General features: G+C 37.2%; 56 protein-coding genes (2 of these 56 cut by a window edge). 9 read left to right on the forward strand and 47 right to left on the reverse strand.

Annotated elements, in window-relative coordinates:
- Together treC and treP are read right to left on the reverse strand one after the other, a co-directional pair.
- On the reverse strand, positions 1 to 375 hold the start of the coding sequence (treC, locus tag NXS10_RS02840; protein WP_259137452.1) for an alpha,alpha-phosphotrehalase. Its footprint begins 1248 nt before the window's first position; 375 of the gene's 1623 nt are visible here — the first part of the coding sequence; it begins with the start codon at positions 373 to 375; its stop codon lies off the left edge, out of view.
- Between the two features lie 22 nt (positions 376 to 397).
- Positions 398 to 2413, reverse strand: a complete 2016-nt coding sequence (treP, locus tag NXS10_RS02845; RefSeq protein ID WP_259137454.1) for a PTS system trehalose-specific EIIBC component — start codon at positions 2411 to 2413, stop codon at positions 398 to 400.
- 171 nt (positions 2414 to 2584) lie between these two features.
- On the opposite strand from treP, the gene treR reads away from it, so the two are divergent.
- Positions 2585 to 3304, forward strand: a complete 720-nt coding sequence (treR, locus tag NXS10_RS02850) for a trehalose operon repressor (protein WP_259137456.1) — start codon at positions 2585 to 2587, stop codon at positions 3302 to 3304.
- 32 nt (positions 3305 to 3336) lie between these two features.
- A complete protein-coding gene (gene yaaA / locus NXS10_RS02855; protein WP_259137458.1) occupies positions 3337 to 4065 on the forward strand; it encodes a peroxide stress protein YaaA in 729 nt (242 codons plus the stop codon).
- Positions 4066 to 4395: 330 nt separating this feature from the next.
- Here the strand turns inward: yaaA and nrdG are convergent, their stop codons facing one another.
- From nrdG to argR, 17 genes are all read right to left on the reverse strand, one after another.
- Entirely contained in the window at positions 4396 to 5007 is a 612-nt protein-coding gene (gene nrdG / locus NXS10_RS02860) for an anaerobic ribonucleoside-triphosphate reductase activating protein (RefSeq protein ID WP_259137460.1), read from the reverse strand.
- Between the two features lie 17 nt (positions 5008 to 5024).
- Positions 5025 to 5522 carry a GNAT family N-acetyltransferase gene (locus NXS10_RS02865; protein ID WP_259137462.1) on the reverse strand — a complete coding sequence of 166 codons (498 nt, stop codon included), beginning with the start codon at positions 5520 to 5522 and terminating at the stop codon, positions 5025 to 5027.
- 65 nt (positions 5523 to 5587) lie between these two features.
- The gene (locus NXS10_RS02870; RefSeq protein ID WP_259137464.1) at positions 5588 to 5722 is read right to left on the reverse strand and encodes a hypothetical protein; all 135 of its coding nucleotides are present in this window, start codon (positions 5720 to 5722) and stop codon (positions 5588 to 5590) included.
- A 17-nt stretch (positions 5723 to 5739) separates the two neighbouring features.
- Positions 5740 to 7938, reverse strand: coding sequence for an anaerobic ribonucleoside-triphosphate reductase (gene nrdD / locus NXS10_RS02875; RefSeq protein ID WP_259137466.1), 2199 nt, complete (start codon positions 7936 to 7938; stop codon positions 5740 to 5742).
- Between the two features lie 96 nt (positions 7939 to 8034).
- Positions 8035 to 9573: a DUF2079 domain-containing protein gene (locus NXS10_RS02880; protein ID WP_259137468.1), complete on the reverse strand. Its 1539-nt coding sequence runs from the start codon at positions 9571 to 9573 to the stop codon at positions 8035 to 8037.
- Between the two features lie 258 nt (positions 9574 to 9831).
- Positions 9832 to 10128: a DUF1292 domain-containing protein gene (locus NXS10_RS02885; RefSeq protein WP_259137470.1), complete on the reverse strand. Its 297-nt coding sequence runs from the start codon at positions 10126 to 10128 to the stop codon at positions 9832 to 9834.
- 40 nt (positions 10129 to 10168) lie between these two features.
- Entirely contained in the window at positions 10169 to 10588 is a 420-nt protein-coding gene (gene ruvX, locus NXS10_RS02890; protein WP_259137472.1) for a Holliday junction resolvase RuvX, read from the reverse strand.
- Positions 10585 to 10851 (reverse strand): IreB family regulatory phosphoprotein, encoded by a 267-nt coding sequence (locus NXS10_RS02895; RefSeq protein WP_259137474.1) that lies wholly within the window; start codon positions 10849 to 10851, stop codon positions 10585 to 10587. The genes ruvX and NXS10_RS02895 overlap by 4 nt, the downstream gene beginning before the upstream one ends.
- A gap of 128 nt (positions 10852 to 10979) precedes the next feature.
- Positions 10980 to 11378 carry a transcriptional regulator Spx gene (gene spx, locus NXS10_RS02900; protein WP_259137476.1) on the reverse strand — a complete coding sequence of 133 codons (399 nt, stop codon included), beginning with the start codon at positions 11376 to 11378 and terminating at the stop codon, positions 10980 to 10982.
- Positions 11379 to 11497: 119 nt separating this feature from the next.
- Complete coding sequence (gene recA / locus NXS10_RS02905; RefSeq protein WP_263008820.1) at positions 11498 to 12700, reverse strand: recombinase RecA; 1203 nt, start codon at positions 12698 to 12700, stop codon at positions 11498 to 11500.
- 67 nt (positions 12701 to 12767) lie between these two features.
- Positions 12768 to 14027 carry a competence/damage-inducible protein A gene (locus NXS10_RS02910; RefSeq protein ID WP_259137477.1) on the reverse strand — a complete coding sequence of 420 codons (1260 nt, stop codon included), beginning with the start codon at positions 14025 to 14027 and terminating at the stop codon, positions 12768 to 12770.
- Between the two features lie 77 nt (positions 14028 to 14104).
- Complete coding sequence (locus NXS10_RS02915; protein ID WP_259137480.1) at positions 14105 to 14653, reverse strand: DNA-3-methyladenine glycosylase I; 549 nt, start codon at positions 14651 to 14653, stop codon at positions 14105 to 14107.
- 33 nt (positions 14654 to 14686) lie between these two features.
- Positions 14687 to 15277, reverse strand: a complete 591-nt coding sequence (gene ruvA / locus NXS10_RS02920) for a Holliday junction branch migration protein RuvA (RefSeq protein ID WP_259137482.1) — start codon at positions 15275 to 15277, stop codon at positions 14687 to 14689.
- Positions 15278 to 15288: 11 nt separating this feature from the next.
- Positions 15289 to 17241 carry a DNA mismatch repair endonuclease MutL gene (gene mutL / locus NXS10_RS02925; RefSeq protein WP_259137484.1) on the reverse strand — a complete coding sequence of 651 codons (1953 nt, stop codon included), beginning with the start codon at positions 17239 to 17241 and terminating at the stop codon, positions 15289 to 15291.
- Positions 17242 to 17282: 41 nt separating this feature from the next.
- Complete coding sequence (gene mutS, locus NXS10_RS02930; protein ID WP_373317979.1) at positions 17283 to 19865, reverse strand: DNA mismatch repair protein MutS; 2583 nt, start codon at positions 19863 to 19865, stop codon at positions 17283 to 17285.
- Positions 19837 to 20190 carry a YlbF family regulator gene (locus tag NXS10_RS02935; RefSeq protein WP_259137488.1) on the reverse strand — a complete coding sequence of 118 codons (354 nt, stop codon included), beginning with the start codon at positions 20188 to 20190 and terminating at the stop codon, positions 19837 to 19839. The genes mutS and NXS10_RS02935 overlap by 29 nt, the downstream gene beginning before the upstream one ends.
- On the reverse strand, positions 20187 to 20624 hold the full coding sequence (gene argR, locus NXS10_RS02940) for an arginine repressor (RefSeq protein WP_259137490.1): 438 nt from the start codon (positions 20622 to 20624) through the stop codon (positions 20187 to 20189). The genes NXS10_RS02935 and argR overlap by 4 nt, the downstream gene beginning before the upstream one ends.
- A 171-nt stretch (positions 20625 to 20795) precedes the next feature.
- Here argR and argS point away from each other — a divergent pair, with 171 nt between their 5' ends.
- Complete coding sequence (gene argS, locus NXS10_RS02945; protein ID WP_259137492.1) at positions 20796 to 22487, forward strand: arginine--tRNA ligase; 1692 nt, start codon at positions 20796 to 20798, stop codon at positions 22485 to 22487.
- A gap of 54 nt (positions 22488 to 22541) precedes the next feature.
- Here the strand turns inward: argS and NXS10_RS02950 are convergent, their stop codons facing one another.
- The 6 genes from NXS10_RS02950 to hisS form a co-directional block, all read right to left on the reverse strand.
- Positions 22542 to 23411 (reverse strand): YitT family protein, encoded by an 870-nt coding sequence (locus tag NXS10_RS02950; protein WP_259137626.1) that lies wholly within the window; start codon positions 23409 to 23411, stop codon positions 22542 to 22544.
- 28 nt (positions 23412 to 23439) lie between these two features.
- Complete coding sequence (locus NXS10_RS02955; protein ID WP_259137494.1) at positions 23440 to 24384, reverse strand: YitT family protein; 945 nt, start codon at positions 24382 to 24384, stop codon at positions 23440 to 23442.
- A gap of 11 nt (positions 24385 to 24395) precedes the next feature.
- A complete protein-coding gene (aspS, locus tag NXS10_RS02960; protein ID WP_259137496.1) occupies positions 24396 to 26156 on the reverse strand; it encodes an aspartate--tRNA ligase in 1761 nt (586 codons plus the stop codon).
- A 114-nt stretch (positions 26157 to 26270) separates the two neighbouring features.
- On the reverse strand, positions 26271 to 26732 hold the full coding sequence (locus NXS10_RS02965; RefSeq protein WP_259137498.1) for a DUF3021 domain-containing protein: 462 nt from the start codon (positions 26730 to 26732) through the stop codon (positions 26271 to 26273).
- A gap of 1 nt (position 26733) precedes the next feature.
- Positions 26734 to 27165: a LytTR family DNA-binding domain-containing protein gene (locus NXS10_RS02970; RefSeq protein WP_259137500.1), complete on the reverse strand. Its 432-nt coding sequence runs from the start codon at positions 27163 to 27165 to the stop codon at positions 26734 to 26736.
- Positions 27166 to 27285: 120 nt separating this feature from the next.
- On the reverse strand, positions 27286 to 28566 hold the full coding sequence (gene hisS / locus NXS10_RS02975) for a histidine--tRNA ligase (protein WP_259137502.1): 1281 nt from the start codon (positions 28564 to 28566) through the stop codon (positions 27286 to 27288).
- 253 nt (positions 28567 to 28819) lie between these two features.
- On the opposite strand from hisS, the gene rpmF reads away from it, so the two are divergent.
- On the forward strand, positions 28820 to 29002 hold the full coding sequence (gene rpmF / locus NXS10_RS02980) for a 50S ribosomal protein L32 (protein ID WP_259137504.1): 183 nt from the start codon (positions 28820 to 28822) through the stop codon (positions 29000 to 29002).
- Positions 29003 to 29017: 15 nt separating this feature from the next.
- Positions 29018 to 29167: a 50S ribosomal protein L33 gene (gene rpmG / locus NXS10_RS02985; RefSeq protein WP_001265622.1), complete on the forward strand. Its 150-nt coding sequence runs from the start codon at positions 29018 to 29020 to the stop codon at positions 29165 to 29167.
- Between the two features lie 194 nt (positions 29168 to 29361).
- Here the strand turns inward: rpmG and yydJ are convergent, their stop codons facing one another.
- From yydJ to NXS10_RS03030, 9 genes are all read right to left on the reverse strand, one after another.
- Positions 29362 to 30084, reverse strand: coding sequence for a YydJ family epipeptide exporter permease subunit (gene yydJ / locus NXS10_RS02990; RefSeq protein WP_259137506.1), 723 nt, complete (start codon positions 30082 to 30084; stop codon positions 29362 to 29364).
- Between the two features lies 1 nt (position 30085).
- Complete coding sequence (yydI, locus tag NXS10_RS02995; RefSeq protein WP_259137508.1) at positions 30086 to 30706, reverse strand: YydI family epipeptide exporter ATP-binding subunit; 621 nt, start codon at positions 30704 to 30706, stop codon at positions 30086 to 30088.
- A gap of 70 nt (positions 30707 to 30776) precedes the next feature.
- Complete coding sequence (locus NXS10_RS03000; protein WP_259137509.1) at positions 30777 to 30938, reverse strand: epipeptide YydF family RiPP; 162 nt, start codon at positions 30936 to 30938, stop codon at positions 30777 to 30779.
- Positions 30939 to 30996: 58 nt separating this feature from the next.
- Complete coding sequence (locus NXS10_RS03005) at positions 30997 to 31746, reverse strand: YydH/LiaK family epipeptide maturation metalloprotease (protein ID WP_259137511.1); 750 nt, start codon at positions 31744 to 31746, stop codon at positions 30997 to 30999.
- Positions 31721 to 32653: a YydG family radical SAM peptide epimerase gene (locus NXS10_RS03010; protein ID WP_259137512.1), complete on the reverse strand. Its 933-nt coding sequence runs from the start codon at positions 32651 to 32653 to the stop codon at positions 31721 to 31723. Before NXS10_RS03010 ends, NXS10_RS03005 begins: the two co-directional genes overlap by 26 nt.
- Before the next feature lie 203 nt (positions 32654 to 32856).
- Positions 32857 to 35991, reverse strand: coding sequence for a type I restriction endonuclease subunit R (locus tag NXS10_RS03015; protein ID WP_259137514.1), 3135 nt, complete (start codon positions 35989 to 35991; stop codon positions 32857 to 32859).
- On the reverse strand, positions 35984 to 37099 hold the full coding sequence (locus tag NXS10_RS03020; RefSeq protein ID WP_259137517.1) for a restriction endonuclease subunit S domain-containing protein: 1116 nt from the start codon (positions 37097 to 37099) through the stop codon (positions 35984 to 35986). The genes NXS10_RS03015 and NXS10_RS03020 overlap by 8 nt, the downstream gene beginning before the upstream one ends.
- Positions 37086 to 38678, reverse strand: a complete 1593-nt coding sequence (locus tag NXS10_RS03025; protein WP_259137520.1) for a type I restriction-modification system subunit M — start codon at positions 38676 to 38678, stop codon at positions 37086 to 37088. The genes NXS10_RS03020 and NXS10_RS03025 overlap by 14 nt, the downstream gene beginning before the upstream one ends.
- 727 nt (positions 38679 to 39405) lie before the next feature.
- Positions 39406 to 41988: a YhgE/Pip domain-containing protein gene (locus NXS10_RS03030; protein WP_259137522.1), complete on the reverse strand. Its 2583-nt coding sequence runs from the start codon at positions 41986 to 41988 to the stop codon at positions 39406 to 39408.
- 133 nt (positions 41989 to 42121) lie between these two features.
- Here NXS10_RS03030 and NXS10_RS03035 point away from each other — a divergent pair, with 133 nt between their 5' ends.
- A complete protein-coding gene (locus NXS10_RS03035) occupies positions 42122 to 42658 on the forward strand; it encodes a TetR/AcrR family transcriptional regulator (RefSeq protein ID WP_259137524.1) in 537 nt (178 codons plus the stop codon).
- Positions 42659 to 42742: 84 nt separating this feature from the next.
- Here NXS10_RS03035 and rpsD read toward each other — a convergent pair whose 3' ends face one another.
- The 7 genes from rpsD to mnmA all read right to left on the reverse strand — a co-directional run bounded on the left by rpsD (position 42743) and on the right by mnmA (position 51062).
- A complete protein-coding gene (gene rpsD, locus NXS10_RS03040; RefSeq protein WP_259137527.1) occupies positions 42743 to 43354 on the reverse strand; it encodes a 30S ribosomal protein S4 in 612 nt (203 codons plus the stop codon).
- A 283-nt stretch (positions 43355 to 43637) separates the two neighbouring features.
- Positions 43638 to 43910, reverse strand: coding sequence for a Veg family protein (locus NXS10_RS03045; protein WP_259137529.1), 273 nt, complete (start codon positions 43908 to 43910; stop codon positions 43638 to 43640).
- Positions 43911 to 43923: 13 nt separating this feature from the next.
- Complete coding sequence (gene dnaB / locus NXS10_RS03050; protein WP_259137531.1) at positions 43924 to 45279, reverse strand: replicative DNA helicase; 1356 nt, start codon at positions 45277 to 45279, stop codon at positions 43924 to 43926.
- Positions 45280 to 45312: 33 nt separating this feature from the next.
- The gene (rplI, locus tag NXS10_RS03055) at positions 45313 to 45765 is read right to left on the reverse strand and encodes a 50S ribosomal protein L9 (protein WP_259137533.1); all 453 of its coding nucleotides are present in this window, start codon (positions 45763 to 45765) and stop codon (positions 45313 to 45315) included.
- Positions 45762 to 47744 carry a DHH family phosphoesterase gene (locus NXS10_RS03060; protein WP_259137536.1) on the reverse strand — a complete coding sequence of 661 codons (1983 nt, stop codon included), beginning with the start codon at positions 47742 to 47744 and terminating at the stop codon, positions 45762 to 45764. Before NXS10_RS03060 ends, rplI begins: the two co-directional genes overlap by 4 nt.
- 76 nt (positions 47745 to 47820) lie before the next feature.
- Complete coding sequence (gene mnmG / locus NXS10_RS03065) at positions 47821 to 49719, reverse strand: tRNA uridine-5-carboxymethylaminomethyl(34) synthesis enzyme MnmG (RefSeq protein ID WP_259137539.1); 1899 nt, start codon at positions 49717 to 49719, stop codon at positions 47821 to 47823.
- Between the two features lie 221 nt (positions 49720 to 49940).
- Positions 49941 to 51062 (reverse strand): tRNA 2-thiouridine(34) synthase MnmA, encoded by a 1122-nt coding sequence (gene mnmA, locus NXS10_RS03070; RefSeq protein ID WP_259137541.1) that lies wholly within the window; start codon positions 51060 to 51062, stop codon positions 49941 to 49943.
- A 214-nt stretch (positions 51063 to 51276) separates the two neighbouring features.
- On the opposite strand from mnmA, the gene sdaAB reads away from it, so the two are divergent.
- Genes sdaAB through NXS10_RS03085 form a run of 3 tightly spaced genes read left to right on the forward strand, consistent with a single transcriptional unit; the run spans position 51277 to position 53491 of the window.
- Positions 51277 to 51948, forward strand: a complete 672-nt coding sequence (gene sdaAB / locus NXS10_RS03075) for an L-serine ammonia-lyase, iron-sulfur-dependent subunit beta (protein WP_259137543.1) — start codon at positions 51277 to 51279, stop codon at positions 51946 to 51948.
- Between the two features lie 11 nt (positions 51949 to 51959).
- Entirely contained in the window at positions 51960 to 52829 is an 870-nt protein-coding gene (gene sdaAA, locus NXS10_RS03080) for an L-serine ammonia-lyase, iron-sulfur-dependent, subunit alpha (RefSeq protein WP_259137545.1), read from the forward strand.
- Between the two features lie 32 nt (positions 52830 to 52861).
- On the forward strand, positions 52862 to 53491 hold the full coding sequence (locus NXS10_RS03085) for an HAD hydrolase-like protein (protein WP_259137548.1): 630 nt from the start codon (positions 52862 to 52864) through the stop codon (positions 53489 to 53491).
- Between the two features lie 31 nt (positions 53492 to 53522).
- Here the strand turns inward: NXS10_RS03085 and NXS10_RS08580 are convergent, their stop codons facing one another.
- The 6 genes from NXS10_RS08580 to NXS10_RS03115 all read right to left on the reverse strand — a co-directional run.
- A complete protein-coding gene (locus tag NXS10_RS08580) occupies positions 53523 to 54212 on the reverse strand; it encodes a transglycosylase SLT domain-containing protein (protein WP_306345013.1) in 690 nt (229 codons plus the stop codon).
- Between the two features lie 134 nt (positions 54213 to 54346).
- Positions 54347 to 55144, reverse strand: coding sequence for an energy-coupling factor transporter transmembrane component T family protein (locus NXS10_RS03095; RefSeq protein ID WP_259137549.1), 798 nt, complete (start codon positions 55142 to 55144; stop codon positions 54347 to 54349).
- On the reverse strand, positions 55132 to 55980 hold the full coding sequence (locus NXS10_RS03100) for an energy-coupling factor ABC transporter ATP-binding protein (protein ID WP_259137628.1): 849 nt from the start codon (positions 55978 to 55980) through the stop codon (positions 55132 to 55134). Before NXS10_RS03100 ends, NXS10_RS03095 begins: the two co-directional genes overlap by 13 nt.
- On the reverse strand, positions 55956 to 56792 hold the full coding sequence (locus NXS10_RS03105; RefSeq protein ID WP_259137551.1) for an energy-coupling factor ABC transporter ATP-binding protein: 837 nt from the start codon (positions 56790 to 56792) through the stop codon (positions 55956 to 55958). Before NXS10_RS03105 ends, NXS10_RS03100 begins: the two co-directional genes overlap by 25 nt.
- The gene (gene pgsA, locus NXS10_RS03110; protein WP_259137553.1) at positions 56792 to 57331 is read right to left on the reverse strand and encodes a CDP-diacylglycerol--glycerol-3-phosphate 3-phosphatidyltransferase; all 540 of its coding nucleotides are present in this window, start codon (positions 57329 to 57331) and stop codon (positions 56792 to 56794) included. Before pgsA ends, NXS10_RS03105 begins: the two co-directional genes overlap by 1 nt.
- Positions 57332 to 57341: 10 nt before the next feature.
- Positions 57342 to 57671: the final stretch of a helix-turn-helix domain-containing protein gene (locus NXS10_RS03115; protein WP_259137556.1), read on the reverse strand. The gene runs 579 nt beyond the window's last position; only the last 330 of its 909 coding nucleotides appear in the window; its start codon lies beyond the right edge, outside the window; its stop codon occupies positions 57342 to 57344.

Below are 57671 nucleotides of genomic sequence, written 5' to 3' on the forward strand. Positions count from 1 at the left end.
TAGAATAAAGAAATCTTGATAATAAGAATTACCTGCAAGTGCTTTTTGAAACCATTCATGTTCTGTTGAACAGTGGTTTAACACCATATCTAGCATAAGCTCGATACCATATAATTTAGCTGTTGAGACGAGTTCTTCAAAGTCTGTCATCGTTCCAAAGAGAGGGTTGACAGCAGTGTAATTTGAAATATCATAACCATTATCCCGCTGAGGACTAGGATAGAAAGGATTGAGCCAAATAATATCAATACCAAGCTCAGCCAGATAAGGCAATTTTTCCTTAATTCCTTGTAAATCTCCAACCCCATTTCCTGTAGTGTCTTTATAAGACTTAGGGTAAATTTGATAGACGACACTTTTTTTATCAAACGACATAAGTAATCCTCACTTTATGCTTTTAAATGCGACTAGCGCTCAAAATATCTTCACCACGGACGATAGTTGATGGTAAATCGCTCAAGGTATCCACTTGATAATCATTTTGATTGGTGATAATCAGAGGTGTTTCAGTAATATAACCAGCTTCTACTATAGTTGTTATATCAAAACTAATCAGCGGATCACCTACTTTAACTTTGTCCCCTTGCTTAATGTGTGCCTCAAATCCTTTACCATCTAGGTTGACCGTATCCATACCAATATGCATGAGTAACTCAACACCTTTATCTGAAATGATACCAACAGCATGTTTACTTGGAAAAAGAACAGATACCACGCCGTCTACAGGCGATACTAGTTCGCCCTCAGAAGGTTGGATAAGAACACCTTGTCCCATGACACCTTGAGCAAAAACGGGGTCAACAGCTTCTGAGAGAGGCTTCACTTCACCTGCGAGTGGACTCTTGATAATATCAACAGTACCTTTATTGATATCAGCCTTACTCTCTGCTTTCTCAATAGCTTCAACTTGAGGAGCTTTGACGGTTTCATCTTCGACTTTTGTAAAGTATCCTGCTTTTCTAAAGAATACCGTCAAGATAAATGGTACGACAATAGCAACCACCATCACTCCTGCAAATGGTAACATATATTGTGCCTTTATAGACAGAATACCAGGGATTCCACCGATACCGATAGCATTCGCTGTGATGTTAAAAGTCGTAGACAAAAGACCTGAAACACCCGCTCCAATCATTCCTGCTACAAAAGGATAGACATATTTGACATTGACACCAAAGAGAGCTGGTTCGGTGACACCGAGATAAGCAGAGATGGTCGCTGGAAGTGCAATCTGCGCTTCACGTTCATCGTGACGATTCATCCAATAATATGCAAAAACAGCAGAACCTTGTGCAATGTTAGATAAAGCAATCATTGGCCAAAGAGCTGTTCCACCTGTATCAGCAACCAGTTGAGTATCAATGGCATTAGTCATATGATGGAGACCAGTGATAACAAACGGTGCATAAAGAGCTCCAAAAACCGCTCCAAAAAGCCACTTGAAAGAACCTGTCAACCCCATAAGTACAATCGTCGAAATCCATTGACCAATTGTCCAACCTATCGGTCCAAGAACAGTATGTGCTAAAATAAGCGCCGGAATAAGAGAAAGAAATGGCACAAAAATCATAGACACCACTTCTGGGATAACTTTACGCCAGAAACGCTCCAAATAGGCTAAAGAAAGACCAGATAATAATGCAGGAATAACCTGTGCCTGATAACCAATACGCTTAATCGTAAAGAAACCAAAATTCCATACCCAGTTTTTAGCCATTTCAGATGCTGAAGTACTTGCCACATCATAGGCATTGAGTAACTGTGGCGAGACTAAGCAAATACCAAGCACAATACCTAAAATTTGTGATGTTCCCATCTTACGTGTCACAGACCAAACGATCCCTACTGGTAAAAAATGGAAAATGGCCTGAGCTGGTAACCATAAAAAGCTATTGACACCAGACCAAAATTGAGAGACATCAACAATCGTATTATAAATTGGTGTACCGTCTTTGGTAGTTTGCGCAACACCATCGACAATCTTGCGCCCTAGCCACTCCATTTGAACGCCTTCAAGGATATTTCTAAACCCTAAAATAAGCCCACCAACGATGATAGCTGGAATAATTGGTGTAAAAATCTCAGCTAGCAAGGTCATTATTTGCTGAATGATATTTTGATTACTCTTTGCAGCAGATTTAGCAGCTTCTTTTGATACCCCTTCTATACCAGATACCGCCGTAAAATCATTGTAGAAAAGCGGTACATCATTTCCTATGATGACTTGGAATTGACCAGCATTTGTAAAAGTTCCTTTAACGGATGAAATGTTTTCAATCGTTTTTGTATCAGCCTTTTTATCATCAACAAGAACAAAGCGCATACGAGTAGCACAATGCGTTACTGCACTAACATTCTCCTTCCCTCCAATCGCATCGAGCAGGGTTTTAGCATCCTGTTCAAATTTTCCCATAATATGTTTCCTCCTTCAAGTGCATGGGCTTGATTTTTATCATGTTTTTATTGTAACCGCTTTAAAAGTTGTATGCAAGTTATTCTATGATTTTTTGCTAAATTTTTGTTAAAATAATAAAGTTGTATGATTTTTAAAAGACAACTAAACGAAAAAACGGAGATTATAGACATGAAAAAATACCAAGCTATCGCTAGTGATCTAGAGAAAGCTATCCAAAATGGCAACTACCAACCTAACACTTTTTTACCAACCGAAGACAGCTTAGTCAAACACTATCAGGTCAGTCGTGACACGATTCGACGAGCTTTACGACAACTTAGTGAGCAAGGTCTCATCAAAAAAAGGCATGGAGCAGGCTCACAAGTCATCAAACAAAAACAAATTAACTTCCCAGTATCAGAATTAACAAGTTATCAAGAATTATCCCACCATCTCGATGTCTCGTCAAAAACAAATGTGATATCTATCGACAAGCTCATCGTTGATGAAGACTTAGCACAGCTCACAGGTTTTAAAGTAAATAGCCTCATTTGGCGTATTGTGAGACAAAGAGTTGTTGACGAGTTAGCTTCTGTCATTGATATTGACTATCTAAGAAAAGATTTGATCCCCGAGATGACCCGCCAAATAGCAGAACAGTCCATCTACCACTATTTAGAGGAAGAGCTAGGTCTTGACATCGCCTTTGCACAAAAAGAAATCACCATTGACCAACTGACAGATATGGATAAACTCTTATTAGACCTAGGGCAAGAACATCATGTCGTCTCCGTCAAGTCAAAAGTTTTCCTATCTAGTCAAGAACAGTTTCAATTTACCGAAAGTCGCCATAAACTCGAAAAATTCAAATTTGTTGACTTTGCTAGACGCAAAAAACATAAAAATTGACTTTTTAACTCCAATCATCCATAATGGGAGGTATGATGTTCTTTTTAATCCCTACCGCCAAAGAAATGGCACAAGCACATAAGCATATACCATGTAGCTTACCAGTAAAAGTAAAGACTATCGTTGAAACTATGGCAAAATTGTCACCGAGTGAGCTTGAAAAACTCTATCATATCAATCCTAAAGCCAGTCAAAAAGAGTATCAACGCTGGCAAAATTTTACTACAGATGACATGAAGTGTGACTCTGCGATTGCTATTTACAACGGATTGATGTACCGGAACTTAAAGCAAGAACCTTTTACCTCAGCGGATTGTGACTATCTTGCGCAAAATCTCCGTATCACATCCAGTCTTTACGGCATCATCTCACCTTTTGAGATGATTTCTGAACATCGCCTTGATTTTAATACACCTATTACCATTGAAGGTCATAATCTCAAAAACTACTGGCGAGCTGACTATGATTGCTTTTTACAAGAGAACACCTCGGTTATCTCGCTGTTGTCAAGTGAGTTTGAGGCGGTTTTTTCACCCCATTTACGTCAAAAACTCATCAAAATACAATTCTTCGAAAAACACCAAAATAAACTAAAAACGCACTCGAGCATCTCTAAAAAAGCTCGTGGGCAATTTCTTTTTCACGCAATGCGACAAAACTGCCAAAGTCTTCGCAGCTTAAAACAACTTAGCTGGAATGGGTTTTCCTATCAAGAGAACCTCTCGACGGAGCAAAAACTAGTCTTTATTAAACTCCGTTAAATTTTTACAGCCCACCTTGCCTTAACAAAATTGTCAAGACAGTTTTTATACCACCTCACCACTTATCTTCAGCTTTCCACAGTTTGTGGATAAGTTAGAGGATAAACTGGGGATAAGTTGACAAAAAAAGAACTCATTCTCCTTTTTGTTTGACAATTCTTGATAAATATCCACAAAATGTAGGGATTCCACCTGCTTTTGGTATTGATAATTCTATCAACTTTTTTAAACAAGTTATACACAATCTGTGGATAAGCTTCCTAAAAAGCTGTGGGTAACTTTAGGCGAGTAACAATAAAAAGGATACTTAATGTATCCTTTTTATTTACATCAAATATTACGACTAACTTGCTCAAAAGTTTTACCGTGTCCATCGTTGAGCTTATCCCAGATAATCACTTTATTAGAAACTAAAGATTTTTTGACATCAATAATTCTCTGATTATAAGATCCTCGGAATTGCAAAGTCAGATCCTTTTTTTGAATATCAAATCGCCCATCTACCAAAATATCAATAAAACTAAGCATCTCTAACTTATCCTCTGTCTCAAACATCAACTCTTCCCAAGTATAGCCGGTCCAAGACCAAATGTCCTTTTCAGGCAACTCCGAACGCACACGCTTAAGCAGAGGAATCAAAATTCCTGTATTTAAAAAAGGTTCACCTCCAAGAAGAGTCAAGCCCTGTACGTAAGGTTGTGACAAATCCGCAATAATTTGTTCCTCTAGCTCCTTTGTATAAGGTATACCAGCCTTAAAAGACCATGTCGCCACGTTATAACAACCTTTACAGTGAAATTGGCATCCTGATACATAAAGCGAATTACGAACACCCTCACCATCTACAAAGTTAAAGGCCTTATAATCTATGATATGCCCTTGACTGAGCTCCTCGCTTTTCCACTCTCCTGGTTTTGGTGTATTCCAGTTTGTTTTCTCCATAGCACAGTACTCTCTTTCTAAGACAAAGTGATGATATAGCGCTCTATGTCCTTTTGTTTATCTATATACTGTCCACCATTTGCCAAGATAACCAAACGACTTGCTACGTTTCTTTCATGACAAGTGATAAGTACTTCTGTTATATTTTTAGACTTTGCTTCTAGCAAACCTAACCGTAGCTGCTCCTTAGCATAACCTTTATTCCGTTTGCTTGGACGAATAGAGTAGCCTATATGCCCACCTTTTTGAAGCAATTTGTCATTTAAACGCAAACGTAAGTTCAAAAAGCCAAGTGCTTGATTTTTTTCATTGAAAGCAACAAATTGAATGAAAGGGACGAAGTCTTTAGGGAGATTCAATCCCATTTCAGCAGCGGATAAACTTTCTAACCAGTCTTCGTAGTCCAACTCAGGCTTATAAAAGCCACCATCCATAGCACTTCTTTTCTCTTGAAACTCCGCAATCATCTCAAGTATAGCCTCTTTGTCATTTGGATTTGGTCGTCTTAACTGCATATTATTCCTCTCAAATCTTGCAACACTCCATACACTAAGAGTGGAAGTAGCAACCTCCACTCTTCTTACTTGGTATGACCTGCTTTTTTCAGTAACGCCTGAACACGCTCTTTTTTAGTATTAACGAAGCCCTTTACTTGTTTTTCATGAAACCGTTCAATTTGAGCTTGCCCCTTATAATCTAATTGATATTTTCCCATGATAGCTCCTAACTGTACTATTCACCTGCGTAATGAATGGTTGAACCATTCATGTGTTTGACACGCGCTGCAATTTCTTTGTGACGTCCCTTAACCATTGGACGCGCTTGTGGGTTACCGAGATAACCACATGTTCGTTTCACCACATCTACCGTCTTAGGATCACTATTGTCACAGTTTGGACACATAAAACCACGCTCTGTTGGTGTAAAATCACCCTCAAAACCACAAGCATAGCACTTGTCAATCGGCGTGTTGGTTCCAAGATATCCCACACGATCATAAGCATAGTCCCAGACCGCTTCGAGCGCTTTAGGATTTTGTTGGAGAACAGGATATTCACAATAGTGAATGAAACCACCAGACGCTCCAGCCTGTGGATAATCTTTTTCAAATTCCAGCTTCTCAAAAGGTGTAGGATTTTTACGAACATCGTAGTGAAAAGAGTTAGTGTAGTATTCTTTATCAGTGATATCTTTGACAATACCAAATTTCTCCGTATCAAGACGGCAAAAACGATCTGTCAAGCTCTCAGATGGCGTTGAGTAGACTGAAAAATGGTAATCGTACTCATTAGACCACTCATCACACAAGCGCTTCATCTGACGAATGATGTCTACTGTGAAAGCTTTGGCTTCTGGATTATGCTCCCATTTGCCACCATAAAAGACACTTGCCACTTCGTAAAGCCCAATATAGCCCAAAGATACAGTGGCACGTCTGTGTTTAAAAAGACTGTCGACATTATCGTACTTTCCAAGACGTTTACCAAAGGCTCCGTATTGATAAAGAATTGGAGCATTAGCAGGAATGGCTTCTTTGACACGTTCTATGCGGTAAACTAAAGCGTCCTTAGCCACAGCCATACGTTCATCAAAAAGCTGCCAAAACTTAGTCATATCACCTTCAGACTCCATAGCAATACGAGGAAGATTGACGGTCACAACACCTAGATTCATGCGTCCAGAGTTAACCTCAACGCCATTCTCATCTCTCCAGCCTTGCAAAAACGAACGACAGCCCATCGGTACCTTGAAAGAACCTGTCAATTCAATAATCTTATCATAAGATAAAACATCTGGGTACATACGCTTAGTGGCGCACTCCAACGCAAGCTCCTTGATATCATAGTTTGGTGTTCCTGGCTCTAAATTCAATCCTCTCTTCAAAGTGAAGATAAGTTTTGGAAAGATTGCTGTACGATGTTCAGATCCAAGCCCTTGAATACGAATATTCAAAATCGCTTTTTGAATTTCACGCTCAAACCAATTTGTTCCAAGCCCAAAACCAAGAGAAGTAAAAGGTGTTTGACCATTTGAAGTAAATAGCGTATTGATTTCATATTCTAAAGACTGCATGGCATCGTAAATATCTTTTTTAGTTTTAGTCTTAGCATAGGCTTCTCTTTTGTTCTCAGCCACCCACTCTTTAGCATCTTTTAGATGCTTCTGGTAATTCAACTCAGCATAAGGCGCTAGCACTTCATCAATACGGTCTGCCGAGCAACCACCATACTGACTAGAGGCAACATTAGCAATGATTTGTGAAATTTGTGCAGTCGCCGTCTGAATAGACCGTGGACTTTCAACCTCCGCATTCCCAATCTTAAAGCCAGAACGCAACATGCCCTCAAAATCAATCAAACAACAGTTCGTCATCGGTGTATAAGGGCTATAATCTAAATCATGGTAGTGAATATCTCCTTTTTGATGAGCGTTAGAGACATGTTTAGGCAACATTTTTAGCCCAATCGATTTCCCCACAATACCTGCAGTCAAATCGCGCTGAGTGTTAAAAACATCACTATCTTTATTGGCATTTTCATTGACAACTGTTTGGTCTTTATTGAGTAGCTTTTCAATCGTAAAGTTAATGTCCGTAGCTTGCGAGCGAGCAAAATCACGCTGAGTTCGATAGTTGATATACTCTTTAGCAATCATATACTCATTTGCTGCCAGCAATTCATGCTCCACAATATTTTGAATTTCATATATTTTAATATCTTGACTAAAACGACTGTAAATTTCTCTAACCACACGATCAGCAACTTCTTTAAGCTTTGCCTCAACAAGCGGACTAAAATCAACGACTTGATTACTAGCTTTTAATAACGCTTTATATATTTTATCTTCATCAAAACAAACAAGACGACCATCACGTTTGATGACCTTGATTTGGGGATATTGAGTCACCGTACGTTTTTCCAATGTTATCATATCTTTCTCCTTTGACTTTTATTATAACACGATAATCAAAAAAATCAATATATTGTATCAATAATCATCACATGACACAAGATATTGATTTTTTCATTATTTTTTCTGATAAAGTGTAAAGCTCTTTACATTACTCACAGAGATAGCTTTGTACTCTTTATCAAGCATGTTGGAAACACTCTTTGGCAACGTCATAGATTTATTAACTACAATATAAGCTGCATCAGCCTCTAACAAACTATCCACCAAGTTTTTTTGATTTGTTTTATTATGCGTATTGACCATAGGAAGAGCAAACGATGAATTTGTCTTTAGCTTACTATCTGTATAAATAGTTGCGACTGTATCCCAAGCATAGATGGTATCATCACCTGAGGTTTGTTTGGCAAGATAATGAGACGTAAGTAAACGTTCATGATTGATCGAGGTCATAGACAACACACGATACCCTAAATGCCCTATCGCAATAACCACTAACAAAGCGGTTAAATAAAAACCACGCCTGATATATGTAATAACTACCTCAAACATACCTTCATTCTTTGATCGACGTCGACTACGATCTCGAAAATGAGATGCTGTTAAAATCAAGCCATATATGGTTAAAGGAAGCAAATGATAAAGACAATAGTCGCTAGATAACAAAGCTAAAACAAAATAAATAAACGCTGTTATCCCCAACAAAATAGTTATGAATCTATGATTTTTTCGTTGAAAAATACCAGACAATCCACGGAGGAGACCAGTTCCTAAAGCTACTGCTAACTGTAAAATGAAAGCTAAAATAAAGTTATCCGAACCCATAGCAGGGCTAATAAAAGGGTAAATAAAAGCTTGATTAATGTAAGGTGATAAGATTTGTAAATTAAAGATGAAATAACCTGCTGTATAGATGACTAACAATGCTCCGAAAATAATACAGAGCAATTGGTAAAATCCTCGTGCAAAATGCTTATAACTAATATTATAAATACCAATAGTCACAAAAGATAATAGCCAAAAAACAAGAGATTGTGGATCAAATAAAAGGGCAAAAGCACTGATAAAGCCATAAAGAACAAAGGCTTCATCATTGATAATCCCTGCAAAATAGCGCAACAAAAACCAAATACCAATCAGAACAAAAGGCATACCAAATTGGCTTGGATATAAACCTCCAAAACCCAGCAGCAATTGTAACAAATAAAAGATAAAAGCAAAAGCTAATGTAACATCACGGCGCACTGAAAGGTAGTAAACAATCTTATAAAAATAAAGACCGGATGTATAGAAAAAGATAAGCTGAAAAGGTATCAACCAAAACAATGACCCTAACCAATCACTAACCAAAATTAGCAAGTAGTAAAAAAAGCCACCTGTTGCAAAGACATCGCTATAAGGCAACTGCCCTTTAACCATCATCACTCCAGTATAGAGACTCTCTGATTGCCAACCATTAGCATATCCTGCCAGAAAAGGTACAGCAATACTACATATGCTAACCACTAGACTTAGCAATAACAAATAAAAGCGGTGAAGACTCGGTACTCTAAAATTACGGTCATGATTACGTCTCTCACCAACACGGTAAGAACGAGAAAGTCTGCTAAAGTTTTCCTTTGTTTGCCCTAAAGAGGGTTCTGATATATAGCTCACATGTTCTCCTGTCGTTGTAAAGTTTTTTCTATATTACAGTATAGCAAAAACTAATGTTTAGTCAATTTCTTTCGGAGTTTGACATAGTAGCGCATCTCCCAAAAAGAGTGTAAAATCTTGCTTTTATAAGCTGTTAAAAAAGCTTTTTCTTTTTTACTCAATGTTTTCACAATAAACTCCTTACGTAGCATCATTTATTCATTCGTAAAAACACTTGGTAACAAAAAAAGAAAAAGGGTAAAAATTCCCCTATCCCATCTAAGCTTCCTCATCCATAAAGCTGTTGAACACTTCCTCAATCATATCCCACTCAGCATCAGAATCTTCTGGGATTGGCTCCAAATTACCCTCACGTCCATCTTCACTCTCTGTAAAGGAATAAGCTTGAATCTCAATTTCACCAGCTTCATCCTCTTCTGCCCCAGCAGGAACAAGCAACACATAGTTTTTACCAAATTGTTCACGACCATCAATCGTTAGCAAAATTTCAAATAATGTTTCATTTCCTTGATCATCTACCAAGGTCACCATTTCGTGTTCATGAGTATGTGCCATTTTCTCTCTCCTCTTTATAACAAAGTAAAACCATAATGTTTTAAATTGTACGATCTAAATAATTTTGTAAGATAAGCTGTGCTGCTAACTTATCAATCACTTTTTTACGTTTACCACGACTAACATCAGCCTGCTCAACTAACATGCGCTCTGCTTGAACAGTTGTTAATCTCTCATCTTGATAAGCAACGGGGATTTGAAAAATTTCTTTTAGCTTCAATCCGTAAGATTGGCTCGCCTCAACACGAGGACCACTCGTATTGTTCATATTTTTAGGCAAACCAACCACAAACTTGTCCACTTGATACTCTTTAACCAACTCAGCTAAACGCTCAAACCCAAATTCACCAACCGCTTCATCAATTTTGATGACTTCAACACCTTGAGCCGTAAAACCTAGGGGATCACTGATTGCAACACCGACTGTCTTAGATCCAACGTCTAATCCCATTATTCTCATAAATCAATCCCATTTCCTTTGAGATAAAATTTAACCACTTCCTCAACAATTTCATCGCGTTCGTACTTACGTAACTTATTACGTGCATCATTATAACGAGGGATATAAGCTGGGTCTCCGCTAAGCACGTAACCAACGATTTGATTGATAGGATTGTAGCCTTTCTCCTTAAGAGAACGATAAACGGTAGTCAAGGTCTCGCTAATTGCTTTTTTATTACCATCATCAAGATTAAAACGGACAGTTTCATCTGTAAATCCCATACTTACACCTTCTTTCTTCAACTTCTAATAAGCTCTATTATAGCTTATTTCTAGCTTTTCCACAAGCTGAAAGAACAAGAAAAGTAGACAAAAATATAAGAAGCCCTAAGTGGCTTCTTATTCCTATATCATAGAGCAGCTCGCATACGAGCTTCTGTATTTTCAACGTCACGAATAGAGCGTGGCAAGAAAGCACGAATATCATCCTCTTTGTAGCCTACCTGTAGACGCTTATCATCAATCAAAATAGGGCTTTTCAAGATGCGAGGATTCTCTTGAATCAAATCAATCACTTGACTTAAACTCAAATCTTCAATATTGCAATTGAGCGCTTTTGCATAACGATTTTTGGAAGAGACAATACTTTCAATACCATTCTCTGTTTTTGATAATATGCTTAAAATTTCTTGCTTTGTTATGGGTTCTTTTCCAAGGTTCTGTTCTTTATAAGGAAGTTGATGAGCATTTAACCAAGTCTTTGCTTTTTTACAACTTGTGCAACTTGAAATCGTATAAATCTTAATCATGTTCATCCTCACTTTCTATCCTATGATACTGATTATTCTAACATATTTCTTGGAAATAAAAAATAGGTCCCTAGACCTATTTTAGAAAAATCAACTTAACATTAAAACTCTTTGAAACCCTACTCTTCAATTTCAATCGTATCATCAAGATCAAGAACTACTTCATCAGCTCCAGTCTCATTTTCAATACTTGGCACTTCATCATCTTTTGATTGGTCAGATGTTGCCTTTTTATCGACTTTTTCAGTTGTATTTACCTCAGCAACTTCGTCTTCTGTAATCATACCATAATGAAGACGAACTTTACGATCAATTTCCCCAAAAACTTCTGGATGTTCAGCCAGATATTTTTTTGAATTTTCCGACCCTTGCCCAATCTTTTCGTCGTTGTAAGAGTACCACGATCCTGCTTTCTTTATTATGTCAAGATCACTTGCAATTCTTAATAACTCCCCTGTCTGCGAAATCCCTTCGCCATACATAATTTCGACATAGGCTTCCTTAAATGGTGGAGCAATCTTATTTTTAACAACTTTAATTTTAGTTTCTTTACCAACATTGGTATCTTTTTTGTCACCAGTTCCTTTGATTTGTGTATTTCCACGTACATCAAGACGAACAGAAGCATAGAATTTGAGGGCACGTCCACCTGGAGTTGTTTCTGGATTACCAAATGAAATCCCCACTTTTTCACGCAACTGGTTGATAAAGATAGCAATAGTCTTTGTTTTATTAATTGATGCACCTAACTTACGCATAGCTTGACTCATCATACGGGCTTGAAGACCAACGTGAGAATCACCAATGTCACCATCAATCTCTGCACGTGGCACCAAAGCAGCAACAGAGTCAACAACCACCAAGTCAATAGCACCAGAATCAATCAATTTTTCAGCAATCTCAAGTCCCTGCTCACCAGAATCTGGCTGAGACAAGAGAAGCTCATCAATATCGACCCCTAAAGCAGCAGCATAAGCAGGATCAAGAGCATGCTCTGCATCAATAAAAGCAGCAATCCCGCCTTCTTTTTGAGCTTGCGCTACAGCGTGAAGAGCAACAGTTGTTTTACCAGAACTTTCAGGTCCATAGATTTCAATGATACGCCCCTTAGGATAACCACCTGCTCCTAAAGCAATATCAAGGGCAAGCGAGCCCGAGCTCATGACCTGTACTTTTTGTTCCGCACGCTCCCCTAAGCGCATGATAGCACCCTTACCAAAATCTTTTTCTATTTTTTTTAGAGCTTCTCCTAAGGCTTTCTCACGCTCTTCGCCAAATTTTTTCTTAATTTCTTCTGGTTTTTTATTTACTTTCTTAGCCAAATCATTCTCCTTATCTAAAAAATTAACAGCAATACCTTAGTTTTGCAACGTCTCATTATACCAAATTCTAACTATTTAATAAAGATTGACGCACCAGATTAAAAGCATAAAGTGTGCTAATATAGCGCACATCACTTCGTGTACGACCTCCAATCAAAACTTTTAGAGATTGTGTCTTTTCTTTCGTGGCGATTGCAATGAAGACTGTTCCCACCTGCTGACCTTCAAGTTCCTCTGGTCCAGCTACACCTGTCAAACCAATACCTATATCAGATTCCATTAGACGTCTTGATTGCTCTGCCATCTTTTTAGCTGTAAAGTTACTCACAACACCATGCCTTTTCAGTTCAGACAAAGGAATATCTAACATTCTTGCTTTTTCCTCTATGCTATAAGTGACATAACCTCCTTTAAAAACTTGAGAAGAGCTAGGAAAATCAGTTAACATCGATTGAAATAAACCTGCAGTCAAACTCTCTGCTGCCGTAATTGTTTTACCTTGTTCTTTTAGCAAACTAAAGACCGTCTTAGCCAAGCTATTATCATCTCCATAGCCGTAGAAAAGATCCTTCAGCAAAACACCGTCTAAACTAGTCACAGCCAAAATATCTGCTTCTAAAGCATCTAACTTAGCATTCGCTTCTTCTTGACTACATGCCTTAGTAGACAATCTCAAAGTGACTTCACCTGTCTTAGCGTAAGGAGCTATCGTTGGGTCAACTTGATTCTCAATAAGCGAATCCAAAATAGTTGCCAGCTGGCTCTCCCCAATCCCAAAGAAACGTAACACACGAGAATAGAGTTGCATATGTTCAGTTGAGATTAAGGGAATCAACTCCTCTGATACCATTGGTTGTAACTCACTTGGCGGGCCAGGAAGTACCACATAACGAACGCCATTTACACTCAAGTAACCTCCCACAGCAAGACCTGTTCTATTTTGAAGAGGAGTAGAGCCCTCAATAATTTGCGCTTGACGCTCATTATTGGATGTTCTCACATGTTCTGGACGTAGCGCAAAAAAGGCATCCAATTTTTGACTAGCTTGTCGATCAAAAACAAGCTGGCGTCCCAAAAATTCCGCTAATGTTTGCTTGGTTAAATCATCTTCAGTCGGACCCAGACCACCACACAAAACTATCAAATCACTACGTTTTGATGCTAACTCGATAACCGACAATAAACGCTTTCGATTGTCACCAACAGACGTTTGAAAAAAAACATCAATTCCTATCTCTGCAAACTTCTCAGATAAAAACTGCGCATTGGTATTTAAAATTTGTCCTGTTAAAATTTCTGTCCCAACAGTAATTAGCTCAGCTTTCATATTAACCACCTATCTATTCATTCGTTATTCCCCCTTATTTTAACAAAAAAAGTGACAAAAGAGTCACTTTTACATGATTACTTAAAATCACACTGATTGTCATGATCATTGATGAGACCGGCTGCCTGTAAAAAAGAATAGATACAAACTGGTCCTACAAACTTAAAACCCCACTTTTTCATATCCTTTGAAATAGATTCAGACAGAGGGGTTTTGCTAGGAACAGGATGCCTTTCATCTATTATGTTGACAATAGGTGTAAAGTTTATAAAACCCCAAATGTAGTTATCAAAGCTATCAAAAGTGTCGCAAACAGCTAAAAAAGCTTGTGCGTTAGCTCTTGTCGCATAGAGTTTAGCCTTATGGCGAATAATGTCTGGATTACCTAAAAGGGCATCCAAGTCACTATCAGACATCTCTGCGACTTTGTGAACATCATACAGATGAAAAGCTACTTTAAAGGCAGCACGCTTCTTTAACACCGTCTCCCAAGACAATCCAGATTGATAAGTCTCAAGGCAGAGCAACTCAAACAATTTACTATCATCATGACAAGGAATTCCCCATTCCTCATCATGATAATGAACATACAATGGATTGGATTCTTTAACCCATGAACAACGCACAGCATACCTCCCTTTATTGACACTGATGTCAACTTATTTCATTAACATCTTCAAGCTAGACTTGATGTAGCTTTCAGCACTATCAGATGTTCCTTCAAAGAAAGCACGAATTTTATTAAGTTCATTAGCCTTATAACCAAGAGCTAACAGAGCTTCCATCGCTTCATCTAATTCCATATTATTTGTTTCTTTCATTTTAGTAGATTTGCTATCATCGCTCTTTACATCAACAAATTTGCCAGCTAAATCAAGTACCATCTGTTGAGCTGTTTTTTTTCCTATCTTGGGAAATTTCATCAAATATCTGATATCACCCGTATCAATAGCAGCAACAAGTCCATCGTTATCATCAGCTGCTATGATTGCAAGCGCTGTTGTTGGACCAATACCAGATACAGAAAGGAGGTTAAGAAAGACCGATTTTTCATCTTCATTATGAAAACCATAGAGCACATGTGCATCGTCTCGGATAACCTGATGTAGAGGAAGAAGCACTTCCTGTTGCATAGAATCTGAAAAACTATAAGGATTAGCCACGTTGATTTTGTAACCTATACCAAAAGTTTCTACAACGATGTAACTAGCTGTAATCTTCGTGACTGTTCCCTTTATATAATCGTACATTTTTTCCTCACTTAATATTTACCAAGATCACGTAAACTGGTATGGTTTTCTTGTATACGACGAAACATTTTTTCCATATCAGACTGACTAAAGTGCACCAAGACAGGACGTCCATGCGGACAATTATAAGGATTTTGACATTGAGATAGCTGCACTAACAAATTACGAGCGGAGTAGTCATCTAAGTAATGATTTGCTTTGATACTACGTTTACACGACATCATAATGGCTAGCTCCGAGCGATACGTTTTAATCGAAACTTCATTCGTCAAAAGAAGCATATCACACATCTCATAAACACCTGAAGCTATCTCCTCTTCTTTCATCCAGATAGGATGTTCCCTTAAAATATAAGTATTCTCACCATACGAATCTAGATAAATGCCCACTTGATTAAGAAGAGACATTTTTTCTTGCAATGCCAAGAAATCTGCAGATGAAAACTCAAACAAATAAGGAATCAATAACTGCTGTAAACTACTGTCAACATCCGCTATTTTTTCACGATAATACTCATACTTTACTCTCTCTTGAGCAGCGTGTTGATCAATGATAAATAGTCCATCTCGTCCTTGAGCAAAGAGATACGTTCCATGCATTTGTCCAAAATAATCTAACTCAGGAAAAGTTGATTTGGTCTCATTACCAAGTTTATGGAGCAACTTTTCAACTGTTGCCCTATTTTGAGAACGAATACTAGGGTGTTCACCATCATACGGCTCTTCCGACTGTCGTTCAGCATATTTTACAGTTATGGGGGTTGTCTTATTTTCTTTCTTGACAGTATTGTCAATGTCTTTTGACACTGCCAAAAATTGACTATTTTCTTCCACTAAAGCTTCCTTTATCAAGGAGTTGTTTCTTTCTTTGTCATAATATAGCTGACTAGAGGTCAAAGGTAGCTTTATCTGCTCAGTTTTAGATTTAATTCTTGTGCTTGCTTTAGCTAGATTATCAAGAGCATCTGGTATAAGTTCTTGTTCTTTAAGGACTTCTTGTATAGACTGACTGATGAGCTGATGAAGTTCACGCTCTTTTGATATACGAACTTCCTGCTTAGTGGGGTGAACATTAACATCTGCTAAATAAGGATCGATTTGAATATCAAGGATAGCAATTGGAAAACGCCCTACCATCAGTTTTGAACCATATCCATCTAGTATAGATCGATTCAACAAGAAATTTTTTATGTAGCGTCCATTGATTAGAAGTGTAATATAATTACGGTTAGCTCTTGTGAGCTCAGGCAAACTAATATAACCTGATACTTCAAAATCCAAATCAGCTGCCGAAATCTCTAACATTTTCTTAGCTGTTGTAATCCCGTAAATTCCCGCAATAGCTTGCCTCAAATCACCCCTTCCACTTGTTTGAATGAGCGTTTTACCATCACTAACTAACTCAAAAGCAATCTGAGGATGAGCAAGGCTCTGACGATTAACTACATCAACGATATGAGCCAACTCAGCCTGCAAACTCTTCATGTACTTAAGTCTAGCTGGCGTATTAAAAAACAAATCTTCAACAACTATCTTAGTTCCAATAGGTGTTGAAACAGGTTCTTGTGAGATAATTTTACCACCCTCAGCCAGCAACAAGGTTCCATAAGCTTCACTAGCTGATGCTGTCTTAATAGTCAAACGACTAATAGAGGCAATCGAAGGAAGTGCTTCACCCCTGAAACCAAGCGTTCGAATGCGAAAGAGATCACTCTGCTTTTTTATTTTACTAGTAGCATGTCGTCGTAAGCTAAGAGGAACATCCTCCGACAACATCCCCTCACCATTGTCAATAACAGCCATTTTTTTCAAACCTGATTCTTCAATCTCAATAGTAATACAACTGCTATTAGCGTCAATAGCATTTTCTAGTAGTTCCTTAATAACGCTACTAGGACGTTCGATGACCTCCCCAGCAGCAATCTGGTTTGCTAAAATTTCTGGAAGTTCTATGATGTTTGCCATAGCTCTCCTTTCTTTTGGTTAACACAATATTGACATAATATTTACAGTTCTTGTTTAAGTGTAAAGATTAAATTCATAGCCTCCATTGGTGTTAATGTCATCATGTCCGTCTCTCTCAAAGTATTGATAATCTTGTCGTAAGAAGGACTATCAATAAACGATAATTGCTCACTAACAGATGCTTGTTTAAGAGATTCTTTTGTTTTTGTCAATGTGTCCGTCGGTATTATTGATAATGGTAACTCAGAAGCATTTGTTTCCAGCTCTTCTAAAATGTAACTCGCTCGCTTCAGTAATTCTTTGGGTAATCCTGCAATCTTAGCAACATGGATACCATAGGATTTATCAGCAGGCCCTTTGGCAATTTGATGTAGAAAAGTCACTTCTCCATCTTTTTCTAAAGTTGCCACATGAACATTGACAAGATTTGTCAATTCTTTTGACAATCCTGTCAACTCATGGTAATGCGTTGCAAACATCGTCTTAGCTTGGACATGACGATAAATGTATTCGATAATAGCTTGTGCTAAAGCTAATCCATCATAAGTAGCTGTTCCTCTTCCTAGCTCATCAAAAAGAATCAAAGAATTTTTAGAAGCACGTTGCAAGGCATAATTGGCCTCGGTCATCTCAACCATAAATGTTGATTGCCCTGAAATCAAGTCATCAGCCGCCCCAATACGTGTAAAAATTGCATCAAAAACTGGAATATCTGCACTTTTAGCTGCGACATAAGCACCAATCTGTGCCATAATAACAGTCAAAGCAAGTTGACGCATATAGGTTGATTTTCCAGACATGTTAGGACCTGTGATGAGTTGGATATTTGTCTCTTTTTTAAAGTGAATACTATTTGGTATGTACTCTTGACTGCCCATAACTTTTTCGACAACCGCATGACGACCATCAATGATAGTAATTTCATTATCATCGTTAAAGTTTGGTCGGACATAGTGATTCACCTCTGCAACAACAGCAAAACTCTGCAAGACATCAATCTTTGCGATTATTTTTGCTAGATTCTGCAGGGGCTTGATATAATGCTCTACCTGCTCACGAACACGCATAAAAATATCATACTCTAAGTCGGCAGATTGATCCCGCGCTTCTAGCAACTCTCCTTCTATTTTAGCGAGTTCTGCCGTACCAAATCGCTCAGAATTTTTTAAAGTCGCTTTTTTAAAAAAATGTTCTGGAACGAGTGATAGATTAGAGTTGGTGACATGGAAATAGTATCCATCTTTACGATTGTAATCAATTTTCAGATTGTGGATACCACTTGCTTTTCGTTCTTTAGCTTCGATGTCAGCAATCCATCCTGTACCCTCACGCAGAACTTTGCGATAACTATCCAACTGTTCATCAAAACCTGTACGAATGATATTGCCCTCTGTAATCACTGCCTGCGCTTCTGGAGCAATAGCCAAACGAATAAGCTCTTCTAACTCTGGTAATGTATCTAGCTGTTTAATCAGTTTATCCAGAACAGGTTCTTGAAAATTTCCTAAGATTGCTTTTATGACAGGTACCTGCGCTAGAGTATGTCCTAATTGCAATAGATCTTTAGGATTCGCCTTACCAAAAGAGACTCTGCTCGCTAGACGCTCAATATCATAAACACCTTTCAAACTCTCTGTCAGATCTGTACGCTCAAAAAAATGCTCCAAAAAGACCTGCACAATCTCTTGACGCTCAATGATAACATCCTTATTAATCAATGGCTTATCTATCCAAGAACGAAGCATACGCATCCCCATAGCTGTCTTAGTCTCATCTAAAAGCCAATACAAACTACCGAGTTTCTTACCTGTTCTTGTATTTTCAAGTAAATCAAGACTAACCTTGGTGCTATAAGACATCTGTAAATGATCTTTAATTTCATAATGATGCACAGACTGCAAGTGACTGAGCTCTCGTTTTTGAGTGATATGAACGTACTGTAAAAGCTTCTCAGCTACTTGTTTTTCAAGAGGAGTTAGTTGCTTTGCAATAAGAGGAGACATATAACGTTCCTTTTCAGACGATACTAGAAGATTCATCTGCTTAGTGAAAACAGCGTGTTCTTCCTCTTTTAACTCATAACCAACTACCAACTCACGCGCTTTTAAGTTCATGATTTCACTACGAACAAGACCAAAATCAGCTAACTCTGTCACTCCAAACTCACCTGTGGAAACATCCATATAAGAAAGACCAAACTGATGCTCATCTTTATCAATAGCCACTAAAAAATTATTGGCGTTATCTGCTTTTGTTGAATCTATGACTGTTCCTGGAGTGATAACTTGAACGACTTCGCGTTTAACCACTCCAACAGCTTTTTTAGGATCTTCCATCTGTTCTGCAATCGCTACCTTGTAACCCAGATCAACCAAGGTATCAATATATTGCTGAGCAGAGTGATAAGGAACGCCTGCCATAGGAATGGGATTATCTGCATTCCGATTGCGACTGGTCAAGCTAATCTCTAAAATTTGTGCCGCTTTTACCGCATCTTCATAAAATAACTCATAAAAATCACCCATGCGAAAAAGTAAAAAAGCATCTGGATATTCTTTTTTTACATCCAAATACTGCTGCATACCTGGTGAAATTTTACCACTTGCCATTTCCCAACTCCTCATTAATTCTATCTTCCAATCGTTGCGTCACATATTGCAATAGGTCACTAGCATCTTGCATCTTTTGTCGATAATCTTGGACAAGCGGACTATCTTCTAACATCTGACGGAGAACATCAGCCTGACTAGCCGCTTGCTTGGCTGCTTTTTCTTTATGAATTTTCTGATATAAGACGACATCTTGCTGATAGATTTTCATCTGAATGACTTCATCTTTTAACTCAGAAAGTTCTTTTAGCCGTTCTTCTACCTTTTGAAAGGCTAAAACACTGGAATGATTCTGTAATTGACTGGTAAGATGTTGGATAGCTTTCTCTAGTTCTGTCATTTTTTAGCTCTGATTTTCTTTTCAAGACGAGACGCTACTACTTCGTCTTTACAAACCACAAGAAGAGTATCAGCACCCGCAACAGTACCCAAAATACTGTCATTCTTTTCAGCATCTATGAGATTTGCCAAGACATCAGCCTCACCTAGATCGGTTTTTATAACAAGCATAAATCCAGCACGTTCTAACTTTTTAACATAACTGTAAATTGCTGGATTTAAACGCAGATTTGCCTGTGAAGATAAACTATAGTAAAGTTTACCATCGCTATTGCGTAGCTTTAAAAGTCCAATCTCTCGCAAATCACGTGACAGGGTAGCCTGAGTTACTGAGATACCATCATCTTGCAAATAATGTTTGATTTCTTCTTGTGTGCCAATATTTCTTTCTTGGATAAGTCGTATAATATGCTCTTGTCGTTCTTTTTTATTCATTATCCATCCTCATTATGCATTTGTCTCTAAAATTATACCAAAAATTGCTAACTTTTTCATCCTATGAAGAGATTTCTCAAAGTCTTTTTTAAACATTCCTCTAAAGAGTCGTCTAATTGCCTAAAATATGATAGAATGGAGGTGAATAACTATACTAATAAGGAGAACTTCATGGATACCAAACAAACTGTCGCAAAGAGTATTCACCAAGCCATTCCAGACTTGACATTAGAAGAAATCATACAATCGTTAGAAACCCCTAAAAATACTAAAATGGGAGACCTCGCTTTCCCTACTTTCTCTTTGGCAAAAACATTTCGTAAAGCACCACAGATGATTGCTAGTGAAATCGTTAAAAAACTAGATACTACTGGTTTTGAAAAAATTGAGGCTGTCGGTCCTTACATTAACTTTTTCCTAGATAAGACAAGCATCTCTAATCACGTTCTTAAGGATATTATCACAGCTGGTAGTCACTATGCTGAACAAAATATTGGACATGGTCGTAACATCGCTATTGACATGTCCAGTCCTAACATTGCAAAACCTTTCTCTATCGGTCACTTACGCTCAACTGTTATAGGAGACAGTCTCGCCTTAATCTTTGAAAAAATTGGCTACAAAGCTGTTAAAATCAATCATCTTGGTGACTGGGGTAAACAATTTGGAATGTTAATTGTTGCTTATCAAAAATGGGGAGATGAAAAAGCAGTCCAAGCTCATCCAATTGATGAACTCCTCAAACTCTACGTTCGTATCAATGCTGAAGCCGAAAAAGATCCCAGTATCGATGAAGAAGCACGCACTTGGTTTCGTAAGCTAGAAGACGGTGATGAAGAAGCAATTAAATTATGGCAGTGGTTCCGTGATGAAAGTCTCATTGAATTTAATCGTCTTTACAATGAATTAGAAGTCTCATTTGACAGCTACAACGGAGAAGCTTTTTATAACGATAAGATGGACGAAATTGTGGATAGTCTCACTCAAAAAGAGCTTCTTGAAGAATCACAGGGAGCACAAGTCGTCAATCTTCAAAGATATGGCATTGAACATCCTGCTCTCATCAAGAAATCAGACGGTGCCACATTATACATTACACGTGACCTTGCTGCTGCCCTTTACCGTAAACGTACCTATGATTTTGCTAAAGCTATTTACGTTGTTGGAAATGAGCAATCTGCACATTTTAAACAACTAAAAGCCCTACTTAAAGAAATGGGGTATGAGTGGTCTGATGATGTGACACACGTACCATTTGGTTTAGTGACAAAAGATGGTAAAAAACTCTCTACACGCAAAGGAAATGTCATCCTTCTTGAGCCAACAATCGCTGAAGCTGTTAGCCGTGCTAAAGCACAAATTGAAGCTAAAAATCCAGATTTAGCTCATAAAGATGAAATTGCACATGCCGTAGGAATTGGAGCTATTAAATTTTACGATCTCAAGACCGATCGACTAAATGGATATGACTTCAACCTTGAAGCTATGGTCTCCTTTGAAGGAGAGACAGGACCCTATGTACAATATGCTCATGCACGTATCCAATCTATCTTAAAAAAAGCTAACTTTACACCAGATCCAGAAGCTCGCTATCATTTAAATGACAGTGAAAGTTGGGAAATTATTAAACTCCTTCAAGATTTTCCACGTATCATCATACGTAGCGCTGATAACCTTGAGCCTTCTATCATCGCAAAGTTTGCTATTAATCTCGCTCAAAATTTCAATAAATACTATGCGCACACACGCATCCTAGATGATTCTCCTGAACGTGACAGTCGTCTTGCCCTCAGCTACACCACTGCTATTGTCCTAAAAGAGGCTCTACGTCTACTTGGAGTTCAGGCTCCTGATGAAATGTGATATTCAAGATTACCAAATGAAAAGCTCTTAGAAAATTAATTTTCTAAGAGCTTTTCATTTATCATAATTATGCCGTCTAATTTTAAAATCAGAACTAACAACTTCATCTACATCAATAATTGAAATGAAAGCATCTGGATCAATCTTTGCTAACAGCTCTTTCACATCACGCACTTCACTGGGATTTAACACAACATACAGAATATCCATGCTCGTCTTGGAGTAAGCTCCTTGTCCCCTTAAAAAGGTAACACCTCGATTGATTTCTTGTAAAATTGTATCTGCTACTTGCTGAGAATATCTTGTAACAATAATCATTCCTCGCACAGTATAGCCACCATTTTGCACAATCGTAAGTACTTGGCTATAAACGAAACTGGCAATTAAAGTGTAAAGCATATGCTGCAAATCAATATAGCTCAAAGAAGCAGTCAGAACCAAAGCATCTATAATAAGCAACGTTTGCCCTAATTTAAAACCAAACTTCACCTCCAAGATACGTCCAATAATGTCTGTTCCTCCGGTTGTAGCACCATAACGAAAGACAAGACCACTACCAACTCCAGCGATAAGACCAGCCACCACTGCAACCAACATCATATCATCATGAAGAGGAAGATCTATTAGAAAGTGCTGCCACAACCACATAAAGAAAGAGAGCAAAATTGTTGCGTACAGCGTAAAAGCTAAAGAACGTTTACCTAAAATCTTAATTCCCAAGATAAATAAGGGAATATTTATCAGCAACGAGATATAAGCAGGGTCTATACCGTAGAAAGAATGAACAATCAGAGTCACCCCTGTAACTCCCCCTTCTGCTAAATGGTTAGACATATTCAGTTTGATAAAACCAAAGGTATAGATAGCAACACCAACTGTAACACCGACCAAACTCTTAGCTAGTGCTAATTGTTCTCGCCTAATCACTCAGCTCACCTCCCCACAAAAACACTTAATCATCGTCCACAAATCGTCCAATAATGTGAACATTTTCAGCTATTGAAATAAAAGCACTTGAATCTGCTTTTTTCATTAGATGTTTAAATTCGCCGTATTCTTCACGTGTGATAATCGTTAATAACACGGATTTTTTCTCATGATTATAAGTTCCTTCAGCATCATTGATACAAGTCACCCCACGGTGCAGACGCTTGTGGATTTTATGAATGACTTTCTCAGGATGGCTGGTGACAATCATAGCCTGCATTTTCTTTTGTTTAGTAAAGATAGCATCTGTCACTCGACTAGAGACGAAAATAGTCACCATTGAATAAAGAGCATATTTCCAACCAAATAAAATCCCCGCAAAAATCATAATCGTCCCATTGACCATGAGTGAAATACGCCCAACGTCGCGCCCTGTTTTCTTGCGAATAGCCAGACTCACAATATCTGTTCCTCCGCTTGAAATACGGGATTTAAGACCATAACCAATCCCAACTCCCATAACAAGCCCCCCAAAAATAGCATTAATTAGAGGATCGGTAGTCAGAGTCACCTGTGGAATAAACTGAATGAAAAAAGAGCTAACCGTTACTGTAATAAAGGTAAATACCGTAAATTTATGCCCTATTTGATACCAAGCTAAAAGCAACAATGGTAGGTTAATTGCATAAAAAGCAACTGCAATCGGTATTTCAAAACCCAAAAAACGCTCACTCACAGCCGATATGACCTGTGCTAAACCTGTTGCTCCACTTGAGTAAACATGACCCGGCTGGAAGAAGAAATTAACCGCTATACTTGAGAGAAGTCCATAGAGAAGAGATGCTGAAACTTTTTCAGCATATTTCTCTCTTGAGATACTTTGAAGAGTGTGGAAAAGACCAACTTTCTTAGCTAAATTACTAGCCAGATATTTGACTCTTTTCAAAAAGGGGGCTTTTTTTCTTGGCATAATTTTTCTCTTTATTTTTCACCCAATTGTTCAGACGTTGTTGCAATTGCTAATTCATCAAGTTGCTTACTAGAGACAAGGCTGGGAGCTTGTGTCATTGGATCGCTTGCTTTATTATTCTTAGGAAAAGCAATAACTTCACGAATATTATCTTTGCCTGCTAGTAACATAACAAAACGATCAAGTCCTATAGCAAGCCCCCCATGAGGTGGGAAACCATATTCCATAGCTTCTAGTAAGAAACCAAATTGCTCTCTTGCTTCTTCTTGCGAAAAACCAAGAGCCCTAAACATACGTTCCTGCATATCTTTATGATTGATACGCAAACTACCACCACCTAGTTCGTAACCATTTAAGACGATATCATAGGCAACCGCACGCACTTTAGAGAGATCTCCTTCAAGTTCATGAGCTGTCTTTTCTTGAGGAAGTGTGAAAGGATGATGAGCGCTCATATAGCGTCCTTCTTCTTCTGACCATTCAAACATTGGCCAATCAACAACCCAAAGGAAATTGAACTGAGACGTGTCAATCATGTCAAGCTCTTTTGCGATACGAACTCGTAAAGCACCAAGCGTGTTATTTGCAACTTCAAGACTATCTGCAACAAAAAGAACTAAATCATCGTTTACCAACTGCAAACAATCTGTCAACTTATCTTCAATACATGTCAAAAATTTAGCTATAGGACCTGTAAGAGTCTCGTCACTATACTTGATCCAAGCTAGGCCTTTCGCACCAAACTGCTTAGCTATTTCAGTCATCTTGTCAATATCTTTACGAGAATAATGAATGGCTCCATTCCTAATAACAATAGCCTTTACAACTGGTGCTTGTGAAAAGACCTTAAACTCAGTCTCTTTAACAGCTGCGGTAACATCTTGAAGCAACATATCAAAACGTGTATCAGGCTTGTCAGAACCATAATTGTTCATCGCATCATCGTAGGTCATACGTGGAAATGGTAAAGTTACATCAATCCCTTTCGTTTCTTTCATGACCAGAGCAATCATACCTTCTGTAATATCTTGAATATCCTGATCAGACAAAAAACTTGTCTCTAAGTCAACTTGTGTAAACTCAGGTTGGCGATCCCCACGTAAGTCTTCATCACGAAAACATTTCACAATTTGATAATAGCGGTCAAAACCAGCATTCATCAAGAGTTGCTTCGTAATTTGTGGGCTTTGAGGAAGAGCGTAGAAACGCCCTTGATTCACACGACTTGGTACAAGATAATCACGCGCTCCTTCTGGCGTTGACTTGGCTAACATTGGTGTTTCGACATCAATAAAGTCTAGCTCGTCTAAATAGTTGCGAATAGAGTGAGTCACCTTAGCACGCAATTTAAAGTTTGCAAGCATTTCTGGACGACGAAGATCAAGATAACGATAACGCAAACGCGTTTCATCCGTTGCTTCGATACCATCTTTAATTTCAAAAGGCGTTGTCTTAGCTGTATTTAAAATCGTTAAACTCTCAACCTGTAACTCAACACGTCCTGTTGCTACCTTATCATTTGCTTCTTCACGAGCGACAACGACACCAGTCACCTCGATGACAAACTCACTTCTTAGCTTTTCAGCGGTTTCCATCACGCTAGTATCCACTTTTTCAGGATTGATAACTAGCTGCATAATACCCTCACGGTCTCGCAAATCAATAAAAATAAGACCACCAAGATCACGACGACGCCCAACCCAACCATTTAGCGTCAAAGTTTGTCCGATATGTTCCTTTCGGACACTACCCGCATACATACTTCTTTTCATAATCGATACCAAGATACACAAATGTACCTGCTTCCTTTCCTGCTTAAAATCAATTCATCTCACCTATTATAACAAAAAGACAGCAAAAACCCCACCCATTGGGCAGAGTTTTTTCTATTTGTCTTGAGAATACTTTAGTTGTCCGTCAACTTCTTGGATAATCCTCTTCATCTCCTGTAACGAAAACCAGTAAATGATGGCGTAAATGATACTAAAGATAACGCTAAACAAAAGCACATTTGTCACGTTTGGATTGTACCAACCCGCTAAAAATCCAATACCAAAGAGACATATGAGCATGGTGATAAAATGGCAAATAGTCATGCGCAATAAGCTCCATTCTTGTTGGAAGAACCAACCGCCTAGAGAAAAGAGACAACCAATCAAAAACCATAAGCCTACACAGACAGCCATGGTCTGCACGTTTGTCAGATGTTGGCCATACCAAACGCCCATGATTGAGTGAGGGTTTACAGGACTGTAAACATCTGAAAATACAGCTGAAAATATCAGCGAACACATTAAACCAATACTAAGCCCTTGACAACCCGCAACAAATAATTCCTTAACTTTCATCTTACAATGCCTCCTTTAAAACCTTGAGATAACGACGTGAGGAATAACTGATTTTATCTCCAATAAAATATAACTCGACTAGCCCTGCTTTAGTTATCTTGACACGCTGGACATAGTTGCGATTGATGATCTCTGATTGTGATATTTGAATAAAATCTCGACTCAAGATCTGCTTCATATCCCTAAGAGCTTGATATGACTCAAAATAGCCATCTAACGTGTCAATGATTAGTTTACGGTTTTCACGATAAATACGAATGACAGATTTTTGTTGCACCTTGTACTGCTCTCTCCCCTTTTTGACCGATAAAAATTGTGGCATTAACAGCTCTTTAATCCTCTTTTGAAGAGTCTTAACCACTTTATCCAACTGGTGGGCATAGATGACGACTTCTTCTTTATCCTGCTTTGCAATCGCTATTCTAACCTCCATAGCTAACCTCCTTTACACCCTTATTAAAACACAAGTAAAGCCTCTTTGCTACGCTTTTGGTCTATATGGTTTATCTCCCTGTCTAAACGGCAAAAAACAGCCTCGTCTGAGACTGTCCTTTTAGAAATTAAGTTGTTTTAAGATACTTGCAAAATCTGTTTTTATCGTCTCAAGACTAACTTTGACTTCTTCACGTGTGTGATTGTTTTTGACACTGACTTGCTGGCTTTCAAGCTCGCTAGAGCCGAGTGTAATAACTGTTTTAGCATTAAAGGCGTCTGCTGATTTGAATTGCGCTTTGATTTTACGTCCAAGGTAGTCACGTTCTGCTGAGAAACCTTGGCTGCGGATAGCTTGAACAAGTTCCAACGCTTTAAGGTTTACACCCTGTCCCAAAACAGCAATGTAAACGTCCATTTTGTTTTCAACTGGCAATTCGATACCTTGTTTTTCGAGGATAAGAAGTAACCGTTCAAGACCAAGTCCAAAACCAAAACCAGGGGTAACTGGCCCGTCAAAGTATTCAACGAGACTGTCATAGCGACCACCAGCACAAATTGTCAATTCAGATTTATCAACAGTTGTGATGAATTCAAAGATAGTGTGGTTATAGTAATCAAGACCACGAACCATGTTTGTATCAATGATATATGGGATATTGAGGGTTTCAAGCATACTACACACAGCATCAAAATGAGCTTGGCTTTCGTCATCAAGATAATCAAGAATTGATGGTGCGTTTTCAACAGCAATCTTGTCTTCTTTCTCTTTTGAATCAAGGACACGAAGTGGATTTTCATCTAAACGACGTTGACTGTCTTTTGACAATTGCTCACGTATTGGCGTGAGGTAATCAATCAAAGCTTGACGATATGCCAAACGGCTTGCTGCACTTCCCAAAGTATTCAAATGAAGCGTAACATCTTTAATGCCCAGCGTTTGGAACAATTGGTAAGCCATCGCGATTGTTTCAACATCTGTGGCAGGATTTGCTGAACCGAAGCACTCAACACCAACTTGATGGAATTCCCGCAAACGACCTGCTTGAGGGCGTTCGTAGCGGAACATTGAGCCGATGTAGTACATCTTAACTGGCTTTTGAACTTCTGGTGCAAATAATTTATTTTCCACAAAAGAACGCACAACAGGAGCTGTACCTTCTGGACGCAAAGTAATATGGCGGTCACCTTTATCGTGAAAATCATACATTTCTTTTGTCACGATGTCCGTTGTATCACCAACAGAACGGCTGATAACCTCATAATGTTCAAACATTGGTGTACGAATTTCGCTGTAATTGTATTTTTTAAATGTTTCACGTGCAACTGCTTCTACGTATTGCCATTTAGCGCTTTCGCTGGGTAAAATATCCTGTGTTCCTTTAGGTTTTTGTAATTTCATAATAACTCTAAAGAGTCTCGTCTACATTACCTTGTAGACTGCTCTATTTTCCTTTCTCTAACTAATAAACCTAACCCATTTTACCATATTTACGCTCATAGTGCCAAAACTATCTGATTATCAAAGATACCAAAACAATACTCCCTCAAAAAAATGTCAAGTAACTTTACTTTACATTTTTTTTTTGGTATACTGTTAGAGTTGATGAAAATCAAACATTAGTAATGAATATTTCAATGGAGGAAACAAACAAATGGCAGTACCTGCACGTCGCACATCAAAAGCGAAGAAAAACAAACGTCGTACACACTACAAATTGACTGCTCCATCAGTTAAATTTGACGAGACTACTGGAGATTACTCACGTTCTCACCGCGTATCTTTGAAAGGATACTACAAAGGACGTAAAATCGCAAAAGCTGCTACAGCTGAATAATAGAAGGGAGATACTATGCGCGTAAATATTACACTTGAACACAAAGAATCTGGTGAACGCTTGTACCTTACTTCTAAAAACAAACGTAACACTCCAGACCGTCTTCAATTGAAGAAATACTCACCAAAATTGCGTAAACACGTTGTTTTTACTGAGGTGAAATAAGGTTTCACTACACGTCAATAGACGTTAGAAGCCTTGATTTCATGCGGTTTCTGATTTTTTAAATTTCAGCAGATTGCAATAAAAATCAACCGAATCACTACCTTTTTCTCTACCTTTTAGGAAAAATGAATCGGATAACAATAAAAAGTACTCTAGTCTAATGTGTAAACTAGGGTACTTTTATTAATAAAAAATCAAACTCCATTCTTTAACCATCTTTTTGTGGAAACTTTTATATAAACATAATTTATGATGAACAGTGTAAGAAGATAGGGTAATACAACACAAAATGATGAGAAATCCTGAATATTCCCTTTAGACATTATATTACTAACTTCTTCATACAATAAATTGGAAGCATCAAAGATGGCTACATATTTAAATATTCCTCCTATTGCAACTAAAATAATTGATGTAATCCAATAAGCTAGTGAAACTCCTATTGAAACAAGCATATTTGAAAAAATGACACTAATTGTACCAACAATTAAAAGATACTGTAATATAATTATAGAAAAAGCTACTGTTGAGAATAAAAAATAAAAAATTGAAAATCCTAATGTTAAACAAACTATAATATTTGCAAGTATTATTGAAATGACAAATTCAATAAATAACACAAAAAGTTTACTATAAAAGTATTGTACTAATTGGTAACCTGAAAAGTAATTCCATAAAATCGTTTTTTCGGAATAGTCCTTATTAAAAAAATACACGACAACAAAGCCAAATATTAAAAAACCAAATTGAGTAAATACTGTATAAGTACTAAAATAAAAATCTCCTAATTCTAAAGTACTCACTTTATCAATTCCAACAGGTAGAATATAGCCCAAAATATAGGATAATATTACTGTTGATACAATATAAAAAAGCGTCCTATTCCTTATTGATTTGCGTAACTCTAATTTAAACATATTATGACTCTCCCAAATACCAACTAATTGCCTTATCTAATGAATTAACTTTATTAAATTTAGTGTCATCAATTACTAGATAGTTTCCCTCAAGTTCCCTAATATCACTTATATCATGTGAGATATTAATGATTATTTTTTCAGGATTATTAATAATATAATTTTTTAAAAAAACATGTATCTCATCAACAGTTTTTTTATCTAGGGCATTCGTAATTTCATCAAAAATGATAATATTCTTATCTAAAGAAAGAAGGATATACAATTTTACCTTTTGCTTTTGACCATCACTTAAGTATTTTAGTTTGACATGAGCATCAATAGATTTTATATTTAATAAGTCGTACATTTCATTAGACAATTTCCATGGAACTGTATTTTGTAAATCTGATATCGTCAATTCACTAGGAATATTTGAATAACTAGATATAATTAAAGTTTTTTTAGAAATGTCATTTGGAAAGCACTTACTATTATTAAGTATAAAGTCCTTTGCAAGTTGTGATTTTCCTGAACCATTCCTTCCTAAAACATGATTAATTTTACCTTTTTCAAAAAATAGTCTCGTATTTTCTAATAATTTTTTATTACCAACTGTTAAGTTATAATTATCAATAATCATCTCATACTCCTTAATTTGCTTACTTTAGGGAATGGTTTGTCCAAATAATTAATCTTAATTGTTTATCACGTTAGTGGGCTGAACCAGCAATCCATCGATTTGCTTGGCTTTTTACAAAATACCAAAGGTCATTAACATTATCAAGTTCATTTTTTTGAGTAAGGATTTTTTCAAAATTCATATCATCAAGAACAGTTTTAGTTTCTCTTTGTACCATTTTATTTTGTTTCATAGTAATTCCTCCTCGTAATAAATGGATAAACCACTCCCTAAAGTAAGTAAATTTTTCCCTAAAGGCTCCAAATAAACCACAGTGTATAAACTATTACAAATATAATATTTATCAACTTTATAGTTTTAATAAATTTGTTATTTTCTATAAAAAGTTTCTTTTCAACAACCTCTCTAACTGCTAAGATAACTTTATATCCGTCCGAATTCATCATAGGAATTGAATTAACTATAATATCAATAGACATATATTTAGCTAGAGAAATTAATACACCATTAGTAAAAATAAGTCCCACACAAAATAGAATATTATTCATTAGTAAGCTAAAGAGTAGACCTCCTAGGTGAACTATTATTTTTTCTTTTTTGCTCAATAAATAAGTATCATTCATCCTAACAAAAAACGAAGGGAACACATAATTAAATTTAAATCCAACCTTATCTATTTTTCTCCCAAAATATTTGAAGCAAACTATATGTCCCAACTCATGAAATACGATAAATATTAATAAGTACAACACTAAAAACGAAATAAAGTTTTCCTTTGTAACGCTACCATATAATTTTATGTCGGATACAGCTATATATAAATTAACCAATTCTAAAAAAAAGATAAACAATATAAAAACATAAAAACCAATAGTAGATACTTTTTCTTCTCTTTCTAAAAGTTCAATATTTAGTTCATTGATTTCCTTAGGGCTTATAGTGTAGAATTTATGTTTCTCTTTATCTTTTACCACGTAAGCATCATTTTCACCAAATACTTCATATCTAAAACTATTAAACGTTTTCAAAGTTTTCTTCATAATAATCCTTTATATCATCTGATATTGCTCTTATTTTTTCTACATCAGAAAAAATAAATCTACATATCTCACAACTAGATACAAATTTTTGCTTACTTAAATCTAGATGCATTTTTTCTATAAACCATTTAAAGCCCTCTTTCTTCAATATGTATAATAATATGTTTGAATAAAGTTGAGACTCTAATTTCTCAACTCCGTCCCCTGTAATACTCCCAATTCTAAGATTGCTTTCAAATACAGATGGTGAGCAACAAGGGTATATATAGCCATCATGATGTACTACAAATTCCCAGCCAGTTGCAGGACAACTTAGTTCGAGCTCTCTCACTGTTTTTAAATATAAATCATCAACATTCAAATTTGTTGCTCGTCCAACAGGAGATGCTGGAACCATTGTTATTTGAATACCAAATATGCTTTCTCCCAAATCTCTAAGTAATCCAACACCAATGTGTTTTTTATCTACCACCATATTTAACGCTACACCAATATCAAATTTCTTTATAAGTGTTAGTAAACGTTTGATATTGGCAATAGGGATATATTCAGCGTGATAGTCATCATAACTAATAGTCAAATAGTTTAGACCAGCTAATTTTAGCTCTGACAACATTCTTTCTGTTGTAGTTTCAGATGTTGCCCAAAAGCCATTAGAAATCAAGGTAACTTCTTTACCTACTGACGATAGTCTTTGAATTATTTCTAATACTTTATTTTTACGTAAAAGAGCTTCGCCACCTGTTAAAGAAACAACTTTAACTTCATCATGACTCTCAGCATAAGATACAACTTTTTCAATCTCATCATCTGTTAGATAATTATTAGAATTTGGTAAACACTCGAAACAACAGTGAGAACACTTCGCATTACACCTTTGTGTAAGATTAATAACAATACTTTTCATCTAATCACCCCACAAATAAAAAGATACATACAAGATATAACTAAATCTTCACTCTAAATTGTAATCGTTATCATTAGCTATAATGTACAATTTCTTGTTTGAAATTTCAATAAATTGAGAATTATTAATTGTGAAAATTATCCTAAAAATAGAGCAAATAAAAATCTAAAAATATATTATTTAAGTGATGCCAGTGTTCCTTTCTAGTCTAATGATTTCTTAAAGTTTTCTGCCTGCCCCAATACTTGCTCAAAAACTTCTTCATTCCATTGTGGAGGATAACCATTTTCATATAGTAAGACTGTTAAATCAACATTCAACTGCGCCTTAATATCTTCACGCTTTGACCAGTCTGCATACTGTGCTTTATCATCTACCAACTCTTTGATAGCTTTAGCAAGTTCCATACATTTGTCATCAGCATACTCAAATTCATGTTCATCACGTACTTTAATCAAAATATCATAGAAGACTTTTTCTTCATAAGATACGCCCATAGCTTGGAAGGAATTCATATCAATTTGAAGGTCTTCCAAAATCTTCATGACTTCTTCAGACAAACCATCAACAAATTGAGCCATCTCCTCTGATGAAAATACAAGTTCATCACGGTTATTATAATTCTCTATTACCTCGGTCAAGCGTTCTGAAAACTCAATTGCTTTGACAAGGTTAGTTGCCCCGTACTGGTCAATGGCACGTTTCAAAAGTTTCAAAAGAGCATTGAATTTGGTAATTGGCATTTCCAATTCATTCAATTGTTCAAGGAAGTTCTCATCAAATAGTTCTAACTTATCGTTATTGACAATATCCTCAACACCTGTAGAAGCGATGGCATCTTCAATCATTTTTTGAACATGTTTATTCATAGTTTCAGCATCAGGAGCTGTTCCCTTGGTCTGCTTGTAAATGATTGAGCGAATAGCAAGGTAGAATTGAGCTTTTTCTACCTCATTATCCCTTAGTTCACCCGATGGATAAACTATCTCATAAGCGCTCTTCATTCTACGGGAAAGATACATAAAGCGAGTTTCCATGTCTTTAAGCATCTGTAGGTATTCAGCAGCTCGATTTAAGCACAAGAGACGCTCTTCAGGTCTTCCATTGAAGAAATCTGTGGCATCAAATTTCCCCACCAATTCGTCAATCAAACTCAATTGATTTCTAAACACCTTTAGACTAATTCCTAGTTCATCAACTGGACTTTCTTTCTCCCCTCCGTACATCTTGATGGCTTCCATCATAGAACGTTTGATACCAATGTAGTCAACAACAAAACCATGGTCTTTGCCTTCAAAAACACGGTTAACACGGGAAATTGTCTGAATCAAGGTATGTTTCTTCAAAGGTTTATCAATGTACATCACAGCAAGAGATGGGACGTCAAAACCTGTAATCCACATATCAACTACAATTACAATTTGGAAATTTGAGCTGGTATTCTTAAAGGCTTTATCCAAGCTTTTACGATGTTCAGTAGTTCCGAGAAGATTGTACATATCTTCTTCGTCATCCTTACCACGAGTTGCAACTATATTGACCTTAGGAAAAGCTGTTAATTCTTCAAGCTCTTTTTCGGATAAATCATCACGTTCAGTTTTCTTGGCAACAAACCATTCCGGACGAACTTTTTCAAGCTCTTTGTAAACTTTGTAAGCATGTTCACGATTTGAACATACAATCATGGCTTTTTGAACAATATCGGGCTTCTCACTAACTACTTTTTCATAGTGCTCAGCAATGTCTTCAACAACCTTTCGTATACGGTCAGGATGGCTCAAAATCTGAGTCATATTCGCCATGGCACGTTTACTGGCTTCAATCTGCTCCGTATTTGCTCCTGCTTCTTCAACAGATTTGTAGTAATTATCAATCTCATCTACTTGCTGTTGATTCGTGATAACACGAGCTAATCGAGGCTCATAAGAGATTTTCACTGTGATACCGTCATCCGTAGCCTCTCTCATGGTATACTGTTCAACTACTTCACCAAAGACATGAAGCGTTTCATCAATTGGCGTTCCAGTAAATCCAGCATAGGTGGCATTAGGAAAGCTATCACGCAAATACTTGGCAAAACCATAAGTAGTCTCTACACCTTTATCTGTATATTTGAGCTTTGCTCCAATATTGGTCTGTGTACGATGTGCTTCATCTGAAATACAGATAATATTGGTTCGTTCTGAAAGTAAACCTGTAGCCTCCTCAAATTTTTGGATCGTTGTAATATAGACACCACCACTTTGATTAAACGACAATTCTTCTTTCAACTCAGCACGACTACCAATAGTCTTAACATTTTCCGTCTTCAAATAACGCTTTGAGTTTTCAAACAAAGCACTGGTCTGAGAGCTTAAATCCTCACGGTCAACAAGGATGATGACCGTTGGAGACTTGAAAATATCCCTATCGTGAGTTCCAAGTAAGCGTGAAAGGAAAAGCATCGTATTCGTCTTCCCTGAACCAGTTGCACCAAAATAAGTGCCCCCTTTTCCATCACCATGAGGCTTCATGTGCTCCTTGATGTTCTCTAGCATCTTGATGGAAGCGAAAAATTGAGGATAACGAGTGACAATGGTCGTCTCTTTTTCATCTGAATCAGGATAGTAGATGAAATCACGCAAGATAGAAACAACTCTATCCTTTGCAAAAGCACCGTGAATCATTGTCAATAGAGCTGAAATACCATTGGCTACTTTTTCATTATCATTGGCTTTATTCCATGAATAATAGTATTCATAAGGGGTAAAAATAGACCCTAATTTCGTATTAGCCCCATCAGAGATGACAGAGAGGAATGAATACTTCAAGAGGGTGGGGATATCACGTCTGTAACGAATACAAACCTGTTTCCAAGCATCATAGACGGTTGTTGTCTCCTGAATAGCTGTTTTGAACTCAAAAATGGCAACAGGAATCCCATTGATAAACAGGAGCATGTCAGGACGGCGCTCACGCTCATCTTGAACAGTAAATTGATTAACAACCTTGAAAATGTTATTCTCTGGCTTATCATAATCAATATAGTCAATATGAAGTGTCTCTTTTTGAGAATCCTCCCGAATTAAATTGAATCCCTCATTAATGAGATAAAAAGCTTCTCGATTTGCTGTATAGACAGGTTTGCTTGGAAGGTATTTAAGTTTATAGACGACTTTATCAAGCTCGACACTTGTTAATTCAGGATAGCGATGCTTCAAGAAATCTTTCAAATCATCTTCAAGTAAAACCTCATCATATTTTCGATTCAGCTTATGCCCATCAAGATAGGCATACCCCATTTCTTGAAAAAGCTCAATAATCGCCATTTCAAGCTGTGTTTCAGTAAATTTAGCCATTGGCTTTCGCCTCCTTAATAGCTCCTGCAATCAAAATTGGACAAAGGTCTTTGATTTGCTGTTTAAGCCTCTCATTGATTTGCTTGCGTTCCAAGTATACTTTATAAATGCTAGCTAAACTATTCTGAAAATCTTCATTAGCTATTGGTATTTCAACCTCACAGAACCTTCCCCATTCTAAAGAACCTCGAACACTACTATCGCTATTAAACCAACATCTCAAATCAAAATCAGTAGTTGACATAACCATCATTAAATAATCAGAATTTATATTTTCTCTAGCTTTGAATGTAAAGTATGCACTAGAAATCATATAGTTTTTACCGCTTGTGTTCTGAGCAATAGTTATTCTTCTATCACGCCCAACCTTCATTAAGACCGCTGCGAAATCATTGGGATACACAACTTTATATTTCGTAAAATCTAATCCCCTAGAGTTAGCTATCGAATCAATGAAGTAATTCTCCATGCTCAATCCTTTAAAAGCAAAATCTTCATTATTCTTATTTCTGATATCAAATAATTCTATATAATCCCCAATCATTTGTTTAGGAGCGGTTTTTTGAAGTTTTGCAATTGTTGCATCACACACCAGCTTCAAATCTTCTAGCCCATTTTCATAGGCTTTTTGATTAGCCAGCATGGCTTGATAGACAGCAACATACTTTTCTTGGATATCTAGCGGAGGAAGATCAATTTCGATATCACATAATGCTTTCCATGAAAAAACTTCTGTGGAACTTCCCCATGAATCAAACACCGCTTTTCTATCCCATTCATTACGATTAAAATACATGAAAAGATAAATCGGATTAACTCTATCAACTTCCTTCACCTTGAATGCAATGTTGTTCCAACTAATTATAAACGGTTTGTCAGTTTGGTTAAAACCTAATCCAATCTTCTTACCATGAGTACGTGGGTTATATATGAACTCATTAGGATTAACAATCAAAAATTTACTTAGGTCCGTATTTTTTACTTTTGCTTTTGTCGGTATAACTTCTTTATCAATAGTCATCCCTTTAACATCATTAGTTGCATATACACCATCAGAATTTACAGTTAGAGACTGCTCAATTATACTTCCTAATTTAGTTAATACCATACCCAATCCCCTTAAAGGCTTCTTCTAGACTAGCTTGTGAGGCTTTTTCTATTGATAAGACTTCTTTCATCTCGGCTTGGATTCGTGCCATTTCCACATCGTAGTCAATATCCAAATCATGGTCGATAAATGCCACATATTTAGATGGGGCAAGTGAGTAATTAGCTTCTCGAATTTCCTCAAGTGTCGCCGTTTGACAGAGTTCCGCCACATCTTCATATCCTTCCCCTATTTGCCAAGCATGATAAATCCGCTTAATTTCAGCAATTTGGTCATCAGTTAGAACAGTCTTTTTCTTGTTTTTTCCTTTTTCATAAACATACTTCTCGATATGCCCATCCCAACGTCTCAAGTCGCAAAAAAGTATTTCATGCTCACGATTACGAAATAAGTGACCATTTTTCTCACCACCCTTTTTGTTATTATTGAGAATCCAAAGGGTAACTGAAATGTCAGTTGTATAGAACATATCACGAGGTAAAACGATAATGGCTTCTATCTTATCATTTTCAATCAACTGCTTACGGATTTCGTATTCCACACCATCAGCATTCAGGGCGCCGTTTGCCAATAGAAAACCTGCAACCCCATCTGTCACATCAAGTTTTGATAACATATGAAGAATCCAAGCATAATTGGCATTGGAAACAGGAGGAACTTGATAGCCTTCCCAACGAGAATCATCTAATAACTCATTATCACTACGCCAATTTTTCAAGTTGAACGGTGGATTGGCCATGATATAATCAACTTTCATATCTTTATGTTGGTCATCTGTAAAACTAGAAGATTCACCATAAGGCTTACTACCTAAATTATATGAAATCCCCCGAATAGCAAGATTCATCTTAGCAAGGCGACGTGTATCAGGATTTTTCTCCTGACCGATAATAGAGATGTTTTTCTTATTCCCATGATGTTGTTCAATGAATTTCATTGATTGAACAAACATCCCTCCAGAACCACAAGCGGGGTCATAGACACGACCAGAATATGGTTCAATCAACTCTGCAATCAGTTTAACCGCTGAAGGCGGAGTATAGAATTCTCCCTCTTCCTTGGTACTGGTTACAGCGTAAGACTGCATAAAATATTCATAAACACGACCAATCAAATCATCTTCATGGAATTTTTGAGGGTCAATTTTATTGATTTCATCAATTAGGTTTTTAAGGGTGCGAATTTCAACTCCTAAACTAGTATAGAACCCGTTCAGCAAAGCTCCTTCTAACGACTTGTTTTCTTTCTCAAGTTCAGACATTGCCTTATCAATCTTTACAGCAATATCATTTGCACTTGCTTCTTGAACAATGTACGACCAACGACTTTCTTTTTTTAGGTAGAAGACGTTTTCTGCGGTATAGAAATTCTTATTATTCAAAAAAACTTCATTTTCCCCGTATTGTTCAATAATTTCCAAGCGACGTTTTTCAAACTTATCACTAGCAAACTTGATAAAGACCAAACCGATGACTGCATCACGGTTCTTTTCAGTACCACCTGCACCACGAAGGGCATTACGGCAATTAAATAGGATTTGTTCAAGAGTTGTTTCTTTCTCAACTGCTTTTTTAGCCATTACAAAACACCTCCATTCTCACAAAATGAAGGCGTTTTTTCGCTCGCTGAAAAAAGGTAGAAACTACCTTATGCTGTGCTGTGCTGTGCTGTGCTGTGCTGTGCTGTGCTAATAGATTGTATCACATTAAATCTCCTAGTCAACTTATTACTTACCATTATATCATTTTAATAGAATCTTTGAAAAAAGGTACGTGTTTTTGTGCACTATCCGTGCATTTTTCAAGAGATTTTTAATCGTTTTTCCAATCATACTCAGAACGAGTTAAACCAACTGTACCAGATTGTTCCTGAACATCTTCTCCATTAATAGAGACAATTGAAAGTCTGTTATATTAGACTCATTAAAAATTCTTGCATTGAGATTTCTTTTTGTTGTCCTCACGTTAATTTCCCCTTTTTAGGATAAATCCATATAGAATAGATAATTGACCTTTTTAATATAATAACAGTTGCTGAAATAAAACCTTACGCAAGTCTATTTGAGAGGAGGTGTTAAGTACACATTAGATCTTTGGCGTCTTACTTGCTATTGTGGCAGAAGTAATCGCAAATAAAAAAACTTAAGCTTTTTTAAGTTTTATTTAAGCAGTCATTACTATAATACAATTATCCTAAAACTTTTCTTTTTCATAAATCTCCTAAGAGAGAAGCCAGAATCACTAGGTTTCTCTCTTTTTTATTTTCATATCTAAAAAAGTTCGAGTAAAACTCGAACTTTTTGTTGTCTAATCTTCTTCTGGTTTACGATAAATGAGAATCGCTAGAAGCATTGAGCCTAACATAAAGCCAATCAACGCCCACGTTTGTCCTGTTATATCACCAGTTAAAGAAATAGATTCTCTAAATCCTGAAACAGCATAAGACATTGGAAGATAAGGTTGAACCGTTTCAAAGAATTTATTGCTTAATTGGATAGGGTACGTGCCTGCACTCGATCCTAGTTGCAATAAAAGAATAATCATACTGATAAATGAACCGTACCGCCTGTCCCAACCTACCAAGGCTGTCACAAGCGCCATCATACTCCATGCCGCTAAAATTGCCACGATGAAAGTTTTACCAATATAACTTGGATTGACGCCAATAACCATCACAGCAAAGACTAGAATGAGGGGAGAGGCAGTCGCAATGATACCATTGATTAATAGCTTATTACCTGCCCATGCAAAGCGATTCTTAGGTTCTTTACCAGAAAGAGCATCTGCAAAGATAACGTTAGCAGATAGAGCTACAACCATAAGAGCTACAGACATCATATAAGGAGCCATGCCTACACCGTTCGTTTTAACGTTATCCTTATCAACATGGGTTACTTTAAGCGGATTAGCAACAGCTTTTGCGTTTTTAGGTTTGACAGAAACTAATTTTAATTGACTTTCCGCTTGGCTTAAAGAGCTCAATAGCGTACTTGTACCAGTTGACAAAGTTGTCAAACCGTTTGTTAAGCTTGTTCCTCCTTGTGCTAATTGGCTAGAACCTGATGCAATTTGACTGGCACCTGAAACAAGTTGATTAGTACCGCTAGTAATAGCAGTTGAGTTGCTTACCAATTGACCTGACCCTGAGACAAGTTGGTCAACTCCTGATAACAATTCACTATTATTACTTGTTAGCTGACTGGCACCTGAGTTCATTTGGCTAATACCTGATATCAAGTTCGAGTTATTATCAGCCAGTTGTGTTGCTCCGTTGTTAAGCGTAGCAACAGCAGTGCTAAAGCTAGTTGCTCCTGTCAACAGTTGACCAGCCCCACTTGCTAATTGACTTTGTAGTGTTGAAATACCCGATGTTAACCGCTGACTACCAAGAAGGGCGGAGGTACTCACAGCTGCGTGGATTTCTGACATACCACTATCAAGTTGTGTTAAAGCGTCTGTAGCCCCTGTAAGAGCAGTATTGGCTTGGCTAGCAATAGCATTGACTTGTGCTTGGAGATTAGCCAGCTGGCTATTTGTGCTTGTCGATTGCAATTGTGCTAATGCTGTCTTGAGACTAGCAACTGTACTTAAAGCTGGGGAAACGTCCACTGAGCTGGATGAGCTAGAGTTGGTAATCGCAGCTGTTATCTCACTTTGTTGCTCTGAGCTCAAGCTTTGGTAGGCAGAGGTCGCTTGGACAGCAGCGAGTGAGCTACTAGATGAGCTAGATGATGACTGCAGTGACTGGAGCTGCCTCTCAAGCGTATTGAGACTCGCTAAGACACCTGAAGTATCAGCGCTGCTTCCAGATTGACTGTTCAAACTGCTATTCAAGGCTTGAATAGCCTGATTCAATTGTGGTAAACCTGCTTTTAAAGATTCCAAATTAGACTGTTGTTCAGCAGATAGCGCTGTCTTAGAAGATAGAGCTTGTAAACCATCTGTCAACTGCGTTGCTCCATCAACTAATTTTTGAATTTCTTGGGTACTGTTTGATAAGTTTGAGATGCCATTAACTAACTGATGTGTATTGTTATCAAGTTGATTAAGACCACTTGCTACTTGACTTACACCAGCAGTATACGTCGTAAGACCATTTGAAAAAGCGCCTAAACCATTATACAAAGTGTCAACACCCTTAGTATAAGTAGTGAGACCATTTGACAAAGTACCTAAACCACTATACAAAGAACCAACACCCTTAGTATAAGTTATAAGACCACTGTTTAAGGCATTTGCACCACTGGCGAAAGTTTGACTAGAGTTTGCCAAGGTTTGCAAATTATCAGTCAACGTCTGACTACCATCTTTCAACGTCTGACTACCATCTGCTAATTGTTGCGTGCCATCAACAGCTTGTGTCATACCAACTTTCAATTTTGTCATACTTTTAAAAACAGCAGAAGTATAGGTTTGTGTGATAGACTCTGACACTTTAGCTTTTAGTTTTGTCATAGCAGACTCGCTCATCTTAGAAGCTACAAAACTACGACCTTTAGTAGTTTTATAATCAATTGTCAACCGTTTAGGACTATTCGTCATCAAACTAGCTGCGCTTTGGGACATATCCTCTGGAAAAGTAATCACCATATAATAATCACCATCAGATAATCCTTTTTCTGCCTTACTCTTAGAAACAAAATGATAGTCTAATGTCTTACTCTTTTCAAGACTATCAACCATATCAGATCCAATTGTTAATTTTTGGCTGTTGAGAGTTGCTGATTTATCTTCATTAACCACTGCAACTGGAAGTTTATCTAACTTTCCATACGGATTCCACATGGAAGATAGGAAAATAACATTATACATCATAGGGATTAGAGAAACCCCAAAAATTGTTACCCATAATTTAGGACTTTTAAAAATTGCTTTTAATTCCGCTAACATATTTCCCTTTCTATTGAGACAGATGTTTTCTCTTTCTGTTATAATATATCATTATACTAATTTTAATCCATTTTACAACCTTAACATTTTATTTTTAGACACAGTGTATAAATTTGTTCAAAAGGAGTCATCTATGTCACACGATACACGCAAAGAAAAGACCAAAAAAGCTTTAGAAAACGCTATGATAGAGCTTTTAAAACAGCAAAATTTTGATGAAATTAGCACAAGTAATCTTACTAAAACAGCTCATATCAGTCGTTCTAATTTTTACAATCATTATAGAGATAAATATGAGATGATTGATATTTATCAACAATCTCTTTTTAACAAGTTAGAATATATTTTTGATAAAAACCAGTTTGATAAACAAGCTGCCTTTCTAGAAATTTTTGAATTTTTGGATAGAGAATCTCTATTTGCAGCTCTTCTAACACAGAATGGTACTAGAGAGATCCAAACTTTTATCAGGACAAAGCTGCAAAAAATGATTTCGAACGATTTACATGAAGTTTATCTTGACGGTAAAGTCGAAACACCCATCGAATCACTCTATAATAGTGTTTATCTCAGTCATGCTGTCTTTGGTGTTTACCAAATGTGGGTAACTAGAGGTAAACGTGAGACGCCTCAAGAAATCACCCAACTGTTACTTAACATGCTAAACTAATAGACTTGACGAAATAGTCTGGTCTATTTTTATACTTTACAAAAAAGCCAATTCATAAAGAACTGACTTTTGAAGAATAATATCTTAAAGTTGTTTGTTGTAGTATTCAACGATAAGAGCTTCGTTGATTTCTGGATTAATCTCATCACGCTCTGGAAAGCGAGTAAGAGTACCTTCGAGTTTCTCAGAATCGAAAGTAACAAAAGCTGGACGTCCGATAGTAGCCTCAACAGCTTCAAGAATAGCTGGAACTTTAAGAGATTTTTCACGAACAGAAATCACTTGACCTAGTGTTACACGGTATGATGGAATATCAACACGCTTACCATCCACAAGAATATGACCATGGTTTACAAATTGACGTGCTTGACGACGTGTCGTTGCTAGACCTAGACGATAAACAACGTTATCCAAACGACGTTCAAGAAGTACCATGAAGTTAAAACCAAGTGTTCCACCTTTAATTTTAGTAGCTTGTACGAACAAGTTACGGAATTGTTTTTCACCTAAACCATAAGTGAAACGCAATTTTTGTTTCTCAGCCAATTGCAAACCGTATTCTGAAAGTTTGCTACGATTATTAGGACCGTGTTGTCCTGGCACATAGTTACGACGTGCCAATTCCTTACCTGTACCAGTAAGAGATAAACCAAGACGGCGAGATTGTTTCCATGATGGACCTGTATAACGTGACATTTATATGTCCTCCTCTAAAAATATAAAATTTAGGGAAATAGTCACTTAGATAAACCTAATTCGTGCAGATGTCTTTCGCCTAAACAGCCGAGGTTACTCTTCTTTTTTCAAGACACCTGTTGACGAGCTTCATTTTATCCTGCTGCTATTTCGCACAACCATCAGTATAACATAGTCTCAACCAAATTGCAAAATAATTCTATAAAAAAGCATATATCGTCTCTGTTCAACTTGTAAATAGTACTCTTAACAAAAAAATAAAGCTTAATGAAGCTTTATCAAATTAGTCAAAATAATGAATAAGTGTTTTCTCTGTTAAAATATCAGAGTAAGTATAGGATTCGACGTAAGTATTGTCTTCAATCCCAGCTACTCCAGATTCATCTTTGTATTCAACAATAAACAGCGATGGGTACACCTCAATAAGGCGTCCTACTTTATTTTTTTCACGTTTACGTCCATTTTCAAGCGTCAGCTCAACAAGCTGACCCTCATGTTTTTTAATATCTTCTTTGATTTTTTTCATTTTAGCAACATCTGCAAATGCATCACTCATAAAAATACCCCCTCTATCTTTCTTCAAATTGTGCAATACTTGAAAATTTATTATACTCTTTCTGAAACATCAATTTAACAGTGCCACGAGCCCCTGCGCGGTTTTTCTCAAGGATAACTTCAACAACTTTATCATCAACAACTTCCGTATCGTTTCCTTCTCTGCGATAATAATCCTCACGATAAAGGAAAGCAACAATATCGGCATCTTGCTCAATAGATCCTGAATCACGAATATCTGACAGAATAGGACGTTTATCCTGACGTTGCTCAACGCTACGCGATAGCTGACTTAAAGCGATAACAGGAACTCTTAATTCTTTAGCAAGAATTTTCAATTGACGAGAGATTTCTGACACTTCTTGTTGACGATTTTCTGGGCGTGTTCCTGTAATCAACTGAAGATAATCAATCACAATCAAGCCTAAACCGTCTGTCTCTTTTGCTAGCTTGTGCGCTTTAGCTCTAATTTCCGTAACCTTAATAGTAGCTGTATCGTCAATATAGATAGGAGCATCCGCCAAAGCACCCTGAGCAATAGTAATATTTGTCCATTCCTGTTCAGTTAATCGTCCTGTTCTAAGATTTCTAGCATCAACCATCCCCTCAGAAGCTAAGAAACGATTAACTAAATCTTCTGCACTCATCTCAAGTGAAAAGATAGCAACAGGCTGGTTTTGTTTTGTTCCCACATTTTGAGCAACATTGAGAGCAAAAGCTGTCTTTCCAACACCAGGACGTGCAGCTAAGATAATCAATTGATCTGGGTGTAAACCGGTTGTAATACGATCAAGATCTCGAAATCCTGTCGGTAACCCTGTAATATCACTAGTCTGTTTTGAACGTACCTCCAAGTTCTCATAGTTAATTTTTAAAACATCTGAAATGCGCCTAAAACCACTACGACTATTGCGCTCATTTATGTCTACTAAAGCTTTTTCAGCATCAGCAATAACTTCTTCAGACTCAATCGTTCCTTCATAAGCAAGATTGACAGTATCTGTCAACTTACTGATGATATTACGTAACATGGCTTTCTCAGCAACTATTTTTGCATAAAATTCAGCATTAGCACTAGTCGGCACACTATTAACCACTTCAACAATGTAAGCCAGTCCACCAATATTTTGTAAATCACCTTGACTATCTAAGATGCCACGAACAGTCGTCACGTCAATAACATCATTGCGATCACTAAGCGTAACCATCGCCCGAAAAATAATTTGATGCGAATATTTGTAAAAATCTTCAGAGGTGATAAACTCACGAACTGTTATGAGCTTATCTGGTGAGAGAAAGATAGCTCCTAACACAGATTGTTCAGCCAACAAATCTTGTGGTTGAACACGCAACTCCTGCAATTCTACCACTCTAAGTCACCTAACCTTCTAACATTTATTTCTTTAGGCTTCTTTGATGTGTAATTTAATTTCACCAATAACATCCTTATGTAGCTTGACTGGAACTTCAATCAAACCAATGGCGCGAATAGGATGGTCAAGTTCAATATAGCGTTTATCGACCTTAAGTCCGTACTGTTTTAACAGCTCATCTGCAATTTTTTTAGCAGTGATTGATCCGAAAGTTCGCCCATCTGGACCTACTTTTTCTTTAAATTGAACACGGGTTGTCTCTTTTGATAGTCTGTCCCTTACTTTTTGAGCTTCTGCCAAAAGCTCCGCTTGTGCCTTTTTTTCAGACTTTTGTTTGCCTTTTAACTCGCCAATAGCTTGACTGGTAGCTTCCTTTGCCAAGTTTTTCTTGATAAGGAAATTCTGAGCATATCCCGTGGGAACCTCTTTTATTTCTCCTTTTTTTCCTTTACCTTTAACATCTTGTAAAAAAATAATTTTCATGACAATTCCTCCTGGTTAGCTGTATTAATTAATTCATTTGTAATCACTTCAAGTAGCTTTTCTTTTGCTTCATTTACAGTAGTATCAATTAATTGACAAGCAGCAAAGCTAAAATGGCCTCCGCCTCCTAATTTTTCCATAACTAATTGAACATTAACTGTTTTATGGCTTCTAGCTGATATTGATACTTTGTCTGTTTGATTTTGTGTGATAACAAAACTAGCTTCAACATTTGACATTGACAACAGTGTATCCGCCGCTTTACTTGCAATGACATTATTGTAAAGCTTGTTGTCAGTTCCTGTGGCCACAATGATACCTTCTGTCACACACTCACCTCTTAGTACCAATTCATTAATAGCACGATATTCATCAAAATCTGTTGCTGAAATAGTTTGGATATCACTGCTATCGCTACCTCGTGAGCGCAGATAACTCGCTACATCAAATGTACGACTGGTTACTCCTGTTGAAAAATTCTTTGTATCTAACATAATACCAGACATCAAAATGCTTGCTTGTGTTTTACTCAACTTACGAGATGATTGTTGAAATTGAATCAACTCAGTTACCAACTCACTCGCACTGCTCGCTCCGCTTTCAATAAAGGACAGACTAGCATTTTTAGGAAAATCTTCATCACGTCTATGGTGATCAATCACAATCACTTCATGAAACTGCTTATAAAATTCTTCTGACAATGTTAGGCTAATCTTTGAATGGTCAACCATCACTAAAATAGATCGTGGTGTTGCCATTTTCTCTGCTTGCTCAAGCGATATGAGGTTAGTTTTATCATCCTCGATAAGATAGTGAACAGCACGCTTAATATCAGTATTCATCTCACGAGGGTTGTAAACAACATAGCTACGACTGATGATATTGCTGGCAAAAAATTGCATCCCAATCGAGGCACCCAGTGCATCTAAATCTAGGTTACGATGTCCAACAACAAAGACATTATCAACCGTCTTAAGACGATCTGAAATAGCAGACATCATTGCCCTCGTTCGTGTTCTAGAGTGCTTAATCGTTGAAACTGTACTTCCTCCAAAGAAAACAGCTTGTGAGTTTGCATCATTTTCTCTGATGACAATCTGATCCCCACCACGAACTAAAGCCATATTGAGATTTTGTAAGGCCAATTGTCCAATCTGACTATGATTTCCGTCTCCAAAGGCAATCCCCATACTAAGTGTCAACGGAAATTCTTTCTGAGCTGTCTGCTTTCTAAACTGCTCAAGCATCTCAAATTTGGTACTCATCAAATCTTTTAAGATAGCATAGTTCGTGAAAAAATAAAACCGATCCACATTGACACGACGGTAAAAAATACCCCACTCCTTAGCAAAATCAGAAATAAAGCTTGCAATAAAACCATCAATGGTCGCAACCTCAGCATCTGGCAAACTATCGGTCATATCATCATAATTATCAATCGAAATAATTCCGATAACAGGACGCATCATAGCTACATCTCCTAGTTGACGATTACCTATAGTAGCGTCAAAAAAGTAAAAAACTCCTGTTTTTAAGTCAAAATAAGCAACATACTTATTGCGACTAATTTCAAACGTCTGACTAGCCACTCCACCACGCTTATTAACTATGATTTCTCTTACTTTATCATCATTAAAGAACCCATCTTCGTCTGTGAAAATCAACTCAGCATAAGGATTGAACCATTCTATCTCATTGGTTTCGATGTTAAATTGAATAACTCCAACAGGCATTTGATTCAACAAATTTTTAAGTGTAGTCTCTGTCTGATCGTTTAAAAGCTCAATTTGCTCCAATTCTGAGCCCTCGTAGGTTTCTTTTTGATAATATAGCAAAGCTGTCACCAAAGCAATCACAACAAAAATGATAGCCAGTAAAGCCACTTGTGACTGTAATAACCGCACGCTAATTGCTAAAATACCAAATAGAATCAATCCTATGAGCACTAATTGAATACTTGCAAAGCGAAATCTTTTCATAATTAACCTCTTAAGGCTATATTGTACCATAAAACAGCCCTAAAATAAACTTAGTACTGCTTTTGTAACGGTTTTGTTAAGAGTTTTTAGAAGATTTTCGTCTCCCTTCCAAGTAAACCATCAAAATACTAATATCTGCTGGATTAACTCCTGAAATCCGACTAGCTTGACCGATTGTTTCAGGATTGATTTTCTTGAATTTTTGACGTGCTTCTGTCGCAATAGAATCAATATCATCCCAGTCAATATTGTCAGGAATACGTTTTTCTTCCATACGTTTCATTTTGGCTACTTGATCAAGAGCTTTTTTAATATAGCCTTCGTATTTGATTTCAGTTTCCAAAAGTTCAATCACTTTGCTATCAAGTTTTTCTTCAGCAGGACCAATAAAGCTTATCGCAATGTCATAATTGATTTCAGGACGGCGCATAAATTCTTTTGCTGTCAAGGCATCTGTCAACGGTTTAAAACCAAGAGTTTTTATGCGCTCATTTGTTTCCTTAACTGGCTTTATTTTAGTTGTTGACAACCTTGTCAACTCTTTGTCGAATTGACGTTTTCTTTCTGTAAAAAGATGGTAGCGCTCATCATCTACAAGCCCTACTTGTCGACCAATCTCAGTCAAACGCATATCTGCGTTGTCATGTCTCAGTATCAAACGGTATTCTGCACGACTAGTCAAAAGTCGATAAGGCTCTAGTGTCCCTTTAGTCACCAAATCATCAATCATAACACCGATGTAAGCATCACTACGTTTCAAAATCAACTCTGGTTTTCCCTGTATTTTAAGAGCAGCATTAATACCCGCTACCAATCCTTGACCTGCTGCTTCTTCGTAACCAGAAGTTCCGTTGGTTTGACCTGCTGTAAAGAGACCTGAAATTTTCTTCGTTTCAAGCGTTGCACGTAATTGGTGTGGCAAGACAATATCATACTCAATAGCATATCCTGTACGCATCATTTCAGCATTTTCAAGCCCTTTAATAGAACGAACTAATTCTTTTTGAACATCTTCAGGAAGACTTGTCGACAACCCTTGAATGTAAACTTCTTCTGTTTCACGACCTTCAGGTTCTAAAAAGAGTTGATGACGTTCTTTATCTGCAAAACGGACAATCTTATCCTCAATAGAAGGGCAATAACGCGGACCTACCCCTTTGACAATGCCTGAAAACATCGGTGCGCGGTAAAGATTTTTATTGATAATATCATGACTTATTTGATTCGTATAAGTCAACCAGCAAGGAATTTGATTCGTGAGATAATTTTCGTCCTTTGATAAAAAAGAAAAATGATTTGGTTTTTCATCACCTGGTTGAATCTCTGTTTCATCGTAATTGATAGAACTTGCTTTGATACGAGGCGGAGTCCCTGTTTTAAAGCGCCCCATTTCAAGACCTAAAGATTTTAGATTATCCGCTAAGGTGATAGAAGCTAAACTATTGTTGGGACCTGAAGAGTATTTTAATTCTCCTAAGATAATCTCTCCACGTAAAGCAGTCCCTGTTGTAACCACTACAGATTTAGCTGAAAAGCATTGATTGGTAGCTGTACGAACTCCAATTACTCGTCCTTCTTCTATTAGTATCTCATCAACCATAGTTTGACGAAGCGTTAGATTTTCTTGACGTTCAACTGTTTGTTTCATCATACGAGAATACAATGCCTTATCTGCTTGCGCACGTAAAGCACGTACTGCAGGACCTTTACCCGTGTTCAACATCTTCATCTGAATATAAGTCTTATCAATATTTTTACCCATCTCACCGCCAAGAGCATCAATTTCTCGGACAACAATTCCTTTAGCAGATCCTCCAATAGAAGGATTGCAAGGCATGAAAGCTAACATCTCCAAGTTAATAGTTGCAAGTAATGTTTTGCAACCCATACGACTCGCAGCAAGACTCGCTTCTACACCAGCATGTCCTGCACCAATCACAATAATATCATAAGATTCTGCAAAATTATACGTCATTGCCTCTCCTTTTATAATAGCGTACCAATAAACTTGACACAATAAAAAACGATCAAAACTAAGGATAAGGATAGGTCAAAAGACCTACTTTCCCATGAAGCTTTGACCATCATAGTTCATTTCTTTTATTTTATCAATTTCTCCTAAAAAAGCAACTTTATTTAGCTTTTTCAGGACATAAACAATCAATCCTTTAATATGTCAATGACATTTACAGTAGTTTAAATATACTGACAAGCTACACCATTTTTGTAAGCTGTATCAATAAGACCACCGCCTAGGCACTCTTTTCCATCATAGAAAACAACAGCTTGACCTGGTGTAATGGCACGTTGTGGTTCATCAAAGACAACTTCTGCTTTGTCACCTTTAACATGCACTGTAACTTTAGAGTCTGGTTGACGATAACGGAATTTTGCTGTAACTTCCATTGTAAATTCTTCAGGCATATCACGTGTAAAGTGAATCTTTGAAGCGTCCAGGCTAGTTGACATTAGCGAATCGTGGTAGAAACCTTGACCAACGTAAAGAATATTTTTTGACAAATCTTTTCCAACAACAAACCAAGGTTGATTGTCACCACCTTGTTGTCCACCGATACCAAGACCGCCACGTTGACCGATTGTATAATACATCAATCCAGCGTGTTCACCCATATCACGACCATCAACAGTCATCATACGACCAGGCTGCGCAGGAAGATAATGACCTAAAAATTCTTTGAAATTTTTTTCTCCGATAAAACAAATTCCTGTTGAATCTTTTTTCTTTGCCGTTGCAAGTCCTGCACGCTCTGCGATTTGACGCACCTCTGGTTTTTCCAAATGCCCAAGTGGAAACATAACTTTTTGCAATTGTTCTTGTGATAGTTGGCTCAAGAAGTAAGTTTGGTCTTTATTATTATCTGCTCCACGTAACATATGAACGGTACCGTCTTCGTCACGAGAGACTTGCGCATAATGCCCAGTTGCTACATAATCAGCTCCAAGTGTCATAGCATAGTCAAGGAAAGCTTTAAATTTGATTTCTTTGTTACACATAACATCTGGATTTGGTGTACGTCCTACACGATATTCCGCTAGAAAATATTCGAAAACGCGATCCCAGTACTCTTTTTCAAAATTGACAGAGTAATAAGGAATACCGATTTGGTCAGCTACCGTTGCCACATCTTTATAATCTTCAGTTGCTGTACAAACACCAAATTCGTCTGTGTCGTCCCAGTTTTTCATAAAGACACCGATAACTTCATAACCTTGCTCTTTCAAAAGGAGAGCCGTTACAGATGAATCAACGCCACCGCTCATACCGACAACGACACGTATTTTTGAATTATCTGACATGATAATCCTCCCATCAAGATATTTTTCGAACATAGGCTTGAAGGGCCTAGTTTTTCAAAAATCGATTTGAAGGTCGATTTTCAATTGCTAAAAGCGCTAATAATCATTATAACAATAATATGATGCTTTTTAAAGCCTTATTCTTTAAATTTTCATTTAGGAATTAAAGCGTTTATTTGGTATAATAAAGCAGACTAGATTAGAGGATACAATCATGAAACACTTAAAATTTCAATCTGTTTTTGATATTATAGGACCTGTTATGATAGGACCTTCTAGTAGCCACACCGCTGGTGCTGTTCGTATTGGGAAAATCGTCTCTGCTATTTTTGGAGAAAAACCTACTGAGGTCGAATTTCAGCTCTATAACTCCTTTGCCAAAACCTATCGTGGACATGGAACTGACCTTGCTTTAGTAGCTGGAGTCTTAGGAATGGATACAGATGACCCTGCGATTCCAAATGCCCTTGAAATCGCACATCAAAAAGGTATCAAAGTTACTTGGAAAGTCAATAAAGAATCAAACGCCCCCCACCCCAATACCACACAAATCATTATGAAAAATAATCAGAAAAGCCTATCTGCTACTGGTATCTCAATAGGTGGAGGTAATATTCAAGTAACAGAGCTTAATGGTTTTGCCGTCAACGTCAATATGAATACTCCGACTATCATCATCGTACATCAGGATGTGCCTGGCATGATTGCTTACGTGACAGATATCCTTTCATCTTACCGCATAAACATTGCCCAGATGAATGTGACTCGGGAAAAGGCAGGCGAGAAGGCAATTATGATCATCGAGGTAGACTCGCATGACTGCGACAAAGCAATCGATGAAATAAGGCTTATCCCCAATCTACATAATGTGCATTTTTTTGACTAGAAAGGAAGATTATGTTTTACAGCGTTGAAGAACTCATCCAACAAGCAGAAAATCGCTATGGTGGCAATGTTTCTGAGCTGATGATTGCAACTGAGATAGAGCTTAGTGGGCGCAGTCGAACTGAAATCATCCAGCTCATGACAAAAAACCTAGAAGTCATGAAATCCTCTGTCCAAAAAGGCTTATCTCCATACACATCACGCTCTGGATTGACAGGAGGAGATGCTAAAAAACTAGACGACTACATCAAAAAAGGAAAGACCTTATCTGATATTACGATTCTATCTACTGCTCGCAATGCTATCGCTGTCAACGAACACAACGCCAAGATGGGCTTGGTCTGTGCGACACCAACAGCTGGTTCAGCTGGCTGTCTCCCTGCTGTCCTCACCACCGCTATTGATAAACTAGGACTAACAGAAATAGAACAATTGCAATTTTTATTTACCGCAGGTGCTTTTGGTTTAGTAATAGCCAATAACGCTTCTATCTCAGGAGCTGAAGGAGGTTGTCAAGCAGAAGTAGGATCTGCTTCTGCCATGGCGGCGGCTGCCCTAGTAATGGCTGCTGGTGGGACAGCGCAAGAAGCCAGTCAGGCGATTTGCTTTGTCATCAAAAATATGCTAGGTCTCATCTGTGACCCTGTTGCTGGATTAGTCGAAGTTCCTTGCGTCAAACGAAACGCTATGGGAGCTAGTTTTGCTTTTATCGCTGCTGATATGGCCTTAGCTGGAATCACCTCAAAAATCCCTGTGGATGAAGTAATCGATGCCATGTACCAAGTTGGATCCAGCCTACCGACAGCCTTTCGTGAAACAGCAGAAGGCGGATTAGCAGCTACACCAACAGGCAGACGCTTAGCGAAGGAAATTTTTAGCTAAATCTCTATTTTCATTTTAATAGGAGTTCTGTAATGTTAAAACACCTTTTCTTTGATCTAGATGGAACACTGGTAAATTCCAGTAAGGGCATAAAAAATGCTTTTAAGTATACTTTTTCAAAACTCGATATGCCGACTCCTAATGAGAAAATTTTATCCACTTTCATAGGACCACCACTTGAGACAACCTTTTCACACTTTTTTGATAATACTTTTCAAATAAATCAAGCAATAACTTTCTTTCGTGACTACTATCAAGAAAAAGGAGTACATGAAGTTAAGTTGTATGATAAAATACCACTCGCATTAGATATATTAAGTCAATCATATCAATTATTCGTGACAACCAGTAAACATGAACCTTCTGCTTACCAAATGCTATCTGAATTGGACGTTGACGACTATTTCACAGCTATTTATGGTTCAACAGCAAATCGTTTTGTAAAAGAGGATATAATCGCTACATGCCTTAATAAACACTTTATTAAACCTGAGACAGCAGCTATTATCGGAGATACAAAATTTGATATGATCGGTGGTAAGAGACAGCATATTAATTGTATCGGCGTCACATGGGGCTTCGGAAAGAAAGATGATTTAGTCAAATATGGTGCTAATACCATTATCACATCCCCTATCGATCTTATAAACTATCTAACATAAAAAATCTTAGATAAACATCTAAGATTTTTTACTAATATCCCCAAGCAGATAAACCTTGAGCATTATAAGCTCTAATAGCCGCATTAATTTGGTCTTGAACAGTTGCTGTAGAACCCCAACCTGGCATCGTTTGAAAAAGACCAGATGCACCAGAACTGTTAGTGACGTTAGGATTTCCGTTTGATTCACGAGCAATAATATTTTCCCAAGTTGACTGAGGCACACCGGTGGCTGCAGCCATTTGAGCTGCGGCATCTGAGCCAACATTCCCTGCAGTATTACCATTAGATAAATAAGTGGCACTTGCAGTTGTTACTTGAACTGAATCTGTCTGTAAAGGACTATTATTTGTCGTATCAATATAAACCTGCTCAGTAGATTCCTGTGTAATCTGTGGTTGTGCAGAAACTTCTGTCATCTCGTTCTCTTCACTGGTATTGTCCTGCAGTTCTTCATTTGTACTTGAAGCAGATGAAACACTTAATTGGGTAAGAGTACCCACTTGACTAGAGCTAGATGCTGTTTTTGCTTTAATCACTTTATTAGCTTTTGATGATGATATTTTAGCAGATAAAGTTTCTGTGCTGACTTTTGTGGCTGCTAAGGTAAAAAAGAAAACACTGACGCTGGCAATAATAACCAAGGCTCCTAATAAGAGATAAGTCATTCGACGAACTCTTGCCTGACGACGCTTTTCATATCGACGTTTCAGTCTTGTCATATAATTATCGTACCTCATACTAAAATCTTACAGTACCTATCATATACTTTGTTTGTTACTTCAAAATTGTTTCTTGATTAAAAATGTTACAAATTTGTTGTATCATCATAAAAAAACGCTATAATAGCGTTTTTTTATGAATTTTTTAGGAAATATAAGACCAAACCAAGGACTAAAATGACAAAAATTGTCAGACTATCTTTTCGCTCCCATTTTAAAATGCGGTATTTACTACGTCCCTCTCCTCCCTGATACCCTCTAGCCTCCATAGCAAGGGCAAGAGCATCTGCACGCTTAAAACTTGATGCAAATAAAGGGATGAGAATTGGGAGGATTGTTTTGACTTTATGGAATAAATTCCCTTCGCCAAAGTCTACACCACGTGATCTTTGCGCATTCATAATACGTATAGTATCATCCATGAGAGTCGGAACAAATCGTAAACTTAGTGACAACATCAAACCAATCTCATGCGCAGGAACTTTAAAACGAGTTAAGGGGTGTAACAAAGACTCAACAGCATCTGATAGACTTAGAGGTGTTGTAGTGAGAGTCAGCAAGGTAGAATAAAAAACGATTAAAACAAAACGCATAAAAATTAGACATGCTTGGTTAAGACCGTAAGAAGTAATCGTTATAATACCAAGGTGAAAAAGAGTTTCTCCACCACCTATAAAGAAAACTTGAAACAATGTTGTAAATAAAATAATTCCAACCATGGGGCGCAATCCCCGTAAAAAAAAGGATAATTTCACTTGTGACAACAATATTGACACTAACGTAAAGATAACTAGAATTAAATTTGTTACAAGATTGTTTGCCCAAAATACAATCAAAATAAACAGAAACATTGCAATCAGCTTGCTTCTAGGATCTAGTCTATGAATCAGAGAGTTTCCTGGAATGTATCGCCCTAAAATCAGCTTATCCATGGAAGAACCTCCTTCGTGAATTCTTCTAGAGTAATAGGCAATCTATCTAATATCAATCCTTTTTTAACTAATTTTTGGCTGAATTTTGTGATTTTAGGAACACCAAGTTGCCTTTTTTCTAGAAAATCAACATTTTGAAATACCTCACAAGGAGTGCCTGATAAAAGAATTTTTCCAGCTTCAAGTGCATAAACCATGTCAGCATAGTTAGCAACATCATCCATCATATGCGTCACAAGAACAATTGTTTGTCCTTTTTGATGTAAATCATGAAAAAGACGCATGAGCTCTGATCTCCCTTTGGGATCAAGACCAGCGGTAGGTTCATCTAAAACTAACACATCAGGATTCATAGCCAATATACCAGCAATTGCTACTCGTCTCATCTGTCCACCGGAAAGATCAAATGGATTTTTTTCATACAATTCTGGAGAAATACCAACTATCTCTAGCTTTTTACGAGCTAATTCCTCAGCTTTTTCTTTTGACACTCCAAAGTTTTGTGGTCCAAAAGAAACATCTTTTAGCACCGTCTCTTCAAACAATTGGCTTTCTGGAAATTGGAAAACAAGTCCTACTTTTTGACGAACAGATTTAATGTCCTTATTTTTTGAAGTTGGAGTAATATGTACATTTCCAATGACAACCTCTCCTTCAGTGGGCAAATATAAGCCATTCAACAGTTGCATAAGCGTTGATTTACCAGAACCTGTGTGTCCAACTATAGCTGTATAACTCTTCTCCTTGATAACTAAGTTAATATCAAATAAAGCCTGTCTCTCAAACGGTGTGTCGGCTTGATAAACATAACTTACATGTTTAAGAGAAAGCTCCATAGCCATTCCTCCAATTCATCTTCTGTCAAGTAGCTTTCCTCTATGGAAATTCCTGAATCCTTCAAAGCTAATAAGACATTCGTTGTAAAAGGTTTGTCAAGTCCAATAGTTTCTAAATCGTGACGTGAAAACAATTCTCTAGGGGTCATATTAGATTCGATTTGACCTTCTTTTAGCACTAACACACGATCACTCCATGCAACCTCATCTAAATCATGAGTGATTGAAATAACGGTCATCTCATGTTTCTTACGAATTGCACGAATCACACGAATAAGCTCTAAACGCCCTTTTGGGTCTAACATACTTGTCGCTTCATCTAAAATGATAATTTTAGGTTGCATAGCAATAGCTCCAGCAATTGCTACTCTCTGTTTTTGCCCTCCAGACAGACGAGAAGGCTCACTATTAGCGAAATCTTTCATACCAACGACAGATAAAGCTTTTGACACACGATGGCGCATATCATCAAGTGAGACGCCCTTATTTTCTAGACCAAAAGCCACATCATCCTCAACTGTCGCCCCAACGAACTGATTATCTGGATTTTGAAAAACTATTCCTATCTTGTAACGAATATCCCAAACTGTCTTGTCGCTCATCAGTTGACCATCAATCTTGATAGAACCAGACTGGGCTACTAGTAAACCGTCCAGCAGACGTACTAAGGTTGACTTTCCCGAACCATTATGTCCAACGATGGACAACCATTCTCCCTGTTTCACATGAAACGAAATATCTTTCAGAGTATATTTCTCTTGCTGATCATCATAGCGAAAAGAAAGATTGTTCACTTCAATAATATCTGTCATTATTTAAAAGTATCCTTAAACAAATAGCTCGCTCCTTTAAAATAATCATAGCCTGAATAAATAGTGAAAAAGAGCGCAATGTAGAGTAAAATTGTGCCAATTAGAGACAAGTGACATAACAAGAGGATAATAGACAACATCTGTGTGGCTGTTTTCACCTTTCCTGGCATAGCTGCTGCTAGGACAGTGCCACCAGTTTCCACCAAAAGCAGACGTAATCCTGTCACCGCCAACTCTCTACAGATGATGACTGCTGCCACCCAAGATGGAACCATATCAAGTCCAACTAACATGATAAAAGCACTCATCACAAGCATCTTATCAGCTAGAGGATCTGCAAATTTTCCAAAATTTGTCACAACATGCCACTTGCGTGCTAAATAACCATCTAAATAATCCGTAAAACTAGCTATGGTAAAAACTAGAGCAGCAATTATATGCCATAAAAAGCTAGCCGAAAGTCCTGTTAATATCAAAAAAACAGGAATCATACAAATCCGTAGAATAGTCAATAAATTGGGGATATTTTCCTTTTTCATCTTATTTGATTTACTCTCCTTCTGTTACATTAAAAGTTGCTGTATTTGCCGAACTAGTAATTGTAGTCATATCTAATTTCTGACCATTTATTGTGACTGTAACTGCCTCTGGATAACCAAAGACAAATTGTGAGGTAGTTGCAGCTTCATCTAGAACAGCCGTCACTGAGGGGTTTTGTGTCGTTAAAAGTACACCTTCACTAGACAAGTCCGTGTTGGACAAAGACACCCAACTTGGTGCTTCGCCTGATAAAGTGACTTCAATCGTAATAGGTCTTGTTGCTTGAGACAAGGTAATAATCGTTGCACCATTAGCATCTTGGTTAACAGTTAATTGAGG

Origin of the sequence: Streptococcus sciuri, from assembly GCF_024814375.1 — a bacterium.
Taxonomy (GTDB): Bacteria; Bacillota; Bacilli; order Lactobacillales; family Streptococcaceae; genus Streptococcus; species Streptococcus sciuri.

Excerpts from the sequence above, each read along its gene's own strand:
- NXS10_RS03020 (WP_259137517.1), bottom strand. The coding sequence starts at position 37,099 with ATGGTATTAACTAAATTAGGAAGTATAATTGAGCAGTCTCTAACTGTA.
- NXS10_RS03105 (WP_259137551.1), bottom strand. The coding sequence starts at position 56,792 with ATGACAGATATTATTGAAGTGAACAATCTTTCTTTTCGCTATGATGAT.
- pgsA (WP_259137553.1), bottom strand. The coding sequence starts at position 57,331 with ATGAAAAAGGAAAATATCCCCAATTTATTGACTATTCTACGGATTTGT.
- spx (WP_259137476.1), bottom strand. The coding sequence starts at position 11,378 with ATGATTAAGATTTATACGATTTCAAGTTGCACAAGTTGTAAAAAAGCA.
- NXS10_RS08580 (WP_306345013.1), bottom strand. The coding sequence starts at position 54,212 with ATGACAAGACTGAAACGTCGATATGAAAAGCGTCGTCAGGCAAGAGTT.
- NXS10_RS03025 (WP_259137520.1), bottom strand. The coding sequence starts at position 38,678 with ATGGCTAAAAAAGCAGTTGAGAAAGAAACAACTCTTGAACAAATCCTA.
- NXS10_RS02885 (WP_259137470.1), bottom strand. The coding sequence starts at position 10,128 with ATGGCACATACTCATGAACACGAAATGGTGACCTTGGTAGATGATCAA.
- NXS10_RS02910 (WP_259137477.1), bottom strand. The coding sequence starts at position 14,027 with ATGAAAGCTGAGCTAATTACTGTTGGGACAGAAATTTTAACAGGACAA.
- NXS10_RS03095 (WP_259137549.1), bottom strand. The coding sequence starts at position 55,144 with ATGGATAAGCTGATTTTAGGGCGATACATTCCAGGAAACTCTCTGATT.
- NXS10_RS03005 (WP_259137511.1), bottom strand. The coding sequence starts at position 31,746 with ATGAAGAAAACTTTGAAAACGTTTAATAGTTTTAGATATGAAGTATTT.
- mutL (WP_259137484.1), bottom strand. The coding sequence starts at position 17,241 with ATGGCAAACATCATAGAACTTCCAGAAATTTTAGCAAACCAGATTGCT.
- treR (WP_259137456.1), top strand. The coding sequence starts at position 2,585 with ATGAAAAAATACCAAGCTATCGCTAGTGATCTAGAGAAAGCTATCCAA.
- NXS10_RS03035 (WP_259137524.1), top strand. The coding sequence starts at position 42,122 with ATGTCACACGATACACGCAAAGAAAAGACCAAAAAAGCTTTAGAAAAC.
- sdaAB (WP_259137543.1), top strand. The coding sequence starts at position 51,277 with ATGAAACACTTAAAATTTCAATCTGTTTTTGATATTATAGGACCTGTT.
- yydJ (WP_259137506.1), bottom strand. The coding sequence starts at position 30,084 with ATGTTTAAATTAGAGTTACGCAAATCAATAAGGAATAGGACGCTTTTT.
- ruvX (WP_259137472.1), bottom strand. The coding sequence starts at position 10,588 with ATGAGAATAATGGGATTAGACGTTGGATCTAAGACAGTCGGTGTTGCA.
- mnmG (WP_259137539.1), bottom strand. The coding sequence starts at position 49,719 with ATGACGTATAATTTTGCAGAATCTTATGATATTATTGTGATTGGTGCA.
- nrdD (WP_259137466.1), bottom strand. The coding sequence starts at position 7,938 with ATGATAACATTGGAAAAACGTACGGTGACTCAATATCCCCAAATCAAG.
- NXS10_RS02895 (WP_259137474.1), bottom strand. The coding sequence starts at position 10,851 with ATGGGATTTACAGATGAAACTGTCCGTTTTAATCTTGATGATGGTAAT.
- rplI (WP_259137533.1), bottom strand. The coding sequence starts at position 45,765 with ATGAAAATTATTTTTTTACAAGATGTTAAAGGTAAAGGAAAAAAAGGA.
- NXS10_RS02865 (WP_259137462.1), bottom strand. The coding sequence starts at position 5,522 with ATGCAGTTAAGACGACCAAATCCAAATGACAAAGAGGCTATACTTGAG.
- NXS10_RS03100 (WP_259137628.1), bottom strand. The coding sequence starts at position 55,980 with ATGGAGCTTTCTCTTAAACATGTAAGTTATGTTTATCAAGCCGACACA.
- argR (WP_259137490.1), bottom strand. The coding sequence starts at position 20,624 with ATGAATAAAAAAGAACGACAAGAGCATATTATACGACTTATCCAAGAA.
- NXS10_RS02870 (WP_259137464.1), bottom strand. The coding sequence starts at position 5,722 with ATGGGAAAATATCAATTAGATTATAAGGGGCAAGCTCAAATTGAACGG.
- sdaAA (WP_259137545.1), top strand. The coding sequence starts at position 51,960 with ATGTTTTACAGCGTTGAAGAACTCATCCAACAAGCAGAAAATCGCTAT.
- treP (WP_259137454.1), bottom strand. The coding sequence starts at position 2,413 with ATGGGAAAATTTGAACAGGATGCTAAAACCCTGCTCGATGCGATTGGA.
- argS (WP_259137492.1), top strand. The coding sequence starts at position 20,796 with ATGGATACCAAACAAACTGTCGCAAAGAGTATTCACCAAGCCATTCCA.
- NXS10_RS02970 (WP_259137500.1), bottom strand. The coding sequence starts at position 27,165 with ATGGAGGTTAGAATAGCGATTGCAAAGCAGGATAAAGAAGAAGTCGTC.
- NXS10_RS03045 (WP_259137529.1), bottom strand. The coding sequence starts at position 43,910 with ATGAGTGATGCATTTGCAGATGTTGCTAAAATGAAAAAAATCAAAGAA.
- nrdG (WP_259137460.1), bottom strand. The coding sequence starts at position 5,007 with ATGGAGAAAACAAACTGGAATACACCAAAACCAGGAGAGTGGAAAAGC.
- NXS10_RS02955 (WP_259137494.1), bottom strand. The coding sequence starts at position 24,384 with ATGCCAAGAAAAAAAGCCCCCTTTTTGAAAAGAGTCAAATATCTGGCT.
- rpmG (WP_001265622.1), top strand. The coding sequence starts at position 29,018 with ATGCGCGTAAATATTACACTTGAACACAAAGAATCTGGTGAACGCTTG.
- NXS10_RS03000 (WP_259137509.1), bottom strand. The coding sequence starts at position 30,938 with ATGAAACAAAATAAAATGGTACAAAGAGAAACTAAAACTGTTCTTGAT.
- NXS10_RS03060 (WP_259137536.1), bottom strand. The coding sequence starts at position 47,744 with ATGAAAAGATTTCGCTTTGCAAGTATTCAATTAGTGCTCATAGGATTG.
- yydI (WP_259137508.1), bottom strand. The coding sequence starts at position 30,706 with ATGATTATTGATAATTATAACTTAACAGTTGGTAATAAAAAATTATTA.
- NXS10_RS02935 (WP_259137488.1), bottom strand. The coding sequence starts at position 20,190 with ATGACAGAACTAGAGAAAGCTATCCAACATCTTACCAGTCAATTACAG.
- ruvA (WP_259137482.1), bottom strand. The coding sequence starts at position 15,277 with ATGTACGATTATATAAAGGGAACAGTCACGAAGATTACAGCTAGTTAC.
- mnmA (WP_259137541.1), bottom strand. The coding sequence starts at position 51,062 with ATGTCAGATAATTCAAAAATACGTGTCGTTGTCGGTATGAGCGGTGGC.
- NXS10_RS03085 (WP_259137548.1), top strand. The coding sequence starts at position 52,862 with ATGTTAAAACACCTTTTCTTTGATCTAGATGGAACACTGGTAAATTCC.
- aspS (WP_259137496.1), bottom strand. The coding sequence starts at position 26,156 with ATGAAAAGAAGTATGTATGCGGGTAGTGTCCGAAAGGAACATATCGGA.
- rpsD (WP_259137527.1), bottom strand. The coding sequence starts at position 43,354 with ATGTCACGTTATACAGGTCCATCATGGAAACAATCTCGCCGTCTTGGT.
- NXS10_RS03015 (WP_259137514.1), bottom strand. The coding sequence starts at position 35,991 with ATGGCTAAATTTACTGAAACACAGCTTGAAATGGCGATTATTGAGCTT.
- NXS10_RS03030 (WP_259137522.1), bottom strand. The coding sequence starts at position 41,988 with ATGTTAGCGGAATTAAAAGCAATTTTTAAAAGTCCTAAATTATGGGTA.
- NXS10_RS03010 (WP_259137512.1), bottom strand. The coding sequence starts at position 32,653 with ATGAAAAGTATTGTTATTAATCTTACACAAAGGTGTAATGCGAAGTGT.
- yaaA (WP_259137458.1), top strand. The coding sequence starts at position 3,337 with ATGATGTTCTTTTTAATCCCTACCGCCAAAGAAATGGCACAAGCACAT.
- NXS10_RS02965 (WP_259137498.1), bottom strand. The coding sequence starts at position 26,732 with ATGAAAGTTAAGGAATTATTTGTTGCGGGTTGTCAAGGGCTTAGTATT.
- mutS (WP_373317979.1), bottom strand. The coding sequence starts at position 19,865 with ATGAGGAGTTGGGAAATGGCAAGTGGTAAAATTTCACCAGGTATGCAG.
- rpmF (WP_259137504.1), top strand. The coding sequence starts at position 28,820 with ATGGCAGTACCTGCACGTCGCACATCAAAAGCGAAGAAAAACAAACGT.
- hisS (WP_259137502.1), bottom strand. The coding sequence starts at position 28,566 with ATGAAATTACAAAAACCTAAAGGAACACAGGATATTTTACCCAGCGAA.